This window comes from Pseudooctadecabacter sp., from assembly GCF_020627745.1.
GTDB lineage: Bacteria > Pseudomonadota > Alphaproteobacteria > Rhodobacterales > Rhodobacteraceae > Octadecabacter.
The window spans coordinates 72956-130626 of record NZ_JAHDGE010000002.1; the positions used below are offsets into that span (position 1 = coordinate 72956).

Genomic DNA, 57671 nt, shown 5'->3' on the forward strand with positions numbered 1-57671 from the left:
CGCGGTGATGTTGGGCATGTCCGGGACAGCCCAGATGCAGCGGGCCGAGCAGCAGGGGTATTTCATGAATGCGGTCAATGGCGTTTATGGCGGTCAGGTTGTGCCCGTTCCGGGCGGTGTTCTGGTGCGCGACAAACGCGGCGTTGTGATCGGGGCCGTCGGCGTCACGGGAGATACGTCCGACAATGATGCGATTTGTGCGGCCTTTGGCATCGAAGCGGCCAATCTGGTGCCCGAAATCTGAACCTGTGCGTTATTGCGCAGGGGGTGGCGCGGCAGGTGGGGTAGGATTTGTAACCTTTGCGGGTTAGATAACCTGCAAAGGATACATCATGCGCAGACCAGTCATCGGAATCATCGGCAACCTCTACCTTATCAATGACGAGTATCCGGCCCATGCCGCGGGGTCGATGAATTCGGCCGCGGTGGCAGAGGTCTCGGGCGGGTTGCCCCTGATTGTTCCGACCGATCCCGCACTGGTGGAGATTTCAGACCTGATGGAGGTCTGTGACGGTTTTGTATTCACCGGCGGGCGTCCAAATGTACACCCCGAGGAATATGGCCATGCCCCGACCGAGGCCCACGGCACTTTTGATCGTGACCGCGACGGGGTGGCCCTTCCACTGATCCGCGCCTGTGTAGAGCGCGGCCAGCCCGTTCTGGGTATTTGTCGCGGCTTTCAGGAGGTGGCCGTGGCCATGGGGTGCACGCTGCACCCCGAAATCCGCGATCTGCCGGGGCGCGACAATCACCGGATGCCCCCTGACGGGACGCTGGAAGAAAAGTTCGAGATGCGTCACATCGTGACCCTGACCGAAGGTGGCCCCTTTCACCGGGTCTGGGGCAAGACCGAGGTTTTGACGAATTCCCTTCACGGGCAGGGCATTCTTGAGGCGAGCGATCGCATCGTCGTTGATGGACACGCGCCTGATGGCACGCCGGAGGCGATTTATGTTAAAGACGCGCCGGGGTTCACATTGTCGGTGCAATGGCATCCCGAATGGCAGGCGGGGCTTGATCCTGTATCGCGCCCTTTGTTTGAAGCGTTCGGGGATGCCGCACGCGTTTGGGCGGCGCGGGGCCAGCGCCACAAACTCACGGCTTAGACGCCAATCTGGCCGGCGATCGACCGAAGGGTGCTTTGAGGGCTGGACTGGCAGGCCGATTGCAAAGCTGATCCCACCGTCAGCGTGTCCGGCTGTGTAGGTCTTGTGCCTGCCAGAACCTGCCCTCGCATCACTCCCATGACCCAGTCTGTTGCGGCATCCAAAGCGGCGGGATTTGTCAGGCTGGCACAGCTGATCTGGCCGGGGTCCATGGGAACGGTAAAGGGCTGCGCCACGCTGCCGGTTGCGCCCACAGGTTGCGGGGCAGGGGCCGCAGCACAGGCGGCAAGGCCACCACATAGAAACAAAACGGAAATTGACGCGCGCATATTGTGTCCCTTCAGACCAGTCCGCGCTTAGACTGGCCCGAAGGGACGCTGTGATCAACCCGCAGATCAGGTGCGGATCAATTTCGCCTCATGCGCTTTCAGACAGCGGCGCGCGGTGTTGCCGTAGTGGGTCTGATCGGCGCGCAATTCAGGGAAGATCGCGAAGAGTTCCTCGCGGGCCGCGTCACTGACCGCAGAAAAGCCGATGTCGCCGGGATGGAAGCTTTCGGTGGCGGCCCCTTCGGCATAGATCACCTCATGCCGGTCAAACAGCATGTGGATATAGGTGACGGTGTCGCCCTCATCCTGGGTCACATCCATGCCGTCCACCAGATGTTTGGCCGCCACAAGAACCTCGCTTTCACCAAAGAGCAGTTCTGCGCGATAGCCTTGGAACAGCACACGGTGCTGGGGGGAGACCAGCAGATCACGGTCCTGACCGGCCAGAACGTTGGACCGGATGCGCACAGGCGCGAAACGGTCGACGGCAGGCACGGTGCGGGCCTCGATCCAGCGGATCGGCTGCAGGCCGTGATCGCGGGTAACGACCAGATCGCCGACTTTCAGATCCTCGATGTTGCGCAGCCCATGGGGGGTCGCGATGCGGGTCCGGGGCGTAAAGCAGATGATGTTCTCGATCTCGGAGAAGTTGAGGATCGTGCCATCGTCGAGCGTAATCGAGCCGGAGAAGCTGCCTGTGCCGTCGTCGGTGGCACTGGCCAGCACGTCCTGCAGATCGGCCAGATCGCCCAGCCGCAAGGTATCGCCGCCGCCGGGGCCGGTGGTCTCGTCGCCCGCGCCGCCGTCGATGGTGATTGTGGCACCTGGACCGCCTGCCGTGTCGACCAGTGTGATGACGTCGTCGCCGGACCCGGCATCGACCTGATCACCATCAGATACCACAAGCGAGTCATCGCCTGCGTTGGTAGAGATGCTGTCCGCACCTGTGCCACCCACGAAAGTGTCGTTGCCCGATCCGGTTTCGATCTGTTCGATCTGGGTAAAGGTGCCGGTGTCCGGGCCATTGCTGAAGGTGCCTGCCTCGTTGCCTGTCATGGTGACAGTTACGTTTTGCGTCAGGCCGGACCCGTCCAGCGTGTCGCCATTCGTTTCATCGGTTTCGCCACCGGTGATGACGTCGTTTCCGAAATCGTCTTCGATAACAAAGGTGTCGTCGCCACCTGCGCCAAACTGCGTATCCGCACCGGTGCCACCGTAAAGCGTGTCGTCGCCATCGCCAGCAGACAGGCGGTCATCACCTTCGCCGCCATAAAGGGTATCGGCCCCAACATCGGACCCGGCCAATATCGTGTCGTTGCCAGCCCCGCCATAGAGTTCGTCGTCGCCTTGTGCGCCGTCAATATAGTCGTCGCCTTCGCCCCCGAACGCGGTGTCGTCGCCAAGCCACAATTCGAACGTGTCGTTGCCCGCACCACCATAGCCAACATCGTTGCCGTCGCCGCCGTAGATGGTATCGGCATCGTTGCCAGCGTAGAAGGTATCTGCGCCTGCGCCGCCATAAAGGGTGTCGGTGCCGTCATCGCCGATCAGCTGGTCGTCGCCGATCCCGCCGAAGATCGTATCGTCGCCGGCTTCACCGTCCAGATTGTCCGCATCAGCGCCGCCATAGATGATGTCACCACCCAGACCGCCAAAAATGGTATCCAGACCAGCCTCACCATAGATGGTGTTGGTTTCAGTATCGGGTCCGTTAAAGACGGTGTCGTTGCCGGTCCCCGCAAAGATTGTATCACCGCCGAGGCCCGCGTCGATCAGGTCGTTGCCGTCACCGGCTTCGATGAGGTCGTCGTTCGCATCGTGCCCCGGCAGGATCGCATCGCCTGCATCGACCATATCGCCATCGGGATCACCGGTGTAGTTGGTGTCGATGACATCATCGCCAGCCGTGCCCGAGACCGTGCCGTCCTGGTCTTCGATGATGACGTCTTCGATGTTGGTGAAGGCCAGCGTGCTGCCGTCGTTGAAGGTGACTGTACCGTTTTCGCTGTTGGCCGGATCATACGCGATGGAGGCCACGTCCGAGACATAAAGGACGTCAAAGTCCGTGCCGCCTTCGCCGCCGTCAACGGTGTCGTTGGACCCTGCATAGATGCTGTCCTGATCGTCGCCACCCGAAAGGGTGTCCGCGCCGGTGCCGCTGGTCAGCGTGTCATCGCCGGTGCCGCCATCCAGCACGTTGGCGTTGCCGCCGACCACTGTAATCGTGTCATTGCCTTCGTCGCCGTACAGCGTGTCGGTTGAGGTGCTGGCCTCCTCAGATGAGGTGATGATGTCATCGCCCGCGCCACCGAAGACGGTGTCGTTGTCACCAAAGCTGCGCTCTTCTCCGGCCTCGATGGTATCCGCGCCGTCGCCGCCATAGATAACATCATTCCCGTCCGCGCCGTCGATGCTGTCATCGCCCGCGCCGCCAAAGAAAGTGGATGTACCGTTTGCGTTGTTTTCCTCACCGATGAGCGTGTCGTTGTCGTCGCCGCCGTAAACGGTCGTATTGCCCGAAACACCCGTGATTGTGTCGTCGCCGCCGTTGCCGCTGATGGTCATGCCGTCGGTGCCCGTGAAGGACATCGTGTCCTCCTGAGCAGTGCCGTCGATATTCTCGATCTCGAAGAAGGTGCCGTCGGCGCTGTCACCGGGGAAGGTATAGGTTCCGGTTTCGGTCGCGGTGCTGGTGATGGTGACGCCTGTCGGGCCGGTCGTGTCGCTGAAATCAAGCGTGTCGATATCCAGCCCGTCGGCGTCTTCACCGCCCCGGATCGTATCCGTGCCGTCGGTTTCGGTGACCAGAATGGTGTCGTTGTCGGTGCCGCCATAAACGTCATCCGCGCCCGCGCCACCTGCAAGGGTATCATCGCCGGAACTGCCGATTATGGTGTCGTTTCCGGTTCCGCCATCAATGGAATCGTTGCCTGCTTCACCATTGATGTAGTCGTTGTCAGCCCCGCCAAAGATCGTGTCGGCGTCGTCGCCTGTCCACATGCTGTCATTGCCGGCGCCGCCGAAATAGACATCTGTGCCGCTGCCGTTTCCGGCGCCGCTTTCATCGTCGACCACATCATCACCGGATGACCCGACATAGCTGTCATCCCCGCCCAGCGTCTGGACAAAGGTATAACCGTTGTCGGCTGTCGCATCGACCACATCCGACTGATCCGTCAGAAGCATCTGTTCGATTTCGGAGAAGGTGATGACATCGCCAGTGACAGTGTCGGTGATCGTACCGGCACCGGGACCGGTAAAAACAACAGAGACAGGGTTGGTAACGGCTGTCAGGTCAATCAGGTCGACATTCGGTCCGACCTGTCCGCCGATGATGATGTCGTTGCCGAAGTTGTCTTCGACCACGAAGACATCGCGACCCGCACCGCCGGAAAGGGTGTCATCCCCCGTGCCGCCGGTGATCGTGTCATCGCCGGACCCGCCGAACAGGGTCTGTGATGTGCCGCTGGCACCGGCATCCAAAGTATCGGCCAGATTGGTTCCGACCACCTCTTCGATCCGCGTGAAATTGCCGTCACCGCCATCGTTGCCGATGTCGAACGTGCCCGCTTCGTCGCCGGTGAACGTCACGGTGGCACCGGTCCCCGCGCCTGACAGGTCAAGGCTGTCAACATCCAGCCCGTCTGGATCCTCGCCACCGCGCACGCGGTCAAAACCGTCGTTCTCGTCGATCAGGAACGTATCGTCGCCCGCGCCGCCGAACAGCGAATTGTCACCGGAACCGCCTGTCAGCGTATCGTCATCCGCACCGCCATAGACCGTATCGTCGCCAGCGCCGGCATCAATGCTGTCATTGCCGCCATAGGCGTAGATCAGGTCGTCGTCACCCACATCGCCTGCAAGGATCGCATCGCCCGCGTCCACCCGGTCACCGTCAGGATCGCCGGTGTAGTTGACGTCGATGATGTCATCCCCGCCGGTGCCCGTGACCGTGCCATCAAGACGGGGAATGCCAATCGCAGTAAGGTATTGGTCATTGTCGGCATCGGTCGGGCTGATGCCCACCAGCGTGACGCTTTCACCGTTGGGGAAGGTTAGGACAGCATTGCCGGACCCGTCATCGGTCACCGTCACGTCATCGACATTGACCCGGTTGCCGGACGCATCGGTCAGATTGCTGACATCAAAGGTGTCGATGCCGTTGAAGCTGCCGTCGGGGTTTGGGGTAGGGGCGTCGAATTCGGTGATGATGTCATTGCCGAAGCCGTCTTCGAGCACGACCACATCGCGGTCGCCATCAGATGCGCCCGCACCACGGTTCAGAATGATCGTATCATTGCCCGCGCCGGCATTGACGGTGTCTGCGCCTGCGCCTGCTTCGATCAGGTCATCGCCTGAACCACCGGTGATGCTGTCGTCGCCCTGATTGGCGTCGATCGACACGCCGGAGCCGTCGGCCGACATGTCAAAGGTGTCCGCAAGAGCCGTGCCTTCAAGGCCCTCGATCTCGCTGAATGTGCCGGTGCCGGTGGTGCCGTCGAAATCGTAGGTGCCTTCTTCAGCACCCGTCGCTGTAACCGTCACGCCCTGCGTAGAGGTAGAATTGAAAAAGCCGATGACGTCGGTGTCGGATGCGTCACCATCTTCGCCGCCGAAGATTGTGTCGCCATCATGGTTGTCGGTGATCTCAAACCGGTCGCTGCCCTGGCCGCCATAAAGCGTGTCGTCGCCCCCGGCGCCGATCAGCGTATCCTGACCATCGTCGCCATAGACCACGTCATTGTCCGCGCCGCCGTTCAACGCATCGTTGCCCGCGCCGCCGAAAATGGTGTCATTGCCGTCGTCGGTGAACCAGTCCCCGACGGTATCGTTGCCTGCACCGGCATAGATGGTGTCATCACCGGCCCCGCCGCTGATGCTGTCATCACCTGCATTGCCTTCGATGTAATCGTTGCCCAAGCCACCGTCGATGGTGTCATTTCCGGCCCCGGTATTGTCTGCGGCCACCGTGTCGAAGTGGATGTCGGTCACCCACAGGGCCTGAGTTGACGTGCCGCCGTTGGCATAAATGATCTCGATCTCGTGGACCGGGCCTGCAATCTCGACCAGAACGGATCCGCCTGCCTGAGACGCGGTGTTATTGTCGGTACCGGCGGTGATGGTATTGCCCGAGACTGTGTCGTCCGACTGGTTTCCAACAACTTGCGCCGGTGTCAGCGTGACGGTGACAGGATTGCCGTCCGCGTCGAATGCGTTGACCGTAACAATGTCCTGCCATCCAGACGTGTCGATGTCGTTGATCCGGAACTGGACGTTTTCAACCCCGTCGGACAATCCGGTATCAAGGTTGGGATCGAACGTAATATGCGTGGTCGACGTCGGACCGGCCCCGCCTGTCAGAACAAGCGACGAACTGGTGTTGAAAGGCTCATCGGCTTCGACGTATTGGGTCGAATTGCTCGTCGCCATGGTGTATGCGTTGCCGTCGTTGGTCGTTTGGACCTGAACGGTCATGCCGCCGGTGGATTGGACGGCTGCACCGTGCAGGTTGGTACCCGCGGGGCCGAAGCCGTCCCAGTTCAGGGATTCCGCACCTGTAACGGCCACATCGTCGGTGTCGCCGATAAGAACGTCGTCGCCGTCGCCCCCAAGAATGCTGTCATCGCCATCATTGCCTTCGATGGTGTCCGCGCCGGTTCCGCCGTCAATCGTATCGGTTCCGGACCCGCCGGAGACATTGTCGTCCCCCGCACCAGCAGAAATGGTATCGTTTCCGGCCTCGCCATAGATGGTGTCGGCGCTGAAATCGCCGCCGGTGTCATTGATGCTGTCATCACCTGATCCGCCACGGATCAGGTCAGTGCCTGCACCGCCATCCAGCGTGTCCGAACCGGACCCGCCATAGATGCTGTCTGTCGCTTCATCGCCAAAAATACTGTCGTTGCCGGACCCGCCAAAAGCCGTGTCGCTTCCGGTGCCGGTATCTATGGTGTCATTGTCATTGCCGCCATAGATACGGTCATTGCCGCCGCCACCGAAGATACTGTCGTCGCCGCGTTCGCCAAGGATCAGATCATTGCCGTCATCCCCGTTCAGGGTGTCGTTACCGTCGCCCCCGAACAGAGAGTCGTCGTCGCTGCCGCCGCTGAGGGCGTCGTTGCCCGAGCCCCCATACAACGTGTCGGCCCCCGCGCCACCAAAGAGGGCGTCATCGCCGGTATTGCCACGCAGCGTGTCCGCGCCCGCGCCCCCGAAAAGCTGATCAAGGCCAGAACCACCGTCGATGGAATCGTTACCATCGCCCCCCTCGACGGTGTCGTCGTTTCCACCCCCGAGCACCACATCATTGCCGGCACCGGCGTCGATGGAATCGTTGCCCGCGCCGCCAAAAATGGTGTCATCGCCCGCCCCGATCGTATCGGTATCGGGGTCCGAGTAGCCCGGTGTCATGACATCGTCGCCCGATGTGCCTTCAACTGTACCGTTCGGTGTCGGTTCGGTGTAGGCGGGGGCCGTATCCACCGCGGCTGAGGTAAGGGAGTCGACCGGCCCAAAGTCAGGTACAAAATAGACGTTGCCGTCGGTTCCGACAAAATAGACACCCGGTTCGACCTCGTTGGTGTAGGTCGTTCCACCGGCCGTGCCACTCCAGGTCCATGAGCCTGCGCCGATCTCGCTGTCCGTGGTGAACGTGACCAGACCCCCGCCGATGGAATCGCCGGGATCAAGGGAGCCGTTCCCCAAAGTGACTAAATAACCGTTTGGCATCTGCTACCTCATACCTACTGATCCGCTTCGGGACCTTCTGCCCATGCACACGGGCGTTTCTGAGGATGAGGATTACGTGAGCAATTCGACAACAATGCGGAAAATGGCATGTGAAGTGGTGCCAACGTGGGTCATTTTGGGGCAACCGGTCTTGGCTTGGTCATAATCCGGGGCAGTTTGCCATCTTGCCGACACAATTCGCGCAAAGGATGTGGACCTCCTCACGTGAGGGTTGATTGCCGGTCCGAATGGACCAAAGCGCTTGTTTTTATGATAAATCTTATGGACTTGACCATTGCACGCCTTCAGGTTGTGCGCAGGATGAGGGCCTTTTTCCCTTCTCAAAGGCAAGACAAAATGTGACGGTCGACCTTATGAAATGGATTGATATTCCCCCCTTCTGGCTGCTGGCCTGTATGGCACTGACATATCTGACGGGTCAGGTCGGCGGTGCCGATACGGGCCTCGACCTTGCCGTTCTGCGTATCACCGGCGGGGCCCTGATTGCCGCCGGTGTGGTTCTGATGGTCCTCGCCGTTTTGGAAATGCGGCGGTTCCGGACGACCGTCTTGCCCCATATGACTGCGGACACGCTGGTCCGGACCGGCATTTTCGCGCGAAGCCGCAACCCGATCTATCTGGGCGATATGCTGGTGCTTGCGGGCTACATTCTGTGGACGGGCGTTCTGTGGGCCGCGCCCCTGCTTGCGGGGCTGTTTTGGGTCCTTAAACATCGATTCATCCTGCCCGAAGAGCAGCGTCTTGCCGCACGCTTTGGCCCCGAATTCGATGACTATTGCCGCCAGACACGGCGCTGGGCGTAATTTTATTGCGTAACGTTAGCGCAAGCATACCAAAGCATACCGGCCGGGCGTCTTGTGAATCCCGCCAAGCGCCTATAACGACCATATAACCGCGACAAAAGAGGGGGAGTTTCGATGAAAATCGGCACACCAAAAGAACTGTTTGAGGGAGAAAACCGCGTCGCGATGACGCCGGCCTCCGCGCTTGAACTGCAAAAGCTTGGACATGAATGTATCATCGAAACCAAGGCCGGTGTGCCTGCTGGGTTCTCGGACAAGGATTACAAAGACGCAGGCGTCGAGGTGGTCAAAACTGCCGCTGCTTTATGGAAAGCCGCCGATATTGTCGCCAAGGTTCGTGTCCCTGACGAAACAGAGATGAAGCGGCTGCGGGATGGTCAGACGTTGATCTCCTTCTTCTCGCCCGTGGCCGACGAGGCCAAGATGCAGGCCGCCGCCAAAAAGGGCGCGACCGTCATCGCGATGGAAATGATCCCGCGTATTTCGCGTGCCCAGAAAATGGACGCGCTCAGCTCCATGGCCAATATCGCAGGCTACCGCGCCGTGATCGAGGCCGGGAACAACTTTGGCCGGTTCTTCACCGGTCAGATCACAGCCGCGGGCAAGGTGCCGCCAGCCAAGGTTCTGGTCGTGGGCGCAGGGGTGGCGGGCCTTGCCGCCATCGGGACATCCACGTCGCTGGGGGCCATCACCTACGCCTTCGACGTGCGCCCCGAAGTGGCCGAACAGGTCGAAAGTATGGGGGCGGAATTCGTCTATCTGGACTTTGAGGAAGAACAGCAGGACGGCAGCGCCTCTGGCGGCTATGCCTCTGTTTCATCACCGGAATTTGCGGCAGCACAGCTGGCCAAGTTCCGTGAACTGGCCCCTGACATCGACATCGTCATCACCACGGCGCTGATCCCCAACCGTGAAGCGCCCGAGCTGTGGACCGAGGACATGGTCAAATCCATGAAACCGGGCTCCGTCATCGTCGATCTGGCGGCGGAAAAGGGCGGCAACTGCAAGCTGACCGTCAAGGATGAAAAGATCGTCACAGACAACGGCGTCACGATCATCGGCTACACCGATTTCCCCAGCCGGATGGCCACGCAGGCGTCCACGCTTTATGCGACCAACATCCGTCATCTGATGACCGATCTGACCCCCGAAAAGGACGGCGTGGTCAATCACAACATGGAAGACGACGTCATTCGGGGCGCGACCATCGCCCACGCCAACGACGTGACCTTCCCGCCACCCCCGCCCAAGGTGCAGGCCATCGCGGCCAAGCCCAAGGCCGAGGTCAAAGAGATGACGCCGGAAGAAAAACGCGCGGCTGAAACAGCCGCCTTCAAGGCGCAGACCAAGACCCAATTTACCCTGCTGGCCGTTGGTGCCGCCGTGGTGTTGGGCATCGGCCTGATCCCCGGAATGCCTGCGTCGTTCATGCAGCATTTTATCGTCTTCGTGCTGTCGGTGTTCATCGGCTTTCAGGTCATCTGGAACGTCGCCCATTCGTTGCACACGCCCTTGATGGCGGTGACGAACGCGATTTCCTCGATCATCATTCTGGGGGCGTTGATCCAGATCGGATCAACCGGCTGGCTCATCACGATTTTGGCGGCCCTTGGTATCTTCATGGCGGCCGTTAACATTTTCGGCGGCTTCCTCGTGACACGGCGGATGCTCGCCATGTTCCAGAAATCTTAAGGCGGGCAGGGACTTATGGAAAACGCATTCACCATCGCGGCCTATGTGGTCGCAGCCATTCTTTTCATCCTCTCGCTGGGCGGCCTTTCGGGGCAGGAAAGCGCCAAACGCGCCGTCTGGTACGGTATTGTCGGCATGGCATTGGCCGTGCTGGCCACGATCATCGGGCCTGGGTCCGGTCTGTGGCTGCTGTCGCTGCTGCTGATCGCGGCGGGCGGTGCTGTGGGTTATCAACTGGCCACAAAGGTCGAGATGACGCAGATGCCCGAACTGGTGGCGATCATGCACAGCCTTGTCGGGCTGGCGGCTGTTTTTGTGGGGTTCAACGCAGACCTGATGATCAATGCCATTAGCGCGCTGTATTCCGAAAACAATTTAGGATTGGGCGCGCCCGGTGCGCTGGCGGCCATGCCGGCCCTGGCCATTTCCGAGCTGTCCACTTTCGGCCAACTGATTGCCAAGAAATCCAGCGTTGAAATCGGCATTTTGCGAGTGGAACTGGTTCTGGGCATCTGGATCGGTGCCGTGACCTTCACCGGATCGGTTATCGCCTATGCCAAGCTGGCAGGCAATTCGTCGAAGCTGCCGTTCGAGATTGACACATCGGCCAAGAAACTGCCCGGCGGTCATTATCTAAACGCAGGGGCAGCGGCGTTGTCCGTGATCTTTGCGATCATGTATCTGTCCAACGGCGGCACCTTCACGCTCGTCCTGCTGACGCTGCTGGGCCTGTTCATCGGCTACCACCTGATCATGGGCATCGGCGGCGCGGATATGCCTGTGGTCGTGTCCATGCTCAACAGCTATTCCGGCTGGGCGGCTGCGGCGATCGGGTTCTCGCTGGGCAATGATCTTCTGATTGTTGTGGGCGCGCTTGTCGGCTCCTCCGGTGCGATCCTCAGCTACATCATGTGTAAGGCGATGAACCGGTCGTTCGTGTCTGTGATCCTGGGCGGCTTTGGCGGCCCTGCAGGTGAACAGATGGCCGTTGAAGGCGAACAGGTCGCCATCGACGTGGACGGCGTGGCCAACGCGCTGGATGAGGCTGACAGCATCATCATCATCCCCGGCTACGGCATGGCCGTGGCACAGGCCCAGCAAAACGTGGCTGAACTGACCCGTCGTCTGCGCGCCAAGGGCAAGACCGTGCGCTTCGCGATCCACCCCGTGGCGGGCCGTTTGCCCGGCCATATGAACGTGCTGCTGGCCGAGGCCAAGGTGCCCTATGACATCGTGATGGAAATGGACGAGATCAACGACGACTTCCCCGACACGGACGTTGCCATCGTCATCGGGTCCAACGACATCGTAAACCCCGCCGCACAGGACGACCCCAACAGCCCCATCGCCGGAATGCCGGTGCTGGAATGCTGGAAAGCCAAGCAGGTGTTCGTGTCCAAACGCGGGCAGGGCACAGGCTATTCGGGCATCGAAAACCCGCTGTTCTTCAAAGACAACACGCGGATGTTCTATGGCGATGCGAAAGCAAGCCTGGATGCGCTTTTGGGCAAGATCGACTGATCTGATCCGCACCGATTATTGGAAGGCCCCGTCGTTGCCGGCGGGGCCTTTTTCGTTGACATGGCGCGGCTACGCGCCAGTTGATCGCAAAAGGAGACGTGCGCATGAAATGGATAACGGGTGTACTTGCGTTAGTGGGCACGTCGGCGGCTGCCGATCTTGAAGTCACCTTTCGGGATGGCGCGCCAAAGGATCGCATCGAGATTGCCAATATCGGTGGCTGTGAAATCGGCCCGCTGACACTGGCTGTTGATCTGGTTCCAAGCCCTTCCGGATTGATCTTTGATGTGTCGTCCGAAGGCGCAGGGGTAGAGGTCAACCAGCCTGTCGAGATCGTCGATGGCGCGGCCCTCGTGGCGACGATGAGCGTTGTGAACGATGGTGACCAGTTGCTGACCCTGCGGTTGGCGGCGCTGCAGGCCGGTGATGTCATCAGACTGACGCTGGATCTGGATGATACCGCCAGCACACGGGAGATCACCGTGGACGGGGCCGAGATTGCGGGCGCGGAGGTGATCGTCACCCGCGAGGGCGACAGCCTGTTCAGCACCGGCGTCTTTGATGCCACAGGTCGCGCTTTGGTGCCTTTGGACGCCTGTCTGTCCTAGACCGCCTGCCACTTGCCCTGACCGATGCCGTCAAGGGTCCATCCCCCCACAGACCAGCGCACCAGTCGCAAGCAGGGAAACCCTATGGCCGCGCACATGCGACGAACCTGACGGTTGCGCCCTTCGGTGATGGTGATTTCGATCCACGTGTCGGGGACGGTTTTACGGACCCTGACAGGCGGATCGCGCAGCCACAAGTCAGGTGCCGCGATGAGGCGCGCTTTGGCGGGCAGGGTGGGGCCGTCTTTGAGGGTCAGGCCTGTGCGCATCGGATGAAGGTCTGCCTCCGTTGGCGCGCCTTCAACCTGCACCAGATAGGTTTTCGGCGTCTTGAACTTCGGGCTGGACAGCCGGGCCTGTAATTTCCCGTTGTCGGTCAGCACCAGCAGGCCTTCACTGTCGCGGTCCAACCGCCCTGCGGCATAGACATTTTTCGGCAGATCGAACCCCGACAACGTCGGGCGCTGCGTCGGGGATTTGACGTCCGTGAACTGGCTGAGCACACCGAAGGGTTTGTTGAACAGGATCGTTACCATGGACTGCTGGTAGCGAGAATTTCGGATCAGGGGAAGGGATCTGCGATCCGGTCCTGCGGACGGCGGGGGCGCCCCTGCGGGGCGCAGTGCAGATCGCGGGGGCGGCGTGTCGGGATAGGGACGGATTTCAGGTATTTTTGAACCAGAGAAACGGGGGCGTGGCGCGGATTTCAGGTGGCGCGTTCGGGGGTGAAAGAAGCTGGATTTTCCCCGCAGATTTTTCTTGTGCGACTCGAAGAATGGGCGCATAGGCGCGCTCAGACGCCAACGCACGCGCCTCTGGCCCTTTTCGGTTTGAAGTGTGTTTATGCAGCGACGGTAACGTCTCCTTTTGGAAGTGAGCGGTCTGCGATGGGATGATCCATCATGGCCGGGTCTTATTGGAGATGAGACATGACGATGCAATTTGTGGCCCCCCGTGTGGACGGGGATTTTGATGCTATTTCAACATTTGACGCTGTGGTTGAGACGGCGATGTTTGATCACCCCACGCTGGTGATTTCGCTGGACCGTGTGGAGCAGCAGTATCATGCGCTGAAGGCCGGTTTGGGCCGGGCGGATATTCATTATGCGGTGAAGGCGAACCCTGCCCCGGAGGTCATAGCGCGGCTGGTGGGGTTGGGATCGCATTTTGATGCGGCGTCGCGGGGCGAGATCGAATTGTGTCTGGCCCAAGGTGCGCGGCCCTGTGACATTTCCTTTGGCAACACGATCAAACGGGCCGCGGATGTGGCTTACGCCCATTCGGTGGGTGTGACGCTTTTTGCGGCGGATGCGGCCGAAGAGCTGGACAAGATCGCCCAGAATGCACCCGGCGCACAGGTTTATATTCGTCTGATCGTCGAGACATCCCAGGCCGATTGGCCGCTGTCACGTAAGTTTGGCTGCGACCGTGCCATGGCGTTGCAGTTGTTGGACCGTGCCCGCGCGCTGGGGCTGCAGGCCGTTGGATTTTCGTTCCACGTAGGCTCCCAAACCCGGCGGGCGGCCATGTGGGGGCCGACACTGGATGAGATGCACAAGATTTGGCACGCGGCCAAGGAGGCGGGGCACGACCTGACGCTTCTGAACATCGGCGGTGGGTTCCCGGCCTTTTACGGGCAGGACATTGAAGCCCCGACCGACTACGCGGCCTCGGTCATGGAACAGGTCTCCGCGCGCTTCGGGGAGGTTGCGCGCGTGATGGCCGAACCGGGCCGGGGCCTCGTGGCGGAGGCGGGTGCCATCGTGGCCGAAGTCATGCTGGCCAGCCGCAAATCCGCCCGTGACCTGCACCGCTGGGTCTATCTGTCCATTGGCCGCTTTAGTGGCTTGGCAGAAACCGAAGGCGAGGCGATCCGTTATCAGATCAGCACGCCGCGCGATGGTGATCCGATGGGGCCATGCGTCCTTGCAGGCCCGTCTTGCGACAGCGCCGATGTGCTTTACGAGAAACAACCGGTGTTGCTGCCACTGAGCCTGAGCGCCGGTGACCGCATCGTCATTCGCAACTGCGGGGCCTATACCAGCAGCTATTCTTCTGTTGGTTTCAATGGCTTCCCGCCGCTTGCGGTGATGGTTGTCTGACCCTGGATGGGGTCCCCAGCCGCGCACGGTATACCATTGTGCGCGGCTAACCTTATGAACATGCGGCGTTTTTTCTTTACAGGTTTGTGAAAGCGGCTAGGTCTTGACGCAACAGACCTGAGGACGCCGCGCCATGAGCCCGATCCAAGACCATCCGTTGCGCTATGCGCTGGCCAATGAATTGCATGCGCGGCCTTTCCCGACCCTCGATGCGCCGTGCCGCGCGGCCTATCTGGCCATCAAACCTGCCGAGAATGCCGCGGGCCGGGACAGGGCGGCGGATGTGGCGCATCTGAAGGCGTTGCTGGATCACTACGCGGCCCCCCATCCCGAAGAAGGGGCGACCCATTATTTTGGCCAGATTGGCCAGCATGTTTTGAAATGGGAAAGCCATACGGAGTTTGTGACCTACACGATTTTCGGGCAAGGGTCTGCAGCCACCCCGTTTGATGCAAAGACCTTTGCGATGTTCCCGGATCAGTGGTTGGCGGATGCGCCGGGCGCGCGGGTCACGTCTGCTTTGATCCGCGTTGAGGAACAAAGCGGCGATGAGGGCATCACCGACAAAGTGCGTGATTGGTTTGTCCCCGAAAGCGTGGCGGTAAGCCGCGTTCTGGATGATGACGCCATCATCGCGGCGGATTTCCGGATTGATCCAGCGGGCCACATGCGGTTTGCCGTCTTCGCGCGCCCCAGCACGGGGGAGCGGCGCACGGGCCGCATCGTCCAGCGCCTATGTGAAATTGAGACCTATAAGGCGATGGCGATGCTGGGGTTTTCACGTTCGCGGTCTTTGGGCAAAACCATGGGTGATCTGGACCGCCGGCTGTCGGGTCTGACAGATGCATTGACCGGAATGCCGCAGGACACGGAGACGACGCTCAATTCCCTGTTGCAAGTGTCTGGTGAGTTGGAGGCGATGACGGCGCAGAACACCTTCCGGTTTGGGGCAACCCGCGCCTATGAAAAGATCGTCAATCAGCGGATTTCGGTGTTGCGAGAGGACCGGTTCGAGGGGCGTCAGACCTTTGGGGAATTCATGATGCGCCGCTTTGATCCGGCGATGCGCACGGTGACCAGCACCAAAGAGAGGCTTGACGCGATGTCGGACAGGGCCATCCGTGCGTCTGATTTGCTGCGGACCCGGGTCGATGTGGAACGCTCAGCCGAAAACAAGGCGCTGCTGGAAAGTATGGACCGGCGGGCGGATTTGCAGCTGCGCTTGCAAAAGACGGTTGAGGGGCTGTCGATTGTCGCGATCAGTTATTATGCCGTGAACTTGGCGGCCAATATGGCGTTGCCCTTTGCGGACGATGTGGGGCTGTCGTCGCTGGCAATGAAGGCGGTTTTGACGCCGCTGGTGATTGGTCTGGTCTGGGTGATGGTCCGCCAGATCCGCAAGGCGCTGGATTAGGCCTTTACGCTGTCCGGCAGGGGAAGCTCGCGCGGTTTCAAAAGGTCTGTGCGTGTGGCCATCCAGACGGCGGCCAGTGCTGCGACCAGATTGGCAAGGATGGCCGCCATCAGAACGCCGGTGAAATCGAATAGCCAGACGCCCAGCCAGGCCCCCGGCAGGTACAGCAAGAAAATGCGGCCAAGGGACAGGGCCATGGACCAAACCGCCTTGTCGCGTGCGTTCATGGCCGCATTGGACACCACCACAAAACCATATCCAAAGAGCGACCATCCCACGAGGCGCAAATACAAAGCTGCCTGATCGGCGGCTTGCCCGTCGCCTGCGATCCACTCCGCGATCACGCCGCCAAACACAGCCAACACCAATCCCATCAACAGGCCGTAGCCCAGACAGAACCACAATGCCCAATGCAAGCCTGCGGCGGCGCGGTCGTGTTTTTCCGCACCCCAGTTCTGGCCCACGACGGGGCCAATCCCGGCGGACAGGGCCATCATCGGGACCAGCACCAGAGATTGCACACGGGTGGCGGCACCAAAACCCGCCACAGCGGTTTCGCCCAAGGTGGCCACAGCGGCCGTGACGGCGGCCATGCCAGCGGGATTGATCGAATTCGACAGGGCGGCAGGCGCGCCGACCTTGGTGATTTGAGCAAAGGACGACCAGATGTTTTTGAACGGTTCCGCGCACCACTTGAGCCGATTGGTGTGGATCGCCCAGTAAAGCGCAGCCGCTGCACCCAAGACACGCGCAATCAATGTGGCCAGCGCCGCGCCGCCGGTGCCCAGTTCGGGCGCGATCCATGTGCCATAGATGAAAACAGGCGTGATTGCGATGTTGATCAGCGCCGAGCCGACCATGATGGCAGCCGCGCTGGCCCCGTCCCCATGGGCGCGAAAGGTGGCCTGGCTCAGCATCATCAACACCAGCACCGGAAAGCTAAGGGTCCAGAAGGGAATGTATTTATTAATCTCTTCCATCACCGGATCGCCCGCGCCGATGAGGCGGAACAGCGGACCGGACAGCAGATAAAAGGCTGCAGCAATCACCAGCGACAAGGATACCCCCAGCACCAACGCGTGAAGGGCGAGCCGCTGTTCGGCGTCTTCGCCGTCCTTGCGGCCGATTGCCTGTGATACGGCGGCATTTGCCCCTGCAGACAGGCCGATGGACAGCGACGTAATCGCAGCCGTCACCGGATAGATGTAGCCAACGGCGGCCAAGGGTTCTTCGCCCAGTTGTCCCAGAAAATAAGCGTCGGCGAGGCCGACACTCAGCACGCCCAGAATGCCCAGTGACATAGGCGCGGACACAGCCGCGAGGCCGCGCCACACGGGGCCTTTGGTAAGATCACGGCTTGCTGACATGCTCTCCAACCCCAGGCGGCATAGAATGGTTCCCGCGGGGGCGGCTTAAATCACAATCCGCGAATACGGGGGTCCAGCGCGTCGCGCAGCCCGTCGCCCATGTAGTTCACGGACAGTACCGTCAGGCTGATTGCCAGACCGGGCCACATGACGCGTTCAGGGTGCTGTTGCATGAAATCCGTCGCATCAAACAGCAGGCGGCCCCATGTGGGGAAATCCGGTGGGAAACCTAGGCCCAGAAAGCTCAACGCGCTTTCGGTGATGATCGCCGTGGCGATCCCCAGCGTGGCAGACACCATGATAGGCGACATCACATTGGGCAGGACATGGCGCAGGATCATCTTGCCGGGGCGGGTGCCGATCGACCGGGCCGCCAGCACAAACTCGCGCTCTTTCAGCGCCAGAACATCGCCGCGCACAATCCGTGCCGTTGGCATCCAAGAGGTGATGCCGATGGCCACCACGATCAGGATAAAGATGCCCGTCTCGGGTCCAAAGGACGCCGACAGGGGCTGGCGGAACAACATCACCATGACCAGCAGCAAAGGCAGCAGGGGCAGGGCCAGAAACAGGTCCGTGGTGCGCATCAGCAGCCCGTCGATCCGTTTGAAATACCCCGCCAGCACCCCAACAAGCGTGCCCAGCAACAGCGCCAGCGCCATGGCCGTCAGGCCCACGGAGATCGACGTCTGACCGCCCGCCATCATCCGCGCCAACATATCGCGGCCCAGCTGGTCGGTGCCAAAGGGATGCGCCCATGTGGGGCCGGAATTGCGCGCGCGGATGTCGATGTAGGTGGGGTCAATCGTCCATAGAAACGGGCCCAGATAGACCGCCGCGATCACGAAGATGAAGAAGGACGCGCCAAAGACGGCCCCCTTGTGGGTCTTGAACTGGTCCCAGACGTCCCACCATTGATTGCGCGCAGGCGCGTCGATGCGCGTATCTTCTGACAGGGCCGGTGGGGCGGGGCTTACGGCCCCTGCGGCTGCGGGGTCTATCGGATCAGTCATAGCGAATCCTCGGGTCGAGAATGCCGTAAAGAATATCGGCAATGAGGTTAAAGAGGACGATCATCACCGCAAAGATGAACGTAATCGTCTGCACCATCGGCAGGTCAGAGGCCTGGATCGACACGATCAGCATTTGGCCGATGCCGTTTACCTTGAAAATCTGTTCGGTGATGATCGCCCCGCCAAAGATCGACGGGATACCAAGGGCGATCACCGTGACCACGGGGATCATCGAATTGCGCAGCACGTGTTTGAGGACCACAACGCTTTCGGTCATGCCTTTGGCGCGGGCCGTGCGCACGTAATCCTGGTTGAGGTTGTCCAGCATGGACGCGCGCATAAAGCGGCTGATCTGGGCAGTGGTTTGCAGTGCCAAGACCATAACAGGCAGGACCATCTGGCGGATTTGCGCCTTGAAATTCTCCCAACTGTCGACGACCAGCGTGGTGTCGTAGATTGACGGGAACCACCAGAAACTGTCGTTGGGCATCATCACCGTGAACAGGATGATCATTAAAACGCCTGAAAAGAACGGCGGGATGGAAAAGCCGATCATCGACACGAAAGTACCAGCCTGATCGAAGACAGAATATTGTTTGTAGGCAGAGATGATGCCGATGGGCAGCGCGATCAGCACGCCGACCACATAGGCCAGCCCGACGACCATCAACGTCTGGGGCAGACGTTCGAACAACGTGTCCATCACCGGCGCGCGGGTCTGCCATGAGATCAGCCGCGCGCTGTCAGGCGCGTCGATCCAGGAGACGCCTTCGGACAGATAGAACAGCGGCTCCGTCCAGATGACCTGTTTGAGCCAGAGGAAATAGCGGATGTGCACAGGCTCCCCCAATCCCAAGGACTGGCGGATTTGTTCGCGGACTTCGGGGGGGATGGTCAGGGGCAACTGGGCCGTGGGATCGCCCGGCGCCATGTCCAAAAGCAAAAAGATGATCAGCGAGATGAAGATCAACGTCGGGATCGCCGTCAGCAAACGCCGGATGGTGTAGGTCAGCATTGGGGGGCTCCGATGGGCGCGAAGATGGTCATGACGGGGTGTCCCCCACGGCGGTGCAGGTGCCACTGATATCGCGGGTGCCGTCCGGCCCATCCAGTTCGACACGGGCGTTCAGGGCGGTGTCCGTCGCCCGCGCCATGGTCAAGCGCACGGATGACGCATCAAGTTGGCCCGTGTAGCTGGTCAGCACCACATCTTCCCCAGCCGCTTGCGCGAAGGTGGTTTCTTCCAGCGTCAGCGGGGCGGAGGCGTCCGCAAAAGACAGCACAACGCCCGATGCGCGCTGGGGCGTGACGTTGAATTCAAGATCGGAAGGGTCGCACCCATTGGCTGAGCAGACCTGAGCGGCAGTGCAGGCAAAGAATTGCGCAGGCCGCAAAGGCGCAGCGGCGGTCGTGCAGCCTGCCAGAAAAAGCGTGACCCCAAAGCACAGGGCGGTGCGATGGAACACGCGCCGTCGTTTCACTGGCATATGCGTCACTGCCGCCATCAGGGCTGAACCTCGAACATGGGGCATTCGGTGACATAGGCGTTTTCAACGCCCTCAATCGCGATCATCAGATCGAACCCCACATCGGCCAGTTCGCGGTATTGGGTCAAGGCGACGTCGAACGGGCCTTCGGTGACGGCGTAGGTGCGTCCGCCTGCGTCCAGACCGACAAAAGGCAGCGTAAAACGCACACCGGAATAGGACAAAAGGGCCGGGTCCTCCATCACAGGGGGCAGGGTGATCTGAACCAGTTCGGGCGGCGTGGGGGTACAGTCGCTCAGGCTCGTGTCGCAGCGTTCCAGCGTTTTGCAGAAATAGACCGTGCTTCCGGAGGTCTGGCCCGTCGCCGCGCCTGCCACACACAGCGACAGCGCCGTGGCGCAAAAGCCAAGTCGCAGGCGGGTCGGGGCAGGGGGGTGACGCAGTTTCATGACTGTCCGGTATATAAGAAAAGGGGGCAGTGGGCGCGACGATGCCGCGCCCACCATGTGGTTTTGGCTAGACGGGGTTATTCACCCGCGCGGTACCAATCCTTGATGTTCCACAGTTCGGAATCCCAATCGGAAATCTGGATACCGCCCAACGTGTTGGCATGGGCCGACACACCACCACGGTGGATCAGAGGGATGATGGTATAGGACTGCATCAACATGTCGTTCATCTGCTTGACGATCTCGGCGCGTGCGTCGATGCCGGCGGTGGTTGCCAGCTCGTCAATCAGCGCGTCATACTCTTCGGAGCAGAAACGCTGCATGTTGGACCCCTGCCACTGGCTTTCAGGGCTTGGCCATTCGGAACACGCCCAGTTCGCCATGTACGCTTCGGGGTCAACGCCCGCGAAATTGTTGGTGTACATTTCGACATCCGCAAAGAACTTCTGGAAGGTGTCAGGCGATGCCGGATCCCCACCGAAGAAGACCGATGCGTCGATGTTGCGCAGTTCGGTGTCGATGCCGATTTCGGCCCACCACTGTTTGATCAGGGCTTGGGTATCCTGACGCACGGCGTTCGTAGATGTCTGATACAGGACGCGAAGCGGGGTGCCTTCGAATTCCCGGATACCGTCCCCGTCCGTGTCGACAATGCCCATTCCATCGAGCATCGCATTCGCGCCTTCGATGTCTTGTGTCAGGCAGCCGTCATTGGCCGTGGATGCGTAGACCGCCGGTGCCGGAAGCACGTTGCAGGTCGGCTGACCGCCTGCACCGTAGCCGATATCGACCAGCAGCTGACGGTCGATGGCCATGGACATCGCATGACCGATGTGCGGCTGGGTCAGGAAGGGGTGTGGCCCACCTTCGGCAGTGGCGCGCAGTTCACCCAGATCGGCAGACGGGTTGGTCTGGTTCAGGTGCAGACGTTCCACGGATGTACCAAATGCGGTCACAACGGTGCCAAGGCCCGCGGATTCCATATCGGCCAGAACCGTGGGGTCGATCTGCAGGTTCCATGCGTAGTCGAATTCGCCTGTTTCCAGAACAGACCGTGCCGCCGCTGCTGCATCGCCGCCCCCTTTGAACAGAACGGTCGCAAAGGCAGGCTTACCTGCTTCGCGGAAGTTCTCGTTGGCGGAGAACTGGATCACGTCGTTGGCTTTGAATTCCGTCACCACGAAGGGGCCGGTGCCGATGGGGCCAAAGTTGGCGTCCACACATGTTGGCGCCGCAGCACCCAGACAATCCGCAAACTGTGCGGCCTGAATGATCGGGCTTTCAGAGCCGACAAGCGCTGTGTAGGGGAAGGGCTTCGGTGCATCGAAGGTGATCTTGATCGTCAGATCATCCACGGCCTCGACAGATTCAACACCGTCGAAATAGGACGCCTGCGCGCAGCCGCCGCCTTCTGCGGTGCAATACTGCCATGTGAACACAGCGTCATTGGCCGTCAGCGGGGTGCCGTCGGACCACATCACGCCCTCTTGCAGGGTCCATGTGATGGATGTGAGGTCTTCGGCCACGCCACCATTTTCGACCGTCGGGATTTCAGCGGCCAGCCATGGGATCAGTTCACCGTTGTTGTCGAAACGGCCAAGGGATTCCAGAACGAGGGATGCGGATTCAACCTCTTTCGTGCCGCCCGACAGATACGGGTTCAGCGTCGATGGCGCCTGCCAGTAGATGATGTTGAGCTGGCCGTCGCGGCCGCGCTCACCTTCGTGGCCGTCGGCGATTGCCGTCGATCCAAATGCCACCAATGCGGTGGCGCCCATGAGGGCTGTTGTCAGTTTCATTGTCACTCTCCTAGTTGGTATCGAGTTGGTCTTGCTCTTGATCCAGATGTTACTGGGCCTCGGATGCGGCGCGGATGGCGTTCGCATCGGTGATATCGTTGTAGTGATGGCAGGCGACGAATTGGCCGGGCAGCACCTCTCGATATTCGGGGTCTTGTTGATGACAGATGTCCATGACCGCCGGACAGCGGGTGCAGAAATTGCACCCCTTGGGCGGATTGGCGGGGGAGGGCACGTCCCCCGTAAGAATCGTGCGGTCCATCGTGTCGTGCAGGTCGGGGTCGGGTTCGGGCACCGCCGACAGCAGCGCCTTGGTGTAGGGATGCAGCGGGGCCGCATAAAGTGCTTCACGCGGGGCGAGTTCGACGATCTTGCCCAGATACATCACCGCCACACGGGTCGCGATATGGCGCACCATGCTCAGGTCGTGCGAGATAAAGAGGTACGTGAGCCCGTATTCCTGTTGCAGGTCTTCCAGCAGGTTCACCACCTGCGCCTGAATCGACACATCCAGTGCGGCAATCGGCTCATCGCAGACGATAAACTTGGGGTTCAGCGCCAGCGCGCGTGCAATGCCGATCCGCTGGCGTTGCCCGCCAGAGAACGCATGGGGGTAGCGGCCGGCGAATTTGCGGTTCAGCCCGACCTGATCCATCAGGGCCAGCACCTTTTCGCGCTTTTCCTCTTTGCTGAGACTTGTGTGTTCGTCCAACGGTTCCTGAATGATCGCCTGCACGGTCATGCGCGGGTTCAGCGACGCTTGCGGGTCTTGGAACACCATTTGCATGGTGGGTCGTTTGCCGCGCAACTTGGCCTGCGGTGTGTCGCCGATTTCATCCCCGTCGATCATGATCGACCCGTCGGTGATGTCATAAAGACGCAGCACAGCGCGGCCACAGGTGGATTTGCCACACCCGCTTTCGCCCACAAGGCCCAGCGTCTCCCCTTCGTAGATGTCAAAGCTGACGCCATCGACGGCCTTCACGTCACCTGTGTGACGCCGAAAAAGCCCTGTGTGGATGGGAAAGTGCATCTTGAGGTCACGGACCTCGACCAGTTTCGTATTGGTTTTGGGGGCATCAAACATCGCGCGGGGCCCCTGTGTTGGCGTCATAGAAACAGGCCGCATCATGGGCCGGACCTACGATGAAGCGGGCCGGGTTTTCGCGTGCACAGCGATCAAACGCCACATCGCACCGGTCACGGAAGGGGCAGGCGGTGGGTTGCGCGCCAAGGATCGGGGGCTGGCCTTCGATGATGGCCAAACGGTCCTCACGCTGGCCGCGCACAGACGGCACGGTTTTCAGCAGGGCGCGGGTGTAGGGGTGTTGCGGGTTCTTGAACAATTCCCGCGTGGGGGCCTGCTCAACGATCTGGCCGCCGTACATCACCAACACACGGTCCGCGATGCCCGCCACCACGCCCAGATCATGGGTGATCCAGATCACGGCCATTCCAAGACGGTCTTGCAGGTCTTTCATCAGTTCCAGGATTTGGGCCTGAATGGTCACATCAAGGGCCGTCGTGGGTTCATCGGCAATCAGCACCTGCGGGTCGCACGCCAGCGCAATGGCAATCATCACACGTTGACGCATGCCGCCGGAAAACTGGTGCGGATAATCCTTGAGGCGGCGTTCCGCATCTGGGATGCCGACCAGTTCCAGCAATTCCTTCGCGCGGGTTCGGGCGGCGGATTTGGACAACCCCATATGCTTGCGCAGGGGTTCCATGATCTGCATACCGACGTTGTAGACGGGGTTGAGAGACGTCATCGGGTCCTGAAAGACGAAGCCGATCTTGCCCCCGCGCACGGACCGCAACGTCTCTGGGTTCACCTTCAGCAGGTCTTGCCCCTGAAAGGTGACGCTGCCGTTTTGCACATCTGCAGGCGGCGTGGGCAGCAGCCCCAACAGGGACATCATCGTCACCGATTTGCCGGAGCCGCTTTCGCCGACAACGCCCAGCAATTCACCAGGCTTGAGGTCGAAGCTCACGTTATTGACCGCGTGGACTTCGCCACCGCGAACTTTGAAAACAGTCTTCAGGTCCCGAACATCGAGAACAGGCTGCGCCCCATCGGGCATAGGCGACCCCCCTGTGAAAGTGGTCTAATGGATTGTTTTTGTTGCCGGACCCTCTGACGGGGACCGTGCTGGATACAGACGTTAACAGCAATCCGCTTTCCCGCAACCCCTGATGGCATTTTACTGGATGGTAAATTTTTCGATGCACACCGGTTGGGCTATTGACGGCGCGGGTTGCCCGTTTCACGCTCCCCTTTTGGTTTTGACCCCGAGGATGCACATGACCCAGACCCTGACTGCACGGGCGTTGATGGAAAAGCTGATCAGCTTTCCCACTGTAAGCCGCGACAGCAACTTGCCGCTGATTGAGTGGGTTGAGGGGTATCTGGCCGATCACGATATCCCATCGACCCGCGTGCCGGATGCGACTGGGCAGAAGGCCGCCCTTTATGCCCATGTGGGCCCGCAGGTGGAGGGCGGCGTTGTGCTGTCGGGGCATACAGATGTGGTGCCCGTGGACGGGCAGGCGTGGGATACGGACCCCTTTGAGGTCGTCGAAAAGGACGGGCGTCTTTACGGGCGCGGCACCTGCGACATGAAGGGGTTCGATGCGTTGTCGATCTGGGCCATGGTCGAGGCCAAGACACGCGGCGTTGCGCGGCCCCTTCAACTGGCGTTGAGTTACGATGAAGAAGTCGGCTGCGTCGGTGCCCCGCCAATGATTGATGCGATGGTGGCCAGCGGGATGCCCCGCGCCTCTGCCGCGATTATCGGGGAGCCGTCGATGATGAAGGTCGTGACCGGCCACAAAGGCGGGCTTGGCTTTGGCGTCCATATGCGCGGGTTTGAGGTGCATTCCTCGCTGATCCACGAAGGGGTCAGCGCGATCATGTTCGGGGCCAAGCTGATTGACTGGTGCAATGTGGTGAATGCCGAGAACGCGGCGAAGGAGCCCGGTGACATGGATGCGGGCTTTGTGCCGCCCTATACGACGCTGCATGTGGGCATGGTGTCGGGCGGAACCGCCCATAACATCACGGCCAAAGACTGCGATTTTGTCCTGACCTTCCGGATCGTGCCTGGTGAGACAATCGAGGATTGGACCGCGCGGTTCAAAGCCAAGGTGGCCGAAGTCGAGGCTGAGATGCAGGCGATCCACCCCGACACGGGCATTGATCTGACGCCCGCCTTCTTCGTGCCGGGGTTAAAACCGGAAGTGGAGGGGCCCGCCGAAGAACTGGTGCGCCAGTTGACGGGCGACAATGCCGTGGGTGTGGTCAGCTATGGCACCGAAGCGGGGCAGTTTCAGGAACGCGGCTATTCCGCCGTGATCTGCGGCCCAGGCGACATCGCGCAGGCCCATCAGCCCAATGAATACATCTCGGTAGAGCAGTTTCAGGCAGGCGAGACGTTTATGCAGCGTCTGTTGGAGAGCCTGAAGGGCTGAGGTTTTGCGCCGGGCTTCGCCCGTCGCCCAAGCGATCATCGCCGCTGTCGGTCTGTCGGGCAGGCGGGGCGATTTTAGGTATTTTTGAACCAGAGAAAGGGGCGGCGAGGGTTGTGTCTTGCCGTGAGACGTCGCAGTTTTGCGGCGAGCTTCAACAGGAGAGACCCAATGCCCGTGAAGAACCGTTTTGCCGAATTGCTGCCAGACATCACCGAATGGCGTCGCGATTTGCATGAAAACCCCGAGATTTTGTTCGAGACCCATCGCACCAGCGCGATTGTGGCCGACAAGCTGAAGGAATTTGGCTGCGATGAGATCGTGACGGGGCTGGGCCGGACAGGCGTGGTCGGTGTTATCAAGGGCAAAGCGACGGGATCGGGCAAGGTCATCGGACTGCGTGCGGATATGGATGCGCTGCCGATCCATGAGCAAACGGGGTTGGAGTATGCCTCGAAAACCGATGGGGCGATGCATGCCTGCGGCCATGACGGGCACACGGCGATGCTGCTGGGGGCGGCCAAGTACCTCAGCGAGACGCGCAATTTTGACGGCACCGTTGTGGTGATTTTTCAGCCCGCCGAAGAGGGCGGCGGCGGCGGCAAAGAGATGTGCGATGACGGTTTGATGGACCGGTTCGGCATTCAAGAGGTCTACGGGATGCACAATTGGCCCGGCAAACCCGTGGGGTCGTTTGCCATCCGTCCAGGCGCGTTTTTTGCAGCCGCTGACCAGTTCGACATTGAGATCGAGGGCTTGGGCGGACATGCGGCCAAGCCGCAGGAGACGGTGGACAGCACGGTTGTGGCCTCCCACGTGGTGATTGCCTTGCAGACGATCGCCAGCCGCAACGTGGACCCTGTGGAACAGGTCGTCGTGTCGGTCACATCCTTTGAAACATCGAGCAAGGCGCACAATGTGATCCCTCAAAAGGTCCATCTGCGCGGCACCGTGCGGACGCTATCCCCCGAGGTGCGCGATCTGGCCGAAAAGCGGTTGGGTGAGATTGCCGAAGGCACGGCCCGCGCGCTGGGCGCCGAGGCGCGTGTCAATTACGTGCGGGGCTATCCGGTCATGATCAATTCGGATGAGCAGACAGCGTTTGCAGCGCAGGTTGCGGCCTCGGTATCGGGCGACTGCGCCGATGCGCCGCTGGTGATGGGGGGTGAGGATTTTGCCTTCATGCTGGAAGAACGGCCCGGTGCCTATATTCTGGTGGGCAATGGCGACACCGCGATGGTTCACCATCCTGAATACAATTTTAATGATGAGGCGATCCCCGCAGGCTGCAGCTGGTGGGCGGAGATTGTGGAACAGCGGATGCCTGCTGGGTGAGCCATCAGCCGGTGATCCGTCTGACCGGGCTGGTGCCCGTTGCGCGTGGGTACGAGCGGGTGGTCTATGTCGATCCCACCGATCCAGATCGGGTCATCAAGGTGCTTGTGCCGGACGCGGATCAGGGCAAGGGCGGGCGCATGCGTCGCGCCTTTGCACGGACATTCGCGGGGTATCGGACGTATCTGATCCGCAAGGAATATCTGGAATACCTGAGACTGGCCCTTTGTGATCCAAGCGGGCAGGCCCACCTGCCGATCACCCATATGTTCGGATTTGTTCAGACCGATATCGGGCTTGGGTGTTCTTCGCAGTTTGTGCGCGACCCGTCCGGTGCGCCGGCGCCCACCTGGGCGAGCCTGTGCAAGGGCAACGACATTGCGCACGACCATCGTGCAGCGATGACGGACTTTGCACGCCGAATGTTGGACATGAACGTGCGGGCCAGTGATCTAAGGGCCCGCAATATCGTTCTGGGTCATCGCGGATTACAAGGTGAGCCGGGACCGCTTGAGGCGGTCTTGGTCGACGGGTTCGGGGACACCCACGTGATCCCCATTCGGTCCTGGTCGCGCTGGGCAAATACACAGGCGCTGCACCGTCGGTTTGTCCGGCTTGCGAAGGGCGGGGGATTGACGTGGAGCAGGTCAGATAGGACGTTCATCTAGAGGATGAATATCGCGCCGCAAGAATTTGAAATACAATAATTATCCGCCGGTATGGCTCATGTGGCGGCTGACCTGGCCGTCGACCGATTGCCGCGAATAATCAAAGTCGTGGCCTTTTGGTTTCAGGCCGATGGCAGCGCGGATCGCGGCCTCAAGCTGGCTGTCATCTTCGCTGGCACGCAGGGGGGCACGCAGATCGGAATGGCCCTCCTGACCCAGACAGGTGTAGATTTCGCCGGTGCAGGTGATGCGCACGCGGTTACAGCTTTCGCAGAAATTGTGGCTCAGCGGGGTGATCAGGCCAATTTTCTGGCCCGTTTCTTCAAGCCGGATGTAGCGTGCGGGGCCGCCGGTCCGTTCGGCCAGATCGGTCACGGTGAACCGGTCCGCAAGCCGCGCGCGCAGGTCTTTGAGAGACCAGTATTGCGTGATCCGGTCCTCGTTGCCGATGTCGCCCATGGGCATGACTTCGATAAAGGTCAGGTCCATGTCACGGTCCGCACACCAGGCCTGCAGATCGAACAGTTCCACATCGTTGAAATCCGCCAGCGCCACGGTGTTGATCTTGACCCGCAGGCCCGCGCGTTGGGCGGCGTCAATGCCGCGCATCACTTGGGGCAGGCGGCCCCAGCGGGTGATGGCGGTAAATTTGTCATCGTCCAATGTGTCCAATGAGACATTGACGCGCCGCACGCCTGCCGCGAACAGGTCATCCGCGTATTTTTCAAGCTGGGACCCGTTGGTCGTCAACGTCAGTTCTTTCAGCGTGCCCGCCTCAAGATGACGGGACATTGCCGCGAAAAACGTCATGATGCCGCGCCGCACCAGTGGCTCACCACCGGTAATGCGCAGTTTTTCAACGCCCAAGCCGATGAAGGCGGAACACATGCGGTCCAGTTCTTCGAGCGTCAGAAGGTCCTTCTTGGGCAGAAAGGTCATGTTTTCCGACATGCAATACACGCAGCGAAAATCGCAGCGATCCGTTACCGAAACCCGCAGGTAGGTAATGGCACGATGGAAGGGATCAATCAGCTTTCCGGTCATGGCGCGAACGTAGGATCGTGCGGCTGACCGCGCAAGCGCAATCGCCCTTTCAATTCCCCCTCGACAGTACCGCAGGGCAGCCCTACCTTTTGGGTCATGAAGATTTATCCAGCGTTTTTGGTGCTTTTGGGTGCCGCAGCCTGTGCGCCGGGGGCGATGGCCCCTGTTGAACAACAAGACGTGACTGTCCCCGTAGCGGCGGTTGTGCCTGATCTGTCGCCGTCGCGCGGACCCGAATTTGCGCCCCCCGTCCGGCCAACCCTTGATCTGAACCAGACGCGCCCCGATTTTCCGCCCCCCCCTCCGCCCACGGCCCGCACGGTTGAGGAGTTTGACACAACCACCGCAGAGGACCGGCAGGCGGCTGTTGTCACGGCACCGCAATCGGGTGAACGGCGTCTGGGCACCACGATCGCATCCTTGGGCAGTCCAACCGACCCTGGCATCTGGTTCAAAACACCCTTGGTGTCGTCGGTCACGCAGGGACGGATCGAATATGCCGGCAATTCGGTATCGGTTGAATTGCGTCCGTCCGGCGGGCCTGCCGGATCCGGCAGCCAGATATCACTTGCGGCCATGCGCCTGATCGAAGCGCCCCTGACCGGCCTGCCCGAAGTGACGGTCTATGCAAACTAGGGGCCCCGCCTGATGTGGCGGGAAATATATGAAGTCATCCGTCAGGTTCTGGACGATCTGGGGGAAAAGAATGCCGGGCTGATTTCTGCAGGCGTTGCCTTTTACGGACTTTTTGCGATTTTTCCCGGTCTTGCGGCGACAATCGCCCTCTTCGGGCTGGTGGCGGACCCTGTTGTGGTCAACAGCCAGCTTAATCTGGTGCGGGGGCTCATGCCGCCAGAGGTTTTCGATTTGTTCGAGGGCCAGATTTCCGCAATCCTCAATGCCCGCAGCGAAACACTTGGTGTGGCGACAGCGATTTCTGTGGGCGTCGCCCTGTGGTCGGTCCGCGCGGGGGTTGCGGCCCTTATTCAAGGGATCAACGCCATTTTCGAACGCCCGAACCGTGGCATCGCGCGGCACATGCTGGTGGCCCTGCTGATGTCGGCGTCCTTGGTCGGTGTTGCGATTGTTGCCTTGTTGATGGTTGTGGTTGCGCCGGTCGTGCTGGCGCTGGCCCCCTTCAATGCCGATCAGGAAATGCTGCTGGAACTGTTGCGCTGGATCGTTGTCGTTCTGGTGATGCTGGCAGGGCTCGGCATTATTTACCGCTATGGTCCGAACAGACGGGGGCACCGTTTGGGATGGTTCACACCGGGGGCGTTTCTTGTGGTGGTTTTGTGGATCGGCATGTCCGTGGCGTTCTCCGTCTATGTGGCCAATTTCGGCAACTACAACGAAGTTTACGGGTCCTTGGGCGCGGTCATCGTTTTGCTGTTCTGGTTTTATCTCAGTTCCTTTCTGATCATGGTCGGCGCGGCTGTGAACGTGGCCCTGGATCGCCGTAAGCCACTGTGAAACATACTGAAATGTAATTTCGCCACAGTTTTGCCATAGTGAGTCGCAGGCCGCGATTTTCCCCCTAGAAATTGAAAATCAATCTACATATGGTGGTCTTAATCAAAAAAGGCGGCTCAAAGAAGCCGTGAACATGAGGCGGAGCGAGTAGTATGTCAGCGATTAATTTCGTTGTCCGTGATGGTGCGGGCAATATTTCCAGAGGTGCGGCCGGTGATAGTGCCGCCTCATCAGTGATCACTGTTAACGCGGGGTCGGATATTTCCCTCAACCTGTCGCAAGGTCAGATCGTATCCTACACGCGGGCCGGGCAGGCGCTGCAGATTACTTTGGTCGATGGGCAGGTCATTACGATCGACGGCTACTTCGTCACGGACGGGGCGGCGGCCAACGACCTGTTCCTGTCAACGGACGGTTTCCTGACGGAGGTAAACCTGACGCAGGGTGCGGGCGCGGATTATTTCGCCAATTACGTCGTGGACGACGGGATCGGCAAATTTGCCGTCAATGATGACCTTTATTTCATGCGCAGTTCCGACGTGCTGCGCGCCGATGTTACAGCCGCTGACGGTGAGGTCGGCATGTTGGGCGCGGCCATTGGCGGGATCGCGCCTTTGTTCGGTTGGGGTGGTGCAGCGGCAGCAGCCGGTGCCGCCGTTATTGCCACCGGTGGCGGCGGGGGCGGTGACGGCCCGGCAGCCCCCGAGGTTGATGTGACCGGCGGGACAGTCGAAAGCGATGGCACGACCGTCAACGAAGAGGGGCATCCTGACGGGGTGGTCATCGACGGGACGGGCACAGCCGGTGGCGATGTCGAGGTCACGATTGACGGCACGACGCAAACCACCACCGTGGACGAAGAGGGCGACTGGACCGTGACCTTCGGTCCTGATGATATTGCAACCGGCGAATATGACACGGAAGTAACGGTCACCATCACCACCGATGGCGGGTCCACCACTGTCACCGAAACCTTGACCGTCGACACAGTGATCGGCGCCGAGATGGATGCCACCGGCGGGGACGATGGCGTGATCAACGGGGTTGAGCACGCAGGCGGTGTGACGCTGACCGGCACGGTGACAGGTGGCGATACGGTCGTTGTCACCATTGATGGCGTTGATTACGACGCGACAGTTTCGGGCGGTACATGGACCCTTGATCTGGGCACATCCGTGCTGGGCGAGGGTGAATACGAGATGGATGTCACGATCACCGCAACAGATGGGGCTGGCAATTCTTCGACATCGTCCAGCACCGTTGTTGTCGACACCGTGACAAGTGTCACGGTTGAGACTGCGTCGGTCGGCGGGTCCGACAATGTGGTCAACGGGGTTGAACAGCCGGGCGGCGTAACGCTGACCGGTACAGCACAGCCCGGTGCCTCGGTCGAGGTCACGTTCGGAACCGTCACGCAGACGGTCATCGCCACCTCCGGCGGGACATGGTCCGCGACCTACGCAGGCGGCGACGTGCCGACGGGTGAACTGGATGTTCCGGTGTCCGTCACGGCGACCGACGGCGCGGGCAACACGGCCACTGCGACAAGCAGCGTGACTGTGGATACCTTCGTCAACGAACTTGAGATGACAACGAACTCCGCCGGTGGGTCCGACGGTGTCGTGAACTTCGACGAAAGCGGTCAGGCCATAACGATGGCAGGCACCGTTGAAGCCGGGTCTACGGTGTCGGTGTCCCTGCACGGTGTGGTCATGGCGGCCACGGTTGATGCCAATGGCAACTGGTCCGTCACCTATCCGGGCGGCACGCTGCCGGGTGGTGAATACGAAACTTCGGTTGTGGTGACAGCAACGGATGCTGCAGGCAACTCTTCCAGCATCTCCGAAGCTGTGACCGTGGATACGGTCGCCGGTGATCTGGCCCTGTCCGAACAGCCTATTGAAATTGACGATGTGGTTAACGCGGTCGAACATGCGGACGGCGTCATCATCAGCGGCACCGCGACGCCGGGTCTGGTGGTCACGGTTGGTCTTGGTGACGCGACCTTGAATGTGCTGGCCGGTGACAACGGCACTTGGTCTGTGAACTTCCCCGCAGGTGTGATCCCCGAAGGGACCTATGAGGCGGGTATCACGGCCTCCATCACCGATGCGGCTGGCAACTACAAAGAGGTCAGCGACACCGTCCAGATCGACACCGAAGTGGTGCCGTTCAACTTCTCCGCTGATGCGGTTGAAGGCGACGATGTGATCAACGCGGCAGAGGCCGCCGATGGCGTGACCCTGACCGGACAGGTCGAAGCCGGCAGCCAAGTGGTTGTCGAATTCGGCGGCGAAACCGTCACGGTCATGGCCGGGTCAAACGGCCAGTGGTCTGCCAATTTCTCCGCTGCGGGCTTTGCCGACACGGAAAGCACAGCCACGATGACGGCCACAGCCACCGACCCTGCGGGCAACGTGGCGGTCATCACCGATACGGTCGAAATTGACACCTACGTTAACACTCTGACCACAGCCGATCCGGTGGAAGGCGACAACATCGTCAACCGCGCAGAGGCTGAGGACGGCGTGACACTGACAGGCACGGTCGAAGCCGGGTCCACCGTCATGGTGACCTTTGCCTCCTCCGGCGGCACCATCACCCGTGAGGCAACCGTCGATGCCAACGGCAACTGGTCCGTGACCTACGCCGGGGGGGAGATCCCTGCAGGTGAATACGACGCCAACATCACCATCGCGGCCACCGACCAGCACGGCAACACCGACAGCATCACCGACACCTTCCGCGTCGATACTGTCGCCACCGATGCCCCGACCATCGAAAGTGTCACCATCAACGAAGACGGTGTGCGCGGGCTTGAGGTCAACGAAATCGACAACGACTTCACGGTCAGCTCGATCTCCGACAGTGGTGACGTGACCCTTGAAAACAATCAGGACGGCGGCTTTGATCTGGGTGACACGCAGCTTTTCACCTTCAACCCCGAGCTGCCGTCCGGCACGCATCTGGTGGTCAATGAGGTGGACGACGCCGGCAACCAGAACGCCACCTATGTGGTGATGGAAGAAAGCCGCACGGACGTGGTGAGCCTTGACGGGTTGGACGGGTTCGACATCGGGTCCATTGATCTGAGCTTTGCCACCGATAGCGAACTGACGCTTGATCTGGCCGCGCTTGAGGGGCTGTCGGACAACGACAACAATCTGATCATCCACGGCGGGTCCGACGACAGCGTCAACATCGCAGGGGCCACGGACAGCGGCACCACCACGACGATCGAAGGCAAGACCTACGACGTCTACACGATGGGCGATGATGCGCAGATCTTTATTGAAGAAGACATCAACGTCTCGACGATCTGATACGCCTCCTTCGCGGCGCAAAGCGGGGGCACATACCAACGGCGGAGGGCCGGACAAACCGGCCCCCACCACGCATCTGATAAGCGGATTGAGGTATCGAGTGGGACAGGCAAGGTATATCAAGACACCCGTGGCGGCCCTGTTGTGCGCCAGCGTCTTGAGCGGCTGCATGGGCGAGGATCTGGTCTCTCGTGCGGGCGGGCTTGCCGGTGATCTGACAGCGGGACTGACCGGACAGGACACCATGGCCGTGGCGGCCGCACCGGACGCCCCCGCTTTGAATGGGGAGCTGTCGAACGGTGAACGCTCCGCCCTCATCGACGCCCTTTTGAACCGACGTTCCGTCTTGCCATCCGGGCCTTATGCCCAGGTGGCATCTTCCGTTTTGGCGGCCAATTCCCGTGCGGCTGAGGCTGAATTGCGGGCGGCCATGCTGCGCTCCAAGGCGCGTGAAATGAACTGGCTGCCCTCATTGGGGCCCACGGTTTCCCTGACCTCACTGGGGTCCGTTGTGGCGGGCATGGTGGTTGAGCAAACCCTGTTTGATGGCGGGGCCAACCGCGCCGAACGTGAATTTGCCCGCGCCGATGTGGAAGTCGCCGCCGTGGCTCTGGCCCAGGACACCAACGACCGCGTCTATCAGGCGCTTGATCTTTACCTCACCGCCCAAGCTGCAGAGGCCCGCGCCGCCGTCCACGAAGGCGGCATGGCACGGATGGAACGGTTCGAATATGTCATGTCCGAACGCGTTAACGCCGGCATCAACGACCGCGCCGATTTGCAACTGGTCCAGCAAAAGCTGACCCAGATGCGATCCGACGTTCTGGAAGACCGCGAAGAGGCCGCCGCCGCGCGCGCCGAACTGGCCGCCATGTCCGCGACCTCCCTTGATGGTGTCAGCGGGATCGAAACCCTGTCTGATCCGGCGGGCATTGCCCAACCGCTCGATGTGATGAAAGTCAACGCCGAAGGCACCCGTGGTCTGGCCGAAGCGCGCGCGCTTCAGGCGGGATACACCCCCAATGTCACCGCCTCAGGCAATCTGGCCGATGGGGACAGCTTTGGCCTCGGCGTGGCCATTCCCAATGGGTTGGGCTTTGGCCGTGGGGCTGACCTCGCCGCCCTTGAGGCGATGGGGCAGGCGGCAGAACTGGCCGTGGCCGAACAGCGCGAGGACAGCGCCCGCGAAGTTGCCGCAATCGAAGGCCAGATGGCCTCCCTGCGGCGTCAGCAAAGCAACATCGCTACCATCGTCGCGCAGGCAAATGACAATTACACCCTGTTTGAACAACAGTTGCGCGGCGGCCAACGCACCGTGCCCGAGGTCGTCGGCGTGTTCCGTACGAAACTGGACGCCGAACGCGACGCCGTCGCGATCCGCTATGATCTGGCTCGGATGGAGCTGAAATTGGCCCGTCTTTACGGCACCTTGGTGGACGGAGAAGACATATGACCGGCCCCGTCATCGCCTTTGACATGAACGCCACCCGTGGCGGCAAAATCACCCGCGTGTCCACCCCCGCCAACGATCCGGAGGCCCCGGCCTCCGACCCGCAGGCGGTTGAGGGCGCGGCCGAAGGCCCGATCGCGGAAGACCGCTATTCCGCAAAAGCCCGTGCGCGCGCCGATCTGGCCGCGACCTATGCGGGGCTTGTGGGCATCGACATCGTGCGGTCTGATTTGTTGGAGGTCATGACCGCCGACGCAGGCGACGTGATCACCCTTCAGGCCGTGGCCAATGCGCTGAATTCAGCAGGTCTGGTGAGCCACGCCAAAAAGGTGCGCAAACCCACAGCCGACCACTGGCCCGCCATGGTTGAAATGACCAGCGGCCACGTGCTGTTGGTCCTTGATCAGACCGATGATGCGGTCATCGTGTTCGACACCACTTGTCGTGACAACCGTGCCGAAGTTCCATTGTCCGACTTTCTGCCCTATTTCAGCGGCACGATCCTGCGCGCTGATGTGGCCGTGGCCGATCTGGCCCGCAAACACGCCCGCAAAGGTACATCCGCCCATTGGTTCTGGGGCGAGATGCTCCAGTTCCGCCGTCACTTGGCTGAGGTCGCCTTGGGGTCCTTCGTGGCCAACCTGTTGGCTGTGGCTGTGGCGCTGTTTTCGTTGCAGGTCTATGACCGCGTGATCCCGCATCAGTCCACCGCCACCTTGTGGGTGTTGGCCATCGGTGCCGGTTTGGCCATGCTGCTTGAGGCCGGTCTGCGCATCGCGCGCGCGCGGCTGATGGACGGGGCAGGGCGCAAGATTGAATTGAAGGTGCAGGCGCTGCTGATGGACCGCTTGCTGGGCATGCGCCGCGGCAAGGAAGGCCAGACGCCATCAGGGCTGTTTTCTGCGGTGCGTGAATTCGGATCAGTGCGGGAATTTTTCACGGCCTCGACCATCGGCACCCTGACGGATTTGCCATTTATCGTGTTGTTTCTGGCGCTTGTGGCGTCGATTGGCGGCAATGTGGTGTGGGTGTTGTTTGTGGGCGGTCTTTTGATGGTGCTGCCCAGCTTCTTTTTGCAAAAGAAGATGATCGCCCTGACACAGCAGACCCAAGGGGCGTCAGCCAAGTCGAACAAACTGCTGCACGAAGTCATCTATGAGGCCGACACGATTAAGGCGCAGCGCGGCGAAGACCGGTTCAAACGCATGTGGTCCGAGCTGTCGGCGGTATCCTCTGTCGCCACGTCCGAGCAACGTAAATTGGCCTCGACCCTCACGTTCTGGGCGCAGGGCGTGCAGCAGGCGACCTATGTGGCCGCCGTGGTTGCGGGCACGTTCATGGTCTTCACCGGCCAGTTCACCGTGGGCACGATCATCGCTGTGGGCATCCTGACCAGCCGGACATTGGGGCCGCTGACGCAACTGGCCGCCACGCTGGCGCGCTGGTCCAACGTCAAGGCCGCACTTGAGGCGCTGGACGAAATTGCCAACGCTGAACAGGATCAGGAAGAGGGCCGCACCTACCTGCGCCGCGAAGACATGCGCGGCGCGTTTGAATTGCGCGAGATCGCCTTTTGCTACAACGAAGACAGCGGTCAATCGTTGGACATTCCCGGCCTGAAAATCGAAGCAGGCCAGCGCATTGCCGTGCTGGGCGCCAACGGGTCCGGCAAATCGACGATGTTGAAACTGCTGTCGGGCATTTACCGGCCCACCAAGGGGCGCGTGTTGGTGGATGGCGTGGACATGGGGCAGGTGATGCCCCGCGATTTGCGCCGCTCCATCGGGTATTTGTCCCAAGAGGTCCGCCTGTTTTCCGGCACCTTGCGTGAAAACCTGAACCTGACCTTGCTGGAACGCGACGATGACCGGCTGCTGGCCGCTCTTGATTTTGCCGGCCTCGGCCCCTTTGTGCGCAACCACCCCAAGGGGCTCGATCTGGAAATTTCCGACGGTGGTGAGGGCCTGTCCATCGGTCAGCGTCAATCCATCGGCTGGGCGCGGCTGTGGCTGCAGGACCCCAAGGTCTGCCTGCTGGATGAACCCACCGCAGCACTGGACCAGACGTTGGAGAACACTTTGGTCAGCCGTCTTGAGACGTGGCTGAACGGGCGCACGGCGATCATCGCCACCCACCGCGTGCCGATCCTTGAGCTGACAACCCGCACCGTGATCTTGCAAAATGGCCGTCTGGCTGTGGACGGACCCCGCGAGGAAGTCCTCGCGCATCTGCAAAACAAGAATAAAAAGGCAGTCTAATGGTCACCATGGCAGACGAATTCGACGAACGCGTCAAAGGCCCCAGCCTGCTGATCTGGCTGATCGGGGCCACGGTCGTGATCTTTCTGATCTGGGCCAAGTTCGCCGCCATTGATGAAATCGTGCGTGCCAACGGGTCCGTTGTGTCGTCGTCGCGTCCGCAGCTTATCCAGAACCTCGAAGGGGGTATTCTGGCGGAACTGCTGGTGGGGGAGGGCGATCAGGTGGAGCCTGGCGATGTGCTGGCGCGCCTGCGCGGCACCCAGTTTGAAACCGCTGTGACCGACCTGCGTGAACAGGTGATTGCCGCTGAAATCCGCCGCTTGCGGCTGGAGGCCGAGATTGGCGGGATGTTCGATTTTGACGTGCCCGAGGCCATTGCGCAATTCCTGCCTGATATGGTCGCCTCTGAACGTGCGCTGCTGGCCGCGCGCCAGTCCGACTACGTCAGCCGCACCGAAGGCGCGCAGTCTATCGTTACAGAAACCCGCCGTGAATTGGCGGTGATGGAAGACCTGTATAACCGTGAAATCGCGGCGCTGATCGAGGTCACCCGTGCGCGCAAGGCCAATTCCGACGCGCAAAACGCCTATAATGAAATCGTGACGCAGGCCGAATTGGCGCGCGCGTCCGAATATTCCGAAGTCCTGTCGACCATGGCGACCCTCAAGCAGGATCTGCGCGTGGCCGAAGACCGGCTGGACCGGACGATTATCACCAGCCCCATGCGCGGCATCGTCAACAATCTGGGCGTCACCACCATCGGCGGGGTCATCCGCCCGGGTGAGGAGATTTTCCAGATCATCCCCATGGATGATGAGCTGTTCGTCGAGGCGCAGGTGTCGCCCTCCAACATCGCCAACGTGGTGCCGGGGCAGGCCGCAACGATCAAGCTCAGTGCCTATGACTACACCATTTACGGGTCGCTGACGGGGGAGGTTCACCTGATCTCAGCCGATACGTTCGAGGACGAACGCGACCCCAACGCGCCGCCCCATTACCGCGTGACCTTGCGCGTAGATGCGACCGATCTGGGCACGCGGCAGGCGCGCATCGAAATCCGGCCCGGTATGCAGGCGGATGTGGAATTGCACACGGGATCAAAGACGGTCCTGCAATATCTGACGAAGCCGCTGTATCGGTCACAAGAAGCCCTGCGCGAGCCGTAGGGCGGCCCTAAATTTCTAGAAATTTCGGGCGGGCGGTCAGGATTGGCTGTCAGGCAGGGTGATCCGCGCCACCTGTTCCGCGATGGGATCAACGGACAGCGGATTGATTTCAGATGAATAATCATCGGGATGGGTCAGGTCTTCCCAGCGGCCATTGAGGTATATTTCAACCCCCTTGAACTTCGCCTTATAACCCATCTTGTCCGACCCCGGCACCCAATAGCCCAAGTAGACGTAAGGCAGGCCAAGGTGGCGGGCGATCTCAATATGATCAAGGATCAGGTAGGTGCCGGGCGATGTCTTCGTCATCTCTGGCGCGAAGAACGAATAGACCATCGACACCCCGTCATCGAGGATATCGGTCAGACTGACCGCGCGCAGACCCTCGTAAGGATCATCGCCTGCCACATCACCGGTGTCGCGATATTCGATCAGTCGCGTGCGGATGGGGGTTTCTTCGACCATGGCCGCGAATTCGAACAGATCCATATCGGCCATGCCGCCTGCCGCGTGCCGACTGTCTAGGTAATCGCGAAACAGGGCATATTGCGCCTCTGTGGCCCATGGCGACGATGCACCGCGTTCCAGATGCCGGTTGCGTTTCAGCACCCGCTTTTGGCTTTTGGAGGGGGCGAAATCCGCGACCCTGATCCGCGCGCTCAGACAGGCGGAACAATCCGCGCAAGAGGGCCGATAAAGCACATTCTGGGACCGGCGGAACCCCTGTTTGGACAAAGAATTGTTGAGCTTTTCGGCGGTTTCACCTTGCAAAGCCGTAAACAGCTTTCTTTCCATCCGGCCCTCAAGATAGGGGCAGGGCTGCGGCGCAGTGACATAGAACTGCGGGGCGATGGGAAGGCTGTGACGCATGCTACTCAGTCAAATAGGAACCTGATGATCCTAGCAACAGGGGCCTGCAGGCCACAACCCGCGATTTTGGCGCGCGGGGTGAGGCTGTTTGACGGCGGCGGTCAGCCCGCCTTGTTCAGCATCGTGGTGCCCAGCACCATGTCCGTCAAACCCTGACCACGATCGGTCAGCGCCATGGAAGCGATGGAGACCAGTTGCACCGGGCAGACGGCGAAACTGACGTAAGTGCCGGCTGTGTGCAGGAACGCCGTGGACCCATCGAGCCGTTTGCCATCGCGGTCGCGCAATTCAATGGACATCAGACGCATGCCCCACGTGGCCGAGCCGGATGAAATCGTCATCCATCGGTACACGAAACCCGTACAGGCCCAGATGAGAGGGATGAACAAAAGTGGCACAATCAACACGATGCCAAAAAGAACAAACGGGATAGAAATGACACTGGCCAAAACGCCAGTCAGGCCGATGTCCACGATCCATGCGATCAACCGCTTTGAGGGCACGCTGTCATAGAAATCGGGGCGGCTGTGTGGGTCTGGAATGCTGTCTGCGTATGTCATTTGAATGTCCCTTTCGTCAGTAACGTGCGCTGCGCCGCCGGGGTTCCCGGCGACGCGTGGCTTGAATTAGGCGGGCTTTGCATCCGCATCGGCTGCATCTTCGTCGTCCATGGTCCGGCTTGCGCGGTCGTCCATGAACTGGTCGAATTCGGCCTTGTCCTTTGCCTCACGCAGACGCTTGAGGAATTCCTCAAAATTATGCTGTTCGTCTTCAAGGCGGCGCAGGGTGTCGGCCTTGTAGGCGTCAAAGGCCGTGTTGCCGGAGGGGCGCATCGTGGCGCGCAGTGAGGCGTGGCGGGTGCGTTTGGTGGCGCAATTTGAGGAAAACATGCGTTTGCTCCAGATCATATATGCAAGAAGGGCGAGGCCGACAGGCCAGACGAAGATGAACCCAAGGACCATGGCCGCGATCCACGCGCCTTTGCCGCGCGCATCAAGCCAACGTTCGGACCGTTGCAGCCAGTTTCCCTCTCCCACGGTTCGGGCGTAGGGGGCCTGATAGTCAATATTTGTGGACGAGGTGGTCATTTCTGTCTCCGTTCTTTGGTTTGCGTTTTTCTATGTGAATGCCTTTCACATTACTGAAGATGGGAGAGTTGGGGACCTCGGGCAAGGGGGGATGTAAATGTTTTTTACATTTACATCACATCCGATTGAATTTGTTTGTGAAAATCTTTCATGGTTGCCCTTGGTTGACCAATTCCACACCGCGGCCCACAACTGGTCATGACCTTTTCAAGCCGCATGACCCGCAGTCCAGATGCCTTTGATCCCGAACTGGGGCAGGAGGCCGCGACAGCGTTTGGCGACACCCCGCCCGAGGTCCGCGCACTTATTGCAGGGGCGGCGGGCTGCAGCCCCTATCTTGCGGGGCTTTTGCAAAAGGAAGCTGATTGGCTGCGCGGTGCTCTCGATGCGCCGGAGGCCGCGGTTGAGGATGTGATCGGCGGAATCAGCGCGCTGTCTCTGCCGCAGCTGAGCGACGGCTTGCGGCAGGCCAAACGCCGCACGGCCCTTTTGGTGGGGCTTGCGGATTTGGGCGGCGTTTTCACGTTGGAGGACGTCACGCGCGCGCTGTCCCGATTGGCCGATGCCGCCGTCGATGTCGCCTTGCGCCGTCTGGTAGAGGCTGAGATCACGCGCGGCAAACTGCCCGGCCTGACACCGGAGGATGCGGCCACCGCAGGCGGTATGGTCAGCATCGCAATGGGCAAGGGCGGCGCGTATGAGCTGAATTATTCCAGCGACATCGACCTGATTTGCCTTTTCGATGAAACCCGTTTTGACCCCGACGCCTACCATGACGCCCGTGCCGCCTTCGTGCGCGTCACCCGCAAAATGGCCGGAATGCTGAGCGAGCTGACGGGCGAAGGCTACGTCTTTCGCACCGACCTGCGCCTGCGCCCCGATCCGTCCGTCACCCCCGTCTGCCTGTCCATGGAAGCGGCTGAACGCTATTACGAAAGCGTGGGGCGCACATGGGAACGGGCGGCCTATATCAAGGCGCGCGCGGCCTCGGGTGACATTGCTGCGGGGGAGAGGTTTCTTAAAACCCTCACGCCCTTTGTCTGGCGCAAGCACCTCGATTTCGTGGCCATTCAGGACGCCCACGACATGCGGCTGCGGATCCGTGAACACAAGGGCCTCGGCGGGCCCATATCGCTGCCGGGTCACAACATGAAGCTGGGGCGCGGCGGTATTCGTGAGATCGAATTTTTCACCCAAACCCGTCAGTTGATCGCCGGTGGCCGCGATGCAACCCTGCGCGCGCGCGGCACCTTGGACGGGCTGGCGGCCTTGGCCCAAGCGGGCTGGGTGCCGGACAGCGATGCGGCGATCCTGACCGACCACTACCGCGCCCACCGTGAGGTCGAACACCGTTTGCAGATGATTGGCGACGCCCAGACCCACGATCTGCCCAACACCGAACATGGCTTTGCCCGTCTTGCGGCCTTCATGGGACGCTCGGTTGCGGACGTGCGCCGCGATCTGAAGGCCCGGTTGGAAGAGGTCCACAGTCTGACCGAAGGCTTCTTTGCCCCTGCGCAGACCGCCGAGACACCGGATTTCGGTGAAGATGTCACCAGCCGCTGGCTGACCTATCCGGCCCTGCGGTCCGACCGCGCGGTTGAGATTTTCAACCGCATCAAACCGCAACTCCTCAAGGCGCTGCAAGAGGCCGCCAAACCCGACGAGGCGCTGGCCGCCCTTGACGGGTTCCTGTCGCGGCTGCCTGCGGGCGTGCAGGTTTTTTCCCTCTTCGAGGCCAACCCGCAGCTTACGCAATTGATCGTCGACATCGCCTCAACCGCGCCCGCCTTGGCCGAATATCTGGGCCGCAACGCCGCCGTGTTTGATGCAGTGATTGGCGGTGATTTCTTTGCGGACTGGCCGGGGGCCGAAGCCCTGCAGGCCGATCTGACCCGCGTCGTCGGGTCGGCACCTGACTACGAGGCCCGCCTTGATGCCGCGCGGCGCTGGATGAAGGAATGGCACTTCCGCATCGGCGTCCACCATCTGCGCGGCCTGATCAGCGCCGATGTGGCAGGCCAGCAGTATGCCGATCTGGCGCAGGCTGTCCTCGGCGGGGTTTTTCCCGTGGTGGCCGCACAGTTTGCCACGAAACATGGGGCTGCACCCGGACGCGGGGCCGTGGTTGTGGGGATGGGGTCGCTCGGCGCGGGGCGGTTGCACGCGGCGTCTGATCTGGACTTGATCGTTATTTACGACGGGCAGGGGGTTGAGACCTCAGACGGCCCGCGCCCCTTGCCGACCCGCACGTACTATGCCCGTCTCACGCAGGCCCTCGTCACCGCCATTTCCGCCCCCATGGCCGAAGGCCGTCTGTATGAGGTCGACATGCGCCTGCGTCCCTCGGGCGGGCAGGGGCCTGTCGCCACGTCGTTCGCGCGGTTTGAACCCTACCAGATGGAAGAAGCCTGGACATGGGAACACCTTGCCCTGACCCGTGCGCGGGTGATCGCGGGCGACGTGTCACTGGCCGCAGACGTGGACGCCGCGCGCGCCCGTGTTCTGGCCGCAAAGGCCGCAGGCGACACCGTGCTGGCCGATGTGGCCGATATGCGCCGCCGCATCGCGCAGGCGAAGGACCCTCAGGGGGCCTTTGACGCCAAGATCGGTCCGGGGCGTTTGCAGGATGTGGAACTGGCAGGCCAGACCATCGCCCTGACATCCGGGGCATTGGGGCGATCAACGGCCCAACAGGTCGCCGCTGGCCCCTTGAATGCCGCAGACAAGGCCGCATTGATGCAGGCGGCGGGGTTGTGTTGGACAGTGCAGGCCGCAGCCCAGCTGCTGCAAGGGCACAGTCTGGACGCAGGCCAATTGGGCGAAGGCGGGCGGCGGTTTATCTTACGTGAAACCGGTGCCGAAACGCTTGAGGCGCTGGCCGAACAGATGGCTGACAAAGGCCGCCAAGCGGCGGATGTGATCGCAACGCTATTGGGGGGCGGTGATGAAAAAGGGGGATGATTTGGATCCCAAAGGTCTGATCGAAGACGCCTACCGCATTGACGGGATCGCCGCACCCGAGTGTCGGTCAATCTTTCTCGATTGGGCGCTGAGCTATCAAGGATCCCCGCAGGTGGGCATCCCCGCCCTGTTGGCGCGCCATCAGGCGGAACCGGCGGATCATCCCATGACCCTGACCTTGCGCGAAGGTCTGACAGCACCCCAGTCCCCCCGTCGCAGAGGCGGGCGCGCAGCACGGGTGACGAAATAAGAAAGGGCCGCCAAAATCGGCAGCCCCTTCGTTTCTCTGGTTCAAAAATACCTAAATTCCGACCGTAAAATCGCGCGCAGCCGGACCGGGTTTTAGCGCGGCAGGGCAGCGGCCTCTTTGGCAAGGGCCGTGATGCCCGCCCAATCGCCAGCGGCGACCAGATCCTTGGGCGCAACCCATGAACCGCCGACACACAGCGTGTTGCCCAGCGACAGGTAATCGCGCGCATTGGACAGCGACACTCCGCCTGTGGGGCAGAATTTCACCTGCGGGATGGGCGCGCCGATCCCTTTGAGGGCTGGTGCCCCGCCACTGGCCTCGGCGGGGAAAAATTTCTGCGTAGTATAGCCGCGCTCGAGCAGGCGCATGGCCTCGGTCGCGGTGGCGGCACCGGGCAGCAAAGGCAGATCATTGGCCTCACACGCATCCAGCAGACGGTCGGTTGCGCCGGGGGACACGCCGAAGGTGGCCCCTGCCTCCTTCGCGGCTTCCACGTCTTTTTCAGTCAGCAAGGTGCCTGCCCCCACGACGCCTCCGTCGATCTTCGCCATTTCGCGGATGACATCCAACGCGGCAGGGGTGCGCAACGTCACTTCAAGCGCAGGCAGGCCGCCATCCACAAGGGCTTGGGCCAAGGGTCCCGCAAGGGCTGCGTCATCCACCACAAGGACAGGCACCACAGGGGCGAGGAGGCAAACCTTTGCGGCCAGTTCAGAAGCGTGTTCGGGGGTCATGATCTTTTCCTTTCGGGCGGAACCAAAATTCGCGAATTTTGGTGGGGGCTAGAGAACGACAGCGGCGCCATCGGTGGAGGGGCCAACGGTCTGGCGGAACATGTCAAACAATTCCCGTCCAACGCCGGTGCCATTGCCCGTCAGATCCGCGACTGCGGGCTGGCGGTCGGTCAGATCGGTCACGCAGGTCAGACTGCCCGTGGTCGCATCCAACCGCACCACATCCCCATCGCGCAACAGCGCCAGCGGGCCGCCGTCTGCGGCCTCGGGTGCGACGTGGATCGCGGCGGGCACCTTGCCCGATGCGCCGGACATGCGGCCGTCGGTGACCAAGGCCACCTTCAGCCCACGGTCCTGCAACACGGCCAACGTAGGCGTCAGCGAATGCAATTCCGGCATGCCGTTGGATTTGGGGCCTTGGAAGCGAACCACGATGATCACGTCTTCGGTCAGCTCGCCTGCGTTAAAGGCCGCTTTGACGTCGTGCTGTTCATGGAACACACGCACGGGGGCCTCAACAATATGACGGTCCGGGGCCACGGCGGACACTTTGATCACACCCCGTCCCAGATTGCCCGACAGCTGGACCAACCCGCCTTGAGGGGCAAAAGGATCGGACGCGGGGCGCAGGATTTTGTCGTTCAACGTCTCCTTGGGGCCTGCATCATATGTGATGCGGCCATCTGCGAACTTGGGGTCCTTGGCGTAATGGCTGAGGCCCTTGCCGGCCACGGTTTTCACATCGTCATGAAGCAATCCCGCCTCAAGCAGGTTGCCGATCATAAACTGCAAACCGCCAGCCGCGTGGAAATGGTTCACGTCGGCCAGACCGTTGGGATACACCTTGGCCATCAGGGGGGTGACCGCAGACAGGTCCGAGAAATCCTCAAGATCGAGGATCACGCCCGCCGCCCGCGCCATGGCAGGCAGGTGCAGAACCAGATTGGTGGACCCGCCGGTGGCCATCAGTCCCACAAGCCCGTTCACAAAGGCCCGTTCGTCCAGAATATCGGACACAGGCGTGTAGTCATTGCCAAGCGCCGTGATTTCAAGCGCGCGGGTGGTGGCGGCTGTGGTCAGCGCCTCACGCAATTCGGTGTCGGGGTTGACGAAGGACGCACCGGGCAGGTGCATCCCCATGAATTCCATCAACATCTGGTTGGTGTTGGCCGTGCCATAGAAGGTGCAGGTTCCCGGCCCGTGGTAGGAGGCCATTTCGGCCTTCATCAGCTCAGCCCGGTCGATGTTGCCCTTGGCGAATTCCTGCCGGACCTTGGCCTTTTCGTCATTGGGCAGACCGGAGGTCATCGGCCCCGCAGGTACAAACAGCCCCGGAATATATCCGAACGTGGCGGCGGCCATGATCAGGCCCGGTACGATCTTGTCACAGACCCCCAGATACAAGGCAGCGTCGAAGACATTGTGCGACAGGCCCACGCCTGCGGCCAATGCGATCACATCGCGCGAAAACAGAGACAACTCCATACCCGTCTGGCCTTGGGTCACGCCGTCACACATGGCAGGCACACCGCCGGCCACCTGGGCAGTGCCACCGGCGGCGCGGGCGGCCTCGCGGATTTTGGCGGGGTAGGTTTCAAACGGCTGATGGGCCGACAGCATGTCGTTGTAGGCCGTGATGATGCCGATGTTGGGGGCCTTTTCGGCCACCAGCGCGTCTTTGTCCTGTCCCATCGGCGCATAGGCATGCGCTTGGTTACCGCAGGTCAGATGGGCGCGGCGGGGGCCATCGGCGGCGGCGGCAGCCATGCGATCCAGATAGGATTGGCGCGCGGCTTCTGACCGCTTGCGGATGCGATCGGTGACACGTTCAACGGTTGAATTCAGGGTCATGGCACACCTTTATGTCGGATTTGAAGCGCTGGTATCAGATGGTGTTTGCGCTAACAATGCCGGAATGCGCGAAAGTTTGACGCGCCTGTGGTCACGTCGCCACCGCGCCGGCCACGAAACGGCCCGACAGATTTCGTGTAATCACCTTTTGTTAACCACAATCTTGCCCCGTTTCAGGGGCCATATGGTCCCATCCAAAACGTGAAAAACGACAAGGGCAGTAGCCCCGGAGGGAATGATGAAGGTTTTTAAGGTATCTGCGAAACTGTTCGCGCTTGGCGCCGTTTGCGCCGCTATGACAGCCTGTTCCACCGTCGACGTGGTGTCGCGGAACGCGCCTCTAGAAACACCCCGTCTGAGCGCCGAGCAGGCCCCACAGGTTCTGCGGGATTATTCCTTGCATTCGATCCGTTTTGCGGTGCCGCAGGATATGACCGTGTCCGAAGCCAATTCTTATTACCCCATTGCCGACATCGTGTGGCGTGGCGACCCGCTGGGCAACCGTGCAGAGCAGATTTCGGCAATCTTCCAGACGTCTATCCGTGCGGCGGGTGAAGGCCTGTCGGGCCAGCGTCCGGTGACCGTAGATGTTGAACTGGTGCGGTTTCACTCGTTGACCGAACGTACCCGGTATTCCGTCGGCGGGGTCCATTCGATCAAGTTCAACCTGACGGTGCGCGATGCCCAGACCGGAGAAATTGTCGAAGCCACCCGGCGGATCGACGGTGATCTGGCAGCCCTTGGCGGATATGCGGCGCTTGCCGCAGACAATCAGGGCCAGACCCAGAAGGTGCGGATCACCAATCATCTGTCCAATCTGTTCTTGCGTGAACTGACAGGTCTGACTGTCGCAGGGGCTGCGCCTGCGTCCTCCTGAGGTCGCTTTCCAAGTCCAAATGAACACGGTAAGGGGGCTGTTATGAAACAGCTCCCTTTGCCTATTGTCCGCCTGCGTCCCAACGCAAAACCGCAAGTTATCCGTCACGGGTTCCCGTGGGTCTTTGCCAATGAGATGGTGATGGACCGCCGGACCAAAGGGCTGTCGCACGGCGGGCTTGTGGTACTGGAGGATGCAGACCGCAAACCGCTGGGGCTTGGCACCATCAATCCCAAATCCAAGATCGCCGTCCGGATGTTGGACCGCGACACCGAAGCGGTCGTGGATCAGGCGTGGTTCGCCTCCCGCATTCAAACGGCACTGGATCACCGGTCGCGTCTTTATCCAGACCCTTTCTACCGTCTGATTCACGCCGAGGCTGACGGCCTGCCGGGCGTTGTGATCGACCGCTTTGGCGATGTCGCCGTGGTCCAGCCCAATGCGGCCTGGGCCGACCGGATGTTTGACATGCTCAGCGCGGCCCTGGTGGAGGTCACTGGCTGCACGACCGTTATCAAAAACGGCACGGGCCGCGCGCGGTCCCTAGAGGGGTTGGACGAAGAGATGGCTGTCTTCACGGGGCAGGCACCCTCCGGCCCGATCCCCGTGCCGATGAACGGGGCCACCTATATGGCGGATGTCATGGGCGGCCAGAAGACGGGTTTGTTTTTCGACCAACGACCCAACCACGCCTTCGCGGCCCAGTTGGCGCAAGGCGCGCGTGTGCTGGATGTGTTTTCCCACGTGGGTGGCTTTTCCCTTGCCGCGCTTGCAGGCGGGGCGGCCAGCGCGCTGGCCGTGGATGGATCGGCGCCTGCGTTGGAACTGGCACAGGCCGGGGCGGAGGCCACGGGCGTGGCCGACCGGTTCGAGACCCGTCAGGGCGATGCCTTCGACGTGTTGGAGGCTTTGGGCAAGGCCAAAGAACGCTTCGATGTGGTCATCTGCGATCCGCCCGCTTTTGCGCCGTCGAAGCCTGCCCTGGAAAAAGGCATGCGCGCCTACGAACGTGTGGCGCGGCTGGCCACACCGTTGGTGAAGGAGGGCGGGTATCTGGTGCTGTGTTCGTGTTCCCACGCCGCAGACCTTAAACGGTTCCGCGATGCATCGGCACGCGGGATCGGCAAAGGTGGCAAGCGTGGCATGCTGGTGAATACGGGATTTGCAGGGCCGGATCACCCGCTCATGCCGCAACTGGCCGAAAGCGGATACCTCAAGGCGCTGACGTTCCGCCTATGAGGGTGCTGGTCGACGCCTGCGTCTTGTATCCGACCGTGATGCGGGAGGTGGTCTTGGGCGTGGCCGAGAAGGGCCTGTTCGAGCCGCGATGGTCGCCCCGCATCTTGGAAGAATGGGCGCGGGCCGCACGCAAGATCGGCCCCGAGGGGGAGGCCATTGCACGGGGCGAAATCGCCCTGATCAACGCACGGTTCCCACGGGCTCAGGTGACTGTACCGCAGGGCAGCGAAGCCCGTCTGTGGCTGCCGGACCCGAACGATATTCACGTTCTGGCTGCCGCTGTGGGATGTTCGGCGGATGCGATCATGACGGTAAATACCAAGGATTTCCCCAAGGACATTCTGGCAGACGAAGGGTTGGACAGGCTTGACCCCGACGGGTTCATGATTGCTTTGGCCGACAAACATCCGGAGGCTGTCGGGCAGGTCGGCGCAGCCATTCTTGAGGAGGCCCGACGATTGTCGGGGGAACAATGGGCCATGCGCAAACTGATGCGCAAGGCACGGCTGCCACGGCTGGGCAAATTTCTGGAGTAAAGGTTCGAATTGGCTTCGCCAATCCGATCCGCAGATGACAGACTGGGGCGCTGCCCCAGACCCCGGAGTTTTCGGATCAGAAGAACGAGGGGCGGTGCGCGAAGGTCAGGCGTTCCACTTGGCCTCGTTGGCCTCGATCGCGGCAATGCGTTCGGGCGTTTTGGGATGACTGAGAAGCCAGGCCGGTTGCGCCGCCCCCCGCGCGCCCGTGAGCGTCTGGAGTTTGGTGAACAGGGTCTTCTGCGGACCTGTTCCTATGCCGGCCTTGATCATCAAGGCAGAGGCGTAGGCATCGGCCTCATATTCGTCGGAGCGCGACAAGCGCGCCATCAAAAGTGACATCGCCGCATTGGCAATCAGCGGGCCGAGGCCCGGGATGAACCGCGACAGGACCATGGCAAGAGCCGTTCGGAGCGCATTTTGCCCGGAAAAGTCGATCATCCTGCGGCGCGAATGCCCCAGCGCCACATGGCCCAGTTCATGGGCGATCACACTTGCCAGTTCTTCTGCTGTCACGTCACCCGACTGATATTTCCGGAAAAATCCGCGCGTAATAAAGATGCGGCCGTCGGGTGCGGCCAGGCCGTTGACGGGATCAACTTCGTAGATGTGGACCTTGATGCGCGGAATGTCGACGACGCGGGCCATGTCCTGTGTCAGGGCGCGCAGCCTTGGATCGGCCAGTTCGGTGCTTTTGGCATCAAGGTCTTTCGCCAGCCGCCATGCCGACAGGCGGTACATTATAATGCCATATCCGATGGCCAGAAGAAGAGGGGCGAATTTTAACATAAGGGGGATATGGCCTTCGCAGGTGCGTCGAACAAGCCGTTGTAAAAATATGTCACCGTGATCACATTTTTTGTGATCCAAGGCACCTTTTGTTAAGTATAAGCGTTTATCTCTCGTGCTGCCGCAGGAGATTTATGATGAGTATATATAGACGATACGATGACAAAACCAGCGCAGCACCATGGCGGGCCGCCTACAGGCCCCCACCGTCCAATGATGCGTTTGACGAATTGATTGAACGGTTGCGCCAACAGGATCGTGTCCAGACGTCGAATGACAAAGGGCGCGCTGCCTGAGGGGCAGGTTCATTCATCACGCAACATCCCGTCTATCTGGCTGTCCGTCAGGTGGGCAAGACATGGCTGAAAACAGGGCTATCAGGTCAGTATCTTCATGCCGCGTTCGATCCCGTCCAGTGTCATGGGGACCATCCGGTCCTGTCCGAAAATGGCCTGGATCATCTGAACTGACTGGGTGAAGCGCCAGTACCGGTCTGGCAGAGGGTTCAGCCACAGGTGATGGGGCCATTGGTCGCGCGCCCGTTCCAGCCAGACCTGTCCCGCTTCGGCGTTCCAGTGTTCATTCGCGCCGCCCGGATAGGCAACCTCGTAGGGCGACATGGATGCATCGCCCACAAAGATACATTTGTAATCGGACCCGTAGGTGCGCAGAACATCCCACGTGGGGGTCTGCGCGTCCCAGCGGCGGCGGTTGTCGCGCCAGACACCTTCGTAAAGACAGTTGTGAAAGTAGAAGTGTTCAAGGTGCTTGAATTCCGACTTCGCAGCCGAAAACAGCTCTTCCACCAGTTTGATGTGCGGGTCCATGGACCCGCCTACATCCAGAAACAACAACACCTTCACGGCGTTTCGTCGCTCCGGTCTGGTCTTGACGTCGAGGTAGCCGTTTTCGGCGGTGGCGCGGATGGTGCCATTGAGGTCAAGTTCATCTGCGGCCCCGTCGCGCGCCCAGCGGCGTAGCCGTTTGAGCGCAACCTTGATGTTGCGGGTGCCGATTTCAACGGTGTCATCCAGATTGCGGAATTCGCGTTTGTCCCAGACTTTGACGGCCCGCTGGTGGCGGCTTTCGGATTGGCCGATGCGGACGCCTTCGGGGTTGTAGCCATAGGCCCCAAAAGGGGAGGTGCCGGCGGTGCCGACCCATTTGGACCCGCCCTGGTGGCGGCCCTTTTGTTCTTCCAGCCGTTTCTTGAGGGTCTCCATCAGCTTGTCGAACCCGCCCAGGGCCTCGATCTCTGCCTTTTCTTCGGCGCTGAGGTGCTTTTCAGCCATCTTTTCCAGCCACTCTTGCGGGATGTCCACGGCCTCAAGCACATCATCGACACTGATGGCGTCCAGACCCTCAAACGCAGCCGCGAAGGCGCGGTCAAATTTGTCGATGTTGCGTTCGTCCTTGACCATGCAGGTGCGGGCCAGAAAGTAGAAGGCTTCTATGTCATAGGTGGCAAGCCCCGCGTCCATCCCCTCCAGAAAGGTCAGATATTCGCGTAAAGACACCGGCACGCCGCCCCTTCGAAGCTGATCGAAGAAGGGCAGAAACATCAGACGTACTGGCGGGTGATGATGATGGCGATGAACATGCCGATGACGCCAAAGATCATCGCAAAGACCGCACCCCACTGGGCCATATCGGCCGCTTTTCCACCGCGCTGTCTGGCCCGAAACGCCCCCAGCAAAGCTCCGATCACAAGGCCGCCGAGGGGGTAGATCATGGTGTCAGGTCCCTTTGAGTGGGTTGAGCGACGCAATTTCCCGAAGGCGCGCGCGCACGTTGTCATCTGTTCCAAACCCGTAGCGCGCCCACCCCAGAGAGTCCATGCGCACCGCTGTCGCAGCCGCAGGTTGGCCCAGCATATCCAGCGCCTCGGCCCTGAACATCATCAACGTCGCCAGAAGGGCTGCGTTTTCATGGGCGGCGGCCACAGGCATCGCACTGTCCACAAGATTGAGGACATTTTCACCATCGCCTGCCGACAGGGCAAAAGCTGCCAATTGTACGGAGACATGGGCCGCATGCAGACGTGTTTCGGAGGACCGGTTGTAGATTGTCAGCGCACGGTTGAATGCGGCCAGCGCAATCGTGCTGTCGTGCCCGACATTCAGCCGGCCAAACGCATAATTCGCAAATCCCGTCCGCGGTCCGGGCCAGTTCAGCGCGCCTGCCGTGCTGACCGCTTGCAGGGCGGCGGACCGGCGGCGGTTGGCGGAGGATCCGGCGGTGAGGGCCAGTTCCATATTGTTGATCCAGTCGCGGGTCGTGTCATTCTGCGGGCGCGCGGGGCGGCCCTCGCCTGCGGGGTTCAGCCGCGCCAGAATTGGCCCCAGTCGGGCCGCGACCTGACCGCGGGTCATGCCGTTTTGCAGCGCCGGATCGTAATAGGCGCGCAGAACAAGCATGTCGAAAGACGTCAGCACGGCATGGATGTTGTCATCATTGAAAACGGAGTCCGACAGGCGGTAAAGGTCGTTCAGGGGGCCAAGGGCCTGCGCCAGTTCTTCGTGCAGACAGTCGCGGATTTCCTGCGGTGCCACGTCCGACGGCACGAAGACCGCCGCGTGGTCACGGCGTTCCAGCGTGGTCCAATCCACCGTGGGGGTACGGCGCACGGTCTTGAATTCCTCCCATGACGACACGCGCGGGACAACGAAACAGGCGGCGCGGGGCACCGCCGCGTTCAGAACACTGCGCGGGATCGCCTCCACCGTGATTGAGGCATCAGCGGCACCGGTCATGAAGATGTCGATGTTGGCCTCACTGCGCAGACGGCCTAGCAGGGCGCGCAGGTCAGGCGTTAGGCTTGGGGGAATATCCCCAGTTACGCGGACAGAGATAGGGGCCTCAAACCGCGTAAGGCGGGCCACAACACGTCCGCTTTCCATGCGAAAGGCCAGATCCATGAAATCCTTGCCGATTTCGCGGTTGGATCGCGCAGGCGTGGTCACACGGTTGCCGGCAAACCGGTTCATCGGCGGCAGGGCATCCTGCAGGCCCATCGTCCGGGTTGGCAGGGTCGGCCCCAGATTGGACGGGGGCACCGGCGTACAGGCCGTCATGAACATGATCGAAAGTGCCAGCAGGCGGCGGAAGGTACGGGTCATGGCGCCCTCCGACAGGGGGCGCGTCCTGAGGGGGCGTAGGGGTCCATACCGGAGGGGTCAACGCAATCCGCGCTGGCCTTGGAAAAGGTCAGTTCTTCGGTCCACACCTGTCCCACCCGCGCATCTTTGACGCGGGATCCTTGGTGCATGGCGACCGGCATTTTTGCCTTGGTCAACGCTGCTCTCCTTATGTCTCAGCCGGAAACCTGCCAGTCGACTGAGGCCCGAGTTGGGGCAGAATTGGGCAATTCCGCGACCAGTGATCGGACAAGGGGATTAAACGGGAGGAGCGCGCCCCATTTCACGGCCTTTTTCCACGCCGCGTGGAAATGGCGGGCGGGTGTGATTCAAAAGACTCAATAGGTTAGTGGCCGCAACGGGTGCGGCCACCAGATGTTGATAGGCCGAGGATTTGGTCCGCTTACCGCCCGCTGCGCGCCATGAACGCAAGGCGTTCAAACAAATGCACGTCCTGTTCGTTCTTCAGCAATGCCCCATGCAGTTTGGGCAGGGCAGAGGCCCCATCACGTTTGAGGTCTTCGGCGTCCAGATCCTCGGCCAGCAGCAGTTTCAGCCAGTCGAGCACTTCAGACGTAGAGGGCTTTTTCTTCAGGCCCTGCTGGTCGCGAATGTCATAGAACTGGGTCAGCGCGGTCGTCAGCAACGCGTCCTTGATGCCGGGGTGATGCACCTCAACAATCCGGCGCATCGTGTCCATGTCGGGAAAGCGGATGTAGTGGAAAAAACACCGCCGCAAGAACGCGTCGGGGAGTTCCTTTTCATTGTTGGAGGTGATGATCACGATGGGGCGGTGACGCGCGGCAATGGTCTCACCTGTCTCGTAAACGTGAAATTCCATCCGGTCGAGCTCTTGCAGCAGATCATTGGGAAATTCGATGTCCGCCTTGTCGATCTCATCAATCAGCAGCACCACGCGGCCTTCGGCCTCGAATGCCTGCCAAAGTTTGCCTTTTTTTATGTAATTGCCCACATCATGAACTTTTTCGTCGCCCAACTGGCTGTCGCGCAGGCGGCTGACGGCGTCGTATTCATAAAGACCCTGTTGGGCTTTGGTCGTGGATTTGATGTTCCATTCATACATCGGCAACCCCAGCGCCGCACTGACCTGGCGGGCCAGTTCGGTCTTGCCGGTGCCCGGTTCGCCTTTGACCAGCAGGGGGCGTTCCAGCGTGACGGCGGCATTGACAGCGACGGTCAGATCGTCGGTGGCAACGTAGGTCTCGGTTCCGGTAAAGCGCATGTGGCGGCCCTTTGTCATCTGGTCAGGTTCGCAGACCGTATCACCACATATGTCATCATCAAGCCAAGAAAAATTGGTCGTGAAGGGGGGGTGACAGCGGCAACCGTTGGTAGTAATGCAAGCGCGAGAGAGGGGACCTGAGATTGTCGCAGCCACATGACACCAGTTCACGTCCCGCTGCTGAGGGAGCGAACATGAAAGCCGAAACATTCCTGCCAGACGATTACCGTCCGGCCGAAGATGAACCGTTCATGAACGACAAACAGCTGGAATATTTCCGGCGGAAATTGCTCGCATGGCGGTCCGATATCCTTGAAGACAGCCGCGATACGATTGAGGCGATGAAAGGGGCCACCCGCAACATCCCCGACATTGCCGACCGCGCGTCCGAAGAGACCGATCGCGCATTGGAACTGCGCACCCGCGACCGTGAACGCAAACTGGTGGCCAAGATCGACGCCGCTTTGCGCCGGATTGACGAAGGTGAATACGGGTATTGCGATGTCACGGGGGAGCCGATTTCCCTGAAACGTCTGGATGCCCGCCCCATTGCCACCATGAGCCTTGAGGCGCAGGAGCGTCATGAGCGCCGGGAAAAAGTTCACCGCGACGACTGACGTGGCAGGAGAGAGCGATATTTTGCAGCGCGGCGGTTCCAATCGGGGCCGCCGCGTTTGCGTTGTGGGGGGCGGCATCGGCGGCTTGACGGCAGCCTTGGCCTTTGCACGCTCTGGCGCGCAGGTTGAGGTGTTTGAACAGGCCACTGCGTTGGGCCGCATCGGGGCGGGCATACAGATCACCCCCAACGGGGCGCGCGCGTTGGAAGCTTTGGGGCTGCGAGGGGCGTTGGATGCGCGGGGTGTGCAGGCAACTGCCGTCCAGCCGATGGATGCGCTGACGGGGCGGGCTGTGACGCGGTTCGATCTGGGTCGGCTTGACGGGCCGCCCTACAGGTTTTTCCACCGCGCCGATCTGATCGACCTTCTGGCGGGGGCATGCCGCGGGGCGGGTGTGCAGGTGCATTTGGGTGCAAAGGCAGATACGTCGCGCTGCGATGCCGACCTCGTCGTGGGCGCTGAGGGCATCCATTCGCCGACACGGGCGGTTTTGAATGGGACTGACGTGCCGTTTTTTACCGGCCAGGTGGCCTGGCGCACCATCGTCCCGGCAAACGATGTGGCACCTGTGGCGAAAATCTGGATGGCGCCGAGGCGCCATGTGGTGACCTATCCCCTTAGAGAGGGGCTGTTGAATGTCGTCGCCGTAGAGGAACGGGACGGTTGGGCAGCCGAGGGCTGGACCCATGCAGATGATCCGGCCAACTTGCGTGCGGCATTTGCCGATACCTGTGCGCCGTTGCGGCATATTCTGAAACAGGTCGAACAAACCAACCTGTGGGGATTGTTCCGCCACGAGGTCGCGGCGGTATGGAGCAGGGATCAACTTGCGATCCTCGGCGATGCAGCGCATCCGACGTTGCCGTTTCTAGCGCAGGGCGCCAACCTTGCGATCGAAGACGCCTTTATCCTGGCGCGATGTTGTGATGCACAGCGGTCTATCGAAGTTGCCTTAAAAACCTATGAAGATGCGCGAAAAAGTCGTGTGCAGCGCGCGATTGAAGCGGCGAATGCCAATGCGCGGAATTACCACCTGTCTGGTCCTGCACGAAGAGTGGCACATATAGGATTGAAAACACTGGGGGTTATCGCACCGTCGGTGTTCCTGCGGCGGATGGACTGGCTATATGGATATGACGTGACATCAGATGACGCAGTTTGAGGCGCGGCCTCAAATGCGCCCCGCCCGCTGTCCCGTCAGCACCTTTTTCAGGCGTTCAGATCGACCCAGACCGGCACGTGGTCTGACGGTTTTTCGCGCCCGCGCACCTCGCTTTCGATCCAGCAGTCCTGCAACAGGTCAGCACATTGATGTGACAGTAAAAAATGGTCAATCCTGATGCCGTCATTCCTGTCCCATGCTCCGGCTTGATAATCCCAGAACGAATAATGGCCGGGGCCATGATGGCGGGCGCGGAACGCCTCGGTCAGGCCAAGGTTCAGCAGGCGGCGGAAAGCCGCGCGGCTGTCGGGGCGAAACAGGGCGTCGTCGGCCCAGGCTTCGGGGCGTTTTGCGTCTTCGGGCTGGGGAATTATGTTGTAATCTCCGGCCATTAGGAACGGTTCTTCACGTTCCAAAAGGGCCTCGGCGCGGGCCTTGAGGCGGTCCATCCAGCGCAGTTTGTAGTCGTATTTCGGGCCCGGAGCGGGGTTGCCGTTGGGCAGATAGAGGCCGCAAATGCGGATGGGCCGATCACCCATCACCGAGGCTTCGATATAGCGGGCTTCGATATCGTCTTCGTTGTCGCGGCCCGTGCCCTCACCGCCGGGCAGGCCACGGGTCACATCCTCAAGCGGGAGCTTGGACAGAATCGCGACACCGTTAAAGCCTTTTTGCCCATGGGTTTCGACGATATATCCCATGTCTTCAAAGTGTTGGCGTGGGAACCCTTCGTCAACGGATTTGATTTCCTGCAGGATCGCAACGTCGGGCTGCGACCCTTCCAACCACTCTGTCAGGGCGCCGATGCGCGCCTTGATGCCGTTGATATTGAACGTCGCGATTTTCATGACCAGCCCCTTATTTGTGCATCCGTTTTGACCGGTTGGACGGACGAAAACAAGCGCATGGTTCGCGTATGACTGCGGGTCTGGCCTACATCGAGAAACTGACGCCACAGCCGCAGGAGCTGGAGGCGTTGGGATTCTCAATCACGAAGCGCGCGCCGATCAGTTCTTCGGTAAAATCAATTGTGGCATCGGCCAGAAACGGCAGGGACACGGCGTCGATGACAACCTTTTCGCCAGCGCCTTCAAGAACCAGATCATCGTCCTTGGGATCATCCAGGTCGATCTCATATTGAAAGCCGGAACAGCCACCGCCCTCCACGGCGATGCGCAGCGCCTTGCCAGCGGCCTGTGCGCCGATTTCGGACAGGCGTTCGAAGGCGCGAGGGGTGACTTTCGGGGGCAACGTCAACATTTTGGCAACCTTTTCATGGTCAGACTGGCGCTGGAGGGCCGTAACGCAATATAGGAGGATCAGGCAGGGGCGACAAGGCAGGTTGCCCGCAACCAAAAGGGACAGATCATGGCAGCACCCTACGCGTGCAGCCCGGCGCAGACGCGCGGGCGGTTGTATTCTGAGGATGAAAGCGTGTTCAGGTCTCCGTTCCAGCGCGATCGCGACCGCATTATTCATGCCTCTGCCTTCCGGCGGTTGAAACACAAAACGCAAGTGTTCGTGGAACACGAGGGCGATTATTTCCGCACGCGGCTGACCCATTCGATCGAGGTGGCTCAGGTGGCGCGGACGATTGCGGGTGCTTTGGGGCTGAACGCAGAACTGACCGAGGCGGTGGCGCTGGCCCATGATCTGGGACACACGCCGTTCGGACACACAGGTGAA

The 57671-nt window shown here is 60.9% G+C and carries 49 protein-coding genes (2 of these 49 running past the window's edge); 25 read left to right on the plus strand and 24 right to left on the minus strand.

All coding sequences use genetic code 11. The annotated features are described in order from the left end of the window. Positions 1-244: the 3' portion of a GlcG/HbpS family heme-binding protein gene (locus QZ653_RS01410; protein WP_296417178.1), read on the plus strand. It extends 185 nt beyond the left edge of the window; only the last 244 of its 429 coding nucleotides appear in the window; the start codon falls outside the window, past its left edge; its stop codon occupies positions 242-244. 88 nt (positions 245-332) lie between these two features. After that, on the plus strand, positions 333-1106 hold the full coding sequence (locus tag QZ653_RS01415) for a gamma-glutamyl-gamma-aminobutyrate hydrolase family protein (protein ID WP_296417179.1): 774 nt from the start codon (positions 333-335) through the stop codon (positions 1104-1106). On the opposite strand, the gene QZ653_RS01420 is transcribed toward QZ653_RS01415, so the two are convergent. Next, positions 1103-1435: a hypothetical protein gene (locus QZ653_RS01420; RefSeq protein WP_296417180.1), complete on the minus strand. Its 333-nt coding sequence runs from the start codon at positions 1433-1435 to the stop codon at positions 1103-1105. The two genes, QZ653_RS01415 and QZ653_RS01420, sit on opposite strands and share 4 nt — an antisense overlap. Before the next feature lie 66 nt (positions 1436-1501). Continuing rightward, a complete protein-coding gene (locus QZ653_RS01425; protein ID WP_296417181.1) occupies positions 1502-8164 on the minus strand; it encodes a Hint domain-containing protein in 6663 nt (2220 codons plus the stop codon). 359 nt (positions 8165-8523) lie between these two features. On the opposite strand from QZ653_RS01425, the gene QZ653_RS01430 reads away from it, so the two are divergent. From QZ653_RS01430 to QZ653_RS01445, 4 genes are all read left to right on the plus strand, one after another. Beyond that, positions 8524-8988: a methyltransferase family protein gene (locus QZ653_RS01430; protein ID WP_296417182.1), complete on the plus strand. Its 465-nt coding sequence runs from the start codon at positions 8524-8526 to the stop codon at positions 8986-8988. A gap of 114 nt (positions 8989-9102) precedes the next feature. Continuing rightward, positions 9103-10680 carry a Re/Si-specific NAD(P)(+) transhydrogenase subunit alpha gene (locus QZ653_RS01435; RefSeq protein WP_296417183.1) on the plus strand — a complete coding sequence of 526 codons (1578 nt, stop codon included), beginning with the start codon at positions 9103-9105 and terminating at the stop codon, positions 10678-10680. A 15-nt stretch (positions 10681-10695) separates the two neighbouring features. Beyond that, positions 10696-12201: an NAD(P)(+) transhydrogenase (Re/Si-specific) subunit beta gene (locus tag QZ653_RS01440; protein WP_296417184.1), complete on the plus strand. Its 1506-nt coding sequence runs from the start codon at positions 10696-10698 to the stop codon at positions 12199-12201. Between the two features lie 104 nt (positions 12202-12305). Next, a complete protein-coding gene (locus QZ653_RS01445; RefSeq protein WP_296417185.1) occupies positions 12306-12809 on the plus strand; it encodes an aggregation factor core protein MAFp3, isoform C in 504 nt (167 codons plus the stop codon). Here QZ653_RS01445 and QZ653_RS01450 read toward each other — a convergent pair. Continuing rightward, positions 12806-13345 carry a pseudouridine synthase gene (locus QZ653_RS01450; RefSeq protein ID WP_296417186.1) on the minus strand — a complete coding sequence of 180 codons (540 nt, stop codon included), beginning with the start codon at positions 13343-13345 and terminating at the stop codon, positions 12806-12808. The genes QZ653_RS01445 and QZ653_RS01450 overlap by 4 nt on opposite strands. A 399-nt stretch (positions 13346-13744) precedes the next feature. Here QZ653_RS01450 and QZ653_RS01455 point away from each other — a divergent pair, with 399 nt between their 5' ends. Continuing rightward, positions 13745-14911 (plus strand): type III PLP-dependent enzyme, encoded by a 1167-nt coding sequence (locus QZ653_RS01455; protein WP_296417264.1) that lies wholly within the window; start codon positions 13745-13747, stop codon positions 14909-14911. Between the two features lie 133 nt (positions 14912-15044). Then, complete coding sequence (locus QZ653_RS01460; protein WP_296417187.1) at positions 15045-16325, plus strand: DUF3422 family protein; 1281 nt, start codon at positions 15045-15047, stop codon at positions 16323-16325. Here QZ653_RS01460 and QZ653_RS01465 read toward each other — a convergent pair. From QZ653_RS01465 to QZ653_RS01500, 8 genes are all read right to left on the minus strand, one after another. Further along, entirely contained in the window at positions 16322-17638 is a 1317-nt protein-coding gene (locus QZ653_RS01465; protein WP_296417188.1) for an MATE family efflux transporter, read from the minus strand. The genes QZ653_RS01460 and QZ653_RS01465 overlap by 4 nt on opposite strands. 104 nt (positions 17639-17742) lie before the next feature. Beyond that, on the minus strand, positions 17743-18705 hold the full coding sequence (locus QZ653_RS01470) for an ABC transporter permease (RefSeq protein WP_296417189.1): 963 nt from the start codon (positions 18703-18705) through the stop codon (positions 17743-17745). Continuing rightward, positions 18698-19720 carry an ABC transporter permease gene (locus QZ653_RS01475; protein WP_296417190.1) on the minus strand — a complete coding sequence of 341 codons (1023 nt, stop codon included), beginning with the start codon at positions 19718-19720 and terminating at the stop codon, positions 18698-18700. The genes QZ653_RS01470 and QZ653_RS01475 overlap by 8 nt, the downstream gene beginning before the upstream one ends. Positions 19721-19748: 28 nt before the next feature. Then, entirely contained in the window at positions 19749-20171 is a 423-nt protein-coding gene (locus tag QZ653_RS01480) for a hypothetical protein (RefSeq protein WP_296417191.1), read from the minus strand. 38 nt (positions 20172-20209) lie between these two features. Then, on the minus strand, positions 20210-20641 hold the full coding sequence (locus QZ653_RS01485) for a hypothetical protein (protein ID WP_296417192.1): 432 nt from the start codon (positions 20639-20641) through the stop codon (positions 20210-20212). Between the two features lie 77 nt (positions 20642-20718). Then, on the minus strand, positions 20719-22440 hold the full coding sequence (locus tag QZ653_RS01490) for a peptide ABC transporter substrate-binding protein (RefSeq protein ID WP_296417193.1): 1722 nt from the start codon (positions 22438-22440) through the stop codon (positions 20719-20721). 49 nt (positions 22441-22489) lie between these two features. Continuing rightward, the gene (locus tag QZ653_RS01495; RefSeq protein WP_296417194.1) at positions 22490-23527 is read right to left on the minus strand and encodes an ABC transporter ATP-binding protein; all 1038 of its coding nucleotides are present in this window, start codon (positions 23525-23527) and stop codon (positions 22490-22492) included. Beyond that, complete coding sequence (locus QZ653_RS01500) at positions 23520-24524, minus strand: ABC transporter ATP-binding protein (RefSeq protein WP_296417195.1); 1005 nt, start codon at positions 24522-24524, stop codon at positions 23520-23522. The genes QZ653_RS01495 and QZ653_RS01500 overlap by 8 nt, the downstream gene beginning before the upstream one ends. A gap of 220 nt (positions 24525-24744) precedes the next feature. Between QZ653_RS01500 and argE the strand changes: the two genes are divergently transcribed. The 3 genes from argE (at position 24745) to QZ653_RS01515 (ending at position 27911) form a co-directional block, all read left to right on the plus strand. Next, a complete protein-coding gene (argE, locus tag QZ653_RS01505) occupies positions 24745-25911 on the plus strand; it encodes an acetylornithine deacetylase (RefSeq protein WP_296417196.1) in 1167 nt (388 codons plus the stop codon). A gap of 168 nt (positions 25912-26079) precedes the next feature. Then, positions 26080-27243 carry a M20 aminoacylase family protein gene (locus tag QZ653_RS01510; RefSeq protein WP_296417197.1) on the plus strand — a complete coding sequence of 388 codons (1164 nt, stop codon included), beginning with the start codon at positions 26080-26082 and terminating at the stop codon, positions 27241-27243. After that, positions 27240-27911 (plus strand): YrbL family protein, encoded by a 672-nt coding sequence (locus QZ653_RS01515; protein WP_296417198.1) that lies wholly within the window; start codon positions 27240-27242, stop codon positions 27909-27911. The genes QZ653_RS01510 and QZ653_RS01515 overlap by 4 nt, the downstream gene beginning before the upstream one ends. Positions 27912-27950: 39 nt before the next feature. On the opposite strand, the gene moaA is transcribed toward QZ653_RS01515, so the two are convergent. Continuing rightward, complete coding sequence (gene moaA, locus QZ653_RS01520; protein ID WP_296417199.1) at positions 27951-28955, minus strand: GTP 3',8-cyclase MoaA; 1005 nt, start codon at positions 28953-28955, stop codon at positions 27951-27953. Between the two features lie 96 nt (positions 28956-29051). Between moaA and QZ653_RS01525 the strand changes: the two genes are divergently transcribed. The 6 genes from QZ653_RS01525 (at position 29052) to QZ653_RS01550 (ending at position 38628) form a co-directional block, all read left to right on the plus strand. Next, positions 29052-29591 carry a hypothetical protein gene (locus tag QZ653_RS01525; protein WP_296417200.1) on the plus strand — a complete coding sequence of 180 codons (540 nt, stop codon included), beginning with the start codon at positions 29052-29054 and terminating at the stop codon, positions 29589-29591. 12 nt (positions 29592-29603) lie between these two features. Next, positions 29604-30428: a YihY/virulence factor BrkB family protein gene (locus tag QZ653_RS01530; protein WP_296417201.1), complete on the plus strand. Its 825-nt coding sequence runs from the start codon at positions 29604-29606 to the stop codon at positions 30426-30428. A 152-nt stretch (positions 30429-30580) separates the two neighbouring features. Then, a complete protein-coding gene (locus tag QZ653_RS01535; protein WP_296417202.1) occupies positions 30581-33751 on the plus strand; it encodes an Ig-like domain-containing protein in 3171 nt (1056 codons plus the stop codon). 100 nt (positions 33752-33851) lie between these two features. After that, positions 33852-35204, plus strand: coding sequence for a TolC family protein (locus tag QZ653_RS01540; protein WP_296417203.1), 1353 nt, complete (start codon positions 33852-33854; stop codon positions 35202-35204). Then, positions 35201-37459, plus strand: a complete 2259-nt coding sequence (locus QZ653_RS01545) for an ATP-binding cassette domain-containing protein (RefSeq protein WP_296417204.1) — start codon at positions 35201-35203, stop codon at positions 37457-37459. The genes QZ653_RS01540 and QZ653_RS01545 overlap by 4 nt, the downstream gene beginning before the upstream one ends. Next, positions 37459-38628 (plus strand): HlyD family efflux transporter periplasmic adaptor subunit, encoded by a 1170-nt coding sequence (locus QZ653_RS01550; protein WP_296417205.1) that lies wholly within the window; start codon positions 37459-37461, stop codon positions 38626-38628. The genes QZ653_RS01545 and QZ653_RS01550 overlap by 1 nt, the downstream gene beginning before the upstream one ends. Positions 38629-38664: 36 nt before the next feature. On the opposite strand, the gene QZ653_RS01555 is transcribed toward QZ653_RS01550, so the two are convergent. The 3 genes from QZ653_RS01555 to QZ653_RS01565 form a co-directional block, all read right to left on the minus strand. Next, a complete protein-coding gene (locus tag QZ653_RS01555) occupies positions 38665-39498 on the minus strand; it encodes an arginyltransferase (protein ID WP_296417206.1) in 834 nt (277 codons plus the stop codon). Positions 39499-39599: 101 nt separating this feature from the next. Continuing rightward, positions 39600-40058: an RDD family protein gene (locus QZ653_RS01560; protein ID WP_296417207.1), complete on the minus strand. Its 459-nt coding sequence runs from the start codon at positions 40056-40058 to the stop codon at positions 39600-39602. Between the two features lie 66 nt (positions 40059-40124). Continuing rightward, complete coding sequence (locus QZ653_RS01565; RefSeq protein ID WP_296417208.1) at positions 40125-40586, minus strand: DUF2852 domain-containing protein; 462 nt, start codon at positions 40584-40586, stop codon at positions 40125-40127. Between the two features lie 198 nt (positions 40587-40784). On the opposite strand from QZ653_RS01565, the gene QZ653_RS01570 reads away from it, so the two are divergent. Both QZ653_RS01570 and QZ653_RS01575 read left to right on the plus strand, forming a co-directional pair. Next, entirely contained in the window at positions 40785-43550 is a 2766-nt protein-coding gene (locus QZ653_RS01570) for a glutamine-synthetase adenylyltransferase (RefSeq protein ID WP_296417209.1), read from the plus strand. After that, positions 43534-43800, plus strand: a complete 267-nt coding sequence (locus QZ653_RS01575) for a hypothetical protein (RefSeq protein WP_296417210.1) — start codon at positions 43534-43536, stop codon at positions 43798-43800. Before QZ653_RS01570 ends, QZ653_RS01575 begins: the two co-directional genes overlap by 17 nt. Positions 43801-43892: 92 nt before the next feature. Here the strand turns inward: QZ653_RS01575 and eda are convergent, their stop codons facing one another. Continuing rightward, positions 43893-44534 carry a bifunctional 4-hydroxy-2-oxoglutarate aldolase/2-dehydro-3-deoxy-phosphogluconate aldolase gene (gene eda / locus QZ653_RS01580; protein WP_296417211.1) on the minus strand — a complete coding sequence of 214 codons (642 nt, stop codon included), beginning with the start codon at positions 44532-44534 and terminating at the stop codon, positions 43893-43895. A gap of 48 nt (positions 44535-44582) precedes the next feature. Next, complete coding sequence (gene edd, locus QZ653_RS01585; protein WP_296417212.1) at positions 44583-46385, minus strand: phosphogluconate dehydratase; 1803 nt, start codon at positions 46383-46385, stop codon at positions 44583-44585. Between the two features lie 295 nt (positions 46386-46680). On the opposite strand from edd, the gene QZ653_RS01590 reads away from it, so the two are divergent. Genes QZ653_RS01590 through QZ653_RS01600 form a run of 3 tightly spaced genes read left to right on the plus strand, consistent with a single transcriptional unit; the run spans position 46681 to position 49037 of the window. Then, positions 46681-47262 (plus strand): DUF6778 family protein, encoded by a 582-nt coding sequence (locus QZ653_RS01590; RefSeq protein WP_296417213.1) that lies wholly within the window; start codon positions 46681-46683, stop codon positions 47260-47262. A gap of 42 nt (positions 47263-47304) precedes the next feature. After that, positions 47305-48501 (plus strand): RSP_2647 family RNA methyltransferase, encoded by a 1197-nt coding sequence (locus QZ653_RS01595; RefSeq protein WP_296417214.1) that lies wholly within the window; start codon positions 47305-47307, stop codon positions 48499-48501. After that, complete coding sequence (locus QZ653_RS01600; RefSeq protein ID WP_296417215.1) at positions 48498-49037, plus strand: RSP_2648 family PIN domain-containing protein; 540 nt, start codon at positions 48498-48500, stop codon at positions 49035-49037. The genes QZ653_RS01595 and QZ653_RS01600 overlap by 4 nt, the downstream gene beginning before the upstream one ends. A gap of 105 nt (positions 49038-49142) precedes the next feature. Here the strand turns inward: QZ653_RS01600 and QZ653_RS01605 are convergent, their stop codons facing one another. The 5 genes from QZ653_RS01605 to QZ653_RS01625 all read right to left on the minus strand — a co-directional run bounded on the left by QZ653_RS01605 (position 49143) and on the right by QZ653_RS01625 (position 54206). Further along, entirely contained in the window at positions 49143-49826 is a 684-nt protein-coding gene (locus QZ653_RS01605; RefSeq protein ID WP_296417216.1) for a M48 family metallopeptidase, read from the minus strand. A gap of 377 nt (positions 49827-50203) precedes the next feature. Further along, entirely contained in the window at positions 50204-51388 is a 1185-nt protein-coding gene (locus QZ653_RS01610; protein WP_296417217.1) for a vWA domain-containing protein, read from the minus strand. After that, positions 51388-51558, minus strand: coding sequence for a hypothetical protein (locus QZ653_RS01615; RefSeq protein WP_296417218.1), 171 nt, complete (start codon positions 51556-51558; stop codon positions 51388-51390). Before QZ653_RS01615 ends, QZ653_RS01610 begins: the two co-directional genes overlap by 1 nt. Before the next feature lie 4 nt (positions 51559-51562). After that, positions 51563-52945 carry a DUF2927 domain-containing protein gene (locus QZ653_RS01620; protein ID WP_296417219.1) on the minus strand — a complete coding sequence of 461 codons (1383 nt, stop codon included), beginning with the start codon at positions 52943-52945 and terminating at the stop codon, positions 51563-51565. 421 nt (positions 52946-53366) lie between these two features. Beyond that, a complete protein-coding gene (locus tag QZ653_RS01625) occupies positions 53367-54206 on the minus strand; it encodes an AAA family ATPase (RefSeq protein WP_296417220.1) in 840 nt (279 codons plus the stop codon). Positions 54207-54400: 194 nt separating this feature from the next. Between QZ653_RS01625 and dksA the strand changes: the two genes are divergently transcribed. Next, positions 54401-54823, plus strand: a complete 423-nt coding sequence (gene dksA / locus QZ653_RS01630; RefSeq protein WP_296417221.1) for an RNA polymerase-binding protein DksA — start codon at positions 54401-54403, stop codon at positions 54821-54823. Further along, on the plus strand, positions 54789-55985 hold the full coding sequence (locus QZ653_RS01635) for an FAD-dependent monooxygenase (RefSeq protein WP_296417222.1): 1197 nt from the start codon (positions 54789-54791) through the stop codon (positions 55983-55985). Before dksA ends, QZ653_RS01635 begins: the two co-directional genes overlap by 35 nt. Before the next feature lie 47 nt (positions 55986-56032). On the opposite strand, the gene xth is transcribed toward QZ653_RS01635, so the two are convergent. Both xth and QZ653_RS01645 read right to left on the minus strand, forming a co-directional pair. After that, the gene (gene xth, locus QZ653_RS01640; protein WP_296417223.1) at positions 56033-56833 is read right to left on the minus strand and encodes an exodeoxyribonuclease III; all 801 of its coding nucleotides are present in this window, start codon (positions 56831-56833) and stop codon (positions 56033-56035) included. Between the two features lie 85 nt (positions 56834-56918). After that, positions 56919-57245 (minus strand): HesB/IscA family protein, encoded by a 327-nt coding sequence (locus QZ653_RS01645; RefSeq protein WP_296417224.1) that lies wholly within the window; start codon positions 57243-57245, stop codon positions 56919-56921. Positions 57246-57353: 108 nt separating this feature from the next. Between QZ653_RS01645 and QZ653_RS01650 the strand changes: the two genes are divergently transcribed. Continuing rightward, positions 57354-57671, plus strand: the start of a protein-coding gene (locus QZ653_RS01650; protein WP_296417225.1) for a deoxyguanosinetriphosphate triphosphohydrolase. 846 nt of this gene lie beyond the right edge of the window; 318 of the gene's 1164 nt are visible here — the first part of the coding sequence; the start codon lies at positions 57354-57356; the stop codon falls past the right edge of the window.

What these genes read in the sequence shown, in the direction of transcription:
- QZ653_RS01415 (WP_296417179.1), top strand. Translation starts at nt 333, where the DNA reads ATGCGCAGACCAGTCATCGGAATCATCGGCAACCTCTACCTTATCAAT.
- QZ653_RS01420 (WP_296417180.1), bottom strand. Translation starts at nt 1,435, where the DNA reads ATGCGCGCGTCAATTTCCGTTTTGTTTCTATGTGGTGGCCTTGCCGCC.
- QZ653_RS01425 (WP_296417181.1), bottom strand. Translation starts at nt 8,164, where the DNA reads ATGCCAAACGGTTATTTAGTCACTTTGGGGAACGGCTCCCTTGATCCC.
- QZ653_RS01435 (WP_296417183.1), top strand. Translation starts at nt 9,103, where the DNA reads ATGAAAATCGGCACACCAAAAGAACTGTTTGAGGGAGAAAACCGCGTC.
- QZ653_RS01440 (WP_296417184.1), top strand. Translation starts at nt 10,696, where the DNA reads ATGGAAAACGCATTCACCATCGCGGCCTATGTGGTCGCAGCCATTCTT.
- QZ653_RS01445 (WP_296417185.1), top strand. Translation starts at nt 12,306, where the DNA reads ATGAAATGGATAACGGGTGTACTTGCGTTAGTGGGCACGTCGGCGGCT.
- QZ653_RS01450 (WP_296417186.1), bottom strand. Translation starts at nt 13,345, where the DNA reads ATGGTAACGATCCTGTTCAACAAACCCTTCGGTGTGCTCAGCCAGTTC.
- QZ653_RS01455 (WP_296417264.1), top strand. Translation starts at nt 13,745, where the DNA reads ATGCAATTTGTGGCCCCCCGTGTGGACGGGGATTTTGATGCTATTTCA.
- QZ653_RS01460 (WP_296417187.1), top strand. Translation starts at nt 15,045, where the DNA reads ATGAGCCCGATCCAAGACCATCCGTTGCGCTATGCGCTGGCCAATGAA.
- QZ653_RS01470 (WP_296417189.1), bottom strand. Translation starts at nt 18,705, where the DNA reads ATGACTGATCCGATAGACCCCGCAGCCGCAGGGGCCGTAAGCCCCGCC.
- QZ653_RS01475 (WP_296417190.1), bottom strand. Translation starts at nt 19,720, where the DNA reads ATGCTGACCTACACCATCCGGCGTTTGCTGACGGCGATCCCGACGTTG.
- QZ653_RS01485 (WP_296417192.1), bottom strand. Translation starts at nt 20,641, where the DNA reads ATGAAACTGCGTCACCCCCCTGCCCCGACCCGCCTGCGACTTGGCTTT.
- QZ653_RS01490 (WP_296417193.1), bottom strand. Translation starts at nt 22,440, where the DNA reads ATGAAACTGACAACAGCCCTCATGGGCGCCACCGCATTGGTGGCATTT.
- QZ653_RS01495 (WP_296417194.1), bottom strand. Translation starts at nt 23,527, where the DNA reads ATGTTTGATGCCCCCAAAACCAATACGAAACTGGTCGAGGTCCGTGAC.
- QZ653_RS01500 (WP_296417195.1), bottom strand. Translation starts at nt 24,524, where the DNA reads ATGCCCGATGGGGCGCAGCCTGTTCTCGATGTTCGGGACCTGAAGACT.
- argE (WP_296417196.1), top strand. Translation starts at nt 24,745, where the DNA reads ATGACCCAGACCCTGACTGCACGGGCGTTGATGGAAAAGCTGATCAGC.
- QZ653_RS01510 (WP_296417197.1), top strand. Translation starts at nt 26,080, where the DNA reads ATGCCCGTGAAGAACCGTTTTGCCGAATTGCTGCCAGACATCACCGAA.
- moaA (WP_296417199.1), bottom strand. Translation starts at nt 28,955, where the DNA reads ATGACCGGAAAGCTGATTGATCCCTTCCATCGTGCCATTACCTACCTG.
- QZ653_RS01525 (WP_296417200.1), top strand. Translation starts at nt 29,052, where the DNA reads ATGAAGATTTATCCAGCGTTTTTGGTGCTTTTGGGTGCCGCAGCCTGT.
- QZ653_RS01530 (WP_296417201.1), top strand. Translation starts at nt 29,604, where the DNA reads ATGTGGCGGGAAATATATGAAGTCATCCGTCAGGTTCTGGACGATCTG.
- QZ653_RS01535 (WP_296417202.1), top strand. Translation starts at nt 30,581, where the DNA reads ATGTCAGCGATTAATTTCGTTGTCCGTGATGGTGCGGGCAATATTTCC.
- QZ653_RS01545 (WP_296417204.1), top strand. Translation starts at nt 35,201, where the DNA reads ATGACCGGCCCCGTCATCGCCTTTGACATGAACGCCACCCGTGGCGGC.
- QZ653_RS01550 (WP_296417205.1), top strand. Translation starts at nt 37,459, where the DNA reads ATGGTCACCATGGCAGACGAATTCGACGAACGCGTCAAAGGCCCCAGC.
- QZ653_RS01555 (WP_296417206.1), bottom strand. Translation starts at nt 39,498, where the DNA reads ATGCGTCACAGCCTTCCCATCGCCCCGCAGTTCTATGTCACTGCGCCG.
- QZ653_RS01560 (WP_296417207.1), bottom strand. Translation starts at nt 40,058, where the DNA reads ATGACATACGCAGACAGCATTCCAGACCCACACAGCCGCCCCGATTTC.
- QZ653_RS01565 (WP_296417208.1), bottom strand. Translation starts at nt 40,586, where the DNA reads ATGACCACCTCGTCCACAAATATTGACTATCAGGCCCCCTACGCCCGA.
- QZ653_RS01570 (WP_296417209.1), top strand. Translation starts at nt 40,785, where the DNA reads ATGACCTTTTCAAGCCGCATGACCCGCAGTCCAGATGCCTTTGATCCC.
- QZ653_RS01575 (WP_296417210.1), top strand. Translation starts at nt 43,534, where the DNA reads ATGAAAAAGGGGGATGATTTGGATCCCAAAGGTCTGATCGAAGACGCC.
- eda (WP_296417211.1), bottom strand. Translation starts at nt 44,534, where the DNA reads ATGACCCCCGAACACGCTTCTGAACTGGCCGCAAAGGTTTGCCTCCTC.
- edd (WP_296417212.1), bottom strand. Translation starts at nt 46,385, where the DNA reads ATGACCCTGAATTCAACCGTTGAACGTGTCACCGATCGCATCCGCAAG.
- QZ653_RS01590 (WP_296417213.1), top strand. Translation starts at nt 46,681, where the DNA reads ATGACAGCCTGTTCCACCGTCGACGTGGTGTCGCGGAACGCGCCTCTA.
- QZ653_RS01595 (WP_296417214.1), top strand. Translation starts at nt 47,305, where the DNA reads ATGAAACAGCTCCCTTTGCCTATTGTCCGCCTGCGTCCCAACGCAAAA.
- QZ653_RS01600 (WP_296417215.1), top strand. Translation starts at nt 48,498, where the DNA reads ATGAGGGTGCTGGTCGACGCCTGCGTCTTGTATCCGACCGTGATGCGG.
- QZ653_RS01605 (WP_296417216.1), bottom strand. Translation starts at nt 49,826, where the DNA reads ATGTTAAAATTCGCCCCTCTTCTTCTGGCCATCGGATATGGCATTATA.
- QZ653_RS01610 (WP_296417217.1), bottom strand. Translation starts at nt 51,388, where the DNA reads ATGTTTCTGCCCTTCTTCGATCAGCTTCGAAGGGGCGGCGTGCCGGTG.
- QZ653_RS01615 (WP_296417218.1), bottom strand. Translation starts at nt 51,558, where the DNA reads ATGATCTACCCCCTCGGCGGCCTTGTGATCGGAGCTTTGCTGGGGGCG.
- QZ653_RS01620 (WP_296417219.1), bottom strand. Translation starts at nt 52,945, where the DNA reads ATGACCCGTACCTTCCGCCGCCTGCTGGCACTTTCGATCATGTTCATG.
- QZ653_RS01625 (WP_296417220.1), bottom strand. Translation starts at nt 54,206, where the DNA reads ATGCGCTTTACCGGAACCGAGACCTACGTTGCCACCGACGATCTGACC.
- dksA (WP_296417221.1), top strand. Translation starts at nt 54,401, where the DNA reads ATGAAAGCCGAAACATTCCTGCCAGACGATTACCGTCCGGCCGAAGAT.
- QZ653_RS01635 (WP_296417222.1), top strand. Translation starts at nt 54,789, where the DNA reads ATGAGCGCCGGGAAAAAGTTCACCGCGACGACTGACGTGGCAGGAGAG.
- xth (WP_296417223.1), bottom strand. Translation starts at nt 56,833, where the DNA reads ATGAAAATCGCGACGTTCAATATCAACGGCATCAAGGCGCGCATCGGC.
- QZ653_RS01645 (WP_296417224.1), bottom strand. Translation starts at nt 57,245, where the DNA reads ATGTTGACGTTGCCCCCGAAAGTCACCCCTCGCGCCTTCGAACGCCTG.